Genomic DNA, 57,671 nt, shown 5'->3' with positions numbered 1-57,671 from the left:
GGGCCTATAAGGATGCAATCAGCAGTTATCAGCAGCTGATTAAATTACAACCACAGAAAGCCGATTGGCCTGTTGCTATGGCCTCTGCTTTTGAACAAAACCAGCAGCCAGAGCAGGCGATGGCTGTGCTTTCAGATGTATTGGATCGTTATGTCTTGTCACCATCGCAGCGTCAGTGGCTGGAACAGAAGCGTGCTGATCTGAGGTAGTCCATGGAATTGCAAACACGAAAAAAAGTTCGCCTCGGCGATTTGTTAATGGAAAAAGGCCTGATCAGTGAAGACCAGCTGATGCAGGCTTTGGCTGAGCAGAAAAAAACCGGCAAAAAAATCGGCCAGGCGATTATTGATCTGGGATTTGTTCAGGAAGATCAGCTGTTACAGGCACTTTCTGATCATTTTAATTACCCGTTTATCGATCTTGCTCGCTTTAAACTGCGCCAGGAGCTGATTCAACGCTTGCCTGAAACTCAGGCGCGTCGCTTCCGTTGTATTGTTTTAGCGGAGGAAGGTGCAGGGTTATTAATTGGTATGGCAGATCCAATGGATCTGATGACCATTGATGATTTGCAGCGTGTGCTTAAGAAGCCGGTGATGCCTGCGTTTGTTCGTGAGCAGGAGTTGTTGTCCATTCTGGACTCTGTCTATCGCAGACAGGAAGAAATGGCCAATATTGCGGGTGAGTTGGAAGGTGAGCTGCAAAGCAGTGATTTTGATATCAGCGAAATGGCGCTGTCATCCGATACCAGTGAAGCGCCAGTTGTACGTTTATTGCAGAGCCTGTTTGAGGATGCCGTTCAGGTGAAGGCATCGGATATTCATATTGAGCCGGAAGAAACTCAATTACGTATTCGTTTGCGGGTCGATGGTGAACTGCAGGAACAGGTGGTAAAAGAACGTCGTGTTGCTTCGGCTTTGGTATCCCGCCTGAAAATTATGTCAGGCTTGGATATTTCTGAAAAACGACTTCCACAAGATGGTCGTTTTAATATTCGGGTAAGCCAGCGTAGCATCGATGTACGTTTATCGACCATGCCGGTGCAGTTTGGTGAATCGGTGGTGATGCGTTTGCTGGATCAGAGTGCTGGCATTCTGGATATGGAAGCGCTCGGTATGCCTGAAAAAATTCAGCAACGCTTTGATTATTTAATTCACCGCCCTCATGGCCTGATTCTGGTGACGGGCCCAACAGGTAGCGGTAAAACAACCACACTTTATGCTGCCCTGACTTCATTAAATACGCCCGAAAAAAAAATCATTACCGCAGAAGACCCGATCGAATATCGCCTGCCACGAGTAAATCAGGTGCAGGTTAACAGCAAGGTTGGGCTGGAGTTTTCGACGGTGTTGCGCGCCGCCTTACGTCAGGACCCGGATATCGTGCTGGTGGGGGAAATGCGTGACCATGAAACCGCCGAAATTGGCCTACGTGCAGCCATGACAGGTCATATGGTGTTATCGACTTTACATACCAATGATGCGGCTTCTGCTGCGGCACGACTGATGGATATGGGTATTGATCATTATCTGGTGGCATCGTCGTTACGGGCTGTGATGGCACAGCGGCTGATTAAACGTTTATGCCCACATTGCCAGCAGCCTCATACCATCGAAGAGCAGGAGAAAGCCTGGCTGAAAGCACTGGATGTGGGTTCCGAAAACCACTCTTATCTTGAAGGTCGTGGTTGTCATCATTGTCATAATACCGGTTATCAGGGGCGAATTGGTATTTATGAGCTGTTAGAGGTGACGCCTGACATGTTGTCTTGCCTGAGACAAAAAGACAATGAAGGGTTTGCCAGAGCGTCTGCCCAAAGTCCGAATTTCAGGCCGTTAGCGGTGTCTGCACTGGATTATGCCAGGGAAGGGATTACTTCTTTGGATGAAGTTTTCCGTGTATCAGCAACACTAGAAGAATAAGTCAGAGGTTTTTATGGACTTTATTTATCAGGGGCGTGATACCAACGGTAAAAAAGTGGAAGGGAATATCAGTTCTGCCAATGAGAGTGCGGCACTTAGTTTGTTGCAACAGCAGGGTATTACAGTTGTGGGTTTGTCACAGGGAGTAAAAAAACAACCCGCTGAAGCCAAGTCGATAAAGCTATTTGAAGAAAAAGTTAAATCAGATGAATTGATTCTTCTAACCCGTCAATTATATGCCTTAACTAAAGCCGGTATCCCAATTGTGCGAGCGCTGAATGGCTTATCTGAGTCCAGTCATAATACAAAAATCAAAGAAATTCTCGGAGGTATTGCGGATGCATTGATCGAAGGTTCTGACCTGGCTTCTGCCTTTCGAAAATATCCTGATGTCTTTTCATCGATTTATGTCAGTATGGTTCATATCGGTGAAACCACGGGTAATCTTGACCATGCATTAATCAAGTTGGTTGCCCACCTTGAAATGGAACGTGAAACCAAAAAACGTGTTAAATCAGCATTGCGTTATCCTATTATGGTGATCAGTGCGATGGCTATTGCTATGGTTGTTATTACTATTTTTGTTATTCCAAATTTTACCAGTGTATTTAATAAACTCGGAACAGACCTGCCATTTGCGACACAGATTTTAATTGCTGTTTCTGATTTTATGCAGTCATGGTGGCACATATTATTAGCCGGGCTTGTTTCTATCTTTTTCCTTATAAAAAACTACGCAAAAACAGATCAGGGTGGAATATGGTGGGATGAGAAGAAACTCAGAATTCCATTAATTGGCAGTATTTTTGAACGTATTGCGTTATCACGTTTTTCACGCTCGTTTGCCATGATGATGGCCGCGGGTGTTCCTATTTTGCAGTGTTTATCGATTGTCTCGGATAGTGTGGGTAATCGTTACATTGGCTCTGCTGTAAATAATATGATGTCAGGTGTTGAGCGGGGCGATCGTCTCACCAATACCGCATCGGCAACCGGGCTTTTTACTCCCCTGGTGTTACAAATGATGTCGGTTGGTGAAGAAACCGGGGCTATCGATAAATTGCTGGATGATGTGGCTGATTTCTATGAAGAAGAGGTCGACTACGAATTAAAACAACTGGCAGATGCGATTGAACCTATTCTTTTAGTCTTTCTGGGTGCTTTGGTGCTGGTGCTGGCGTTGGGTGTATTCCTGCCAATCTGGGAGCTCAGTTCGGCAGTTCAGTAGCTTTAAGGCCTGTTAACAGGCCTTAGTTGATGAGTGTCATTTTGTGTATCGCAATATTTGTTTTGTTTAGTAACTGAAGCCTCCTCTTTTTCCAAACTGAGCTAGGATTAAATTAAGTGGTTATGACGCAGATGAAACCCGTTATTACTAATAAAGCCCCGGAAGTTTGTTGTTCTGGTGGTTTCAGTTTGATGCAAATTGCATTGGCTCTGTTAGTAATGTCTGCGCTGTTGGTGGTTGTGTTACCACTCTACTTCAGCATGGTGGATGAAGCCCGTGATGCCCGGCTTAAGGCCGTTAAAACCGGATTTCATTCCGCAGTGCTCAGATCGCGGGAGAAGTGGCTGGTCGCTGGTACCCCGGCGTATCTTGAAACTTATGGTGACCTTGTTATGTCAAAAGCAGGGTGGCCACAGCCAGCTCAACGACAAGTCATAAGCGAAACAATCAGCACTTCAGGATGTGTGCAGTTATGGCAGCAGTTGTTAATTGACAGTGCTCCACAAGTGTCAGAGCTGTTAATGATGGATGAATCAGAGGCAGCTGAAGATGCTGAAGCGCAAAACAGTTTGATTGAAGCACTCCGTGCTTCTGCTGATAACGGCTCTGCTGAGTTTTATGCAATCGCAGAGCAGGGACGTTGCCGTTATTACATGAGCCATGCAGGCCAACAGAATCTGAATGGCAACATTCGGTTAATTGAATACGACCCAAATAATGGGCGTGTAAATTGGCGCATTTTATAAAATACGCAAGTGCGATAATGACAAGCAGGAGTTGCACAATGAAACGACAAACAGCGAAGCTACCTACCGTAAAAGCCCAGGCGGGTTTTACATTAATCGAGTTGATTATGGTGATTGTGATTTTGGGTGTTTTATCCGCTTTTGCATTGCCACGATTTGCTGATTTAGGCGGTGAAGCACGAACCGCCAGTATTAACGGTTTAGCCGGTGCAATACGCTCGGCTGCTAATATTGCTCATGCTCAACAATTGGCCGATGGTACAACCGGCAATACCGCTGTGGATCTTGATGGAGCAGCAAACCTTGCCATGGCCAATGGTTACCCAACAGTTGCCAGTATTATTACGGCGGCTCAGGTTGATACCACCAATGATTACAGCAGTACGACTTCTGGTACCAGTGTGATTTTATATCTTGCTCCAGATGAAGAAGGCAGCGGTGCTTCTGGTGAGCGTTGCCGAGTAACCTATACACAGGCGGCTGCAAACGGCACCCCTAACGTAGCTGTTGATACCGATGAGTGTTAATTTAATATTTTGAAGCCTAGCTCAGGATTTACGTTAGTTGAGTTAGTTATGGTGCTGGTTATTCTTGGAATAATCAGCACCTTTGCGGTTTCGCGCTTTGCCGACCAGCAGACTTATTCCGGTCGTGCAGTGGTTAATCAACTGCTGGCAAGTGCACGATTAGCTCAACAATCTTCTTTGGCTCAATCCTCGGCCGCAAATGTCGAAATGCGGGTCACGCAGGCTGGCGGGCAATGGCGTTTTCAGGTAACCGGTGGTGATGGCCTGACAGTTGCTCTGGATTCCGGAGCCGAGCAGATTCGTTATGGCAGCAATTTTTCTGCAGCCTGTTCTGCCTTAACCAATATTCCGCTTACGCTTGAATTTAACGGCCAGGGCTCATTAACCTCAGGTCAAAATATCCGTATTTGTGTGATTGAAAATAATCGCAATCGGGAATTATGTATCAGTTCAGCAGGATATGCGTATGAAGGAAGCTGCGTTTTATAACCTCCAATCATTACGCCGAGTAGATGGTGTCACACTGGTCGAGCTGGTGATCAGTATTGTGGTGATATCCATTGCTTTAACTGCACTTCTCAGTAGCTTTTCATTATCGGCTGGCCGCAGCGCTGACCCCATGTGGCAAAGTAAGGCTAGCCAATTAGCACAAGCCTATCTTGATGAAATCATGGCGATGCGTTTTCAGGAGAACTCACCATTGGCCGGTGGTGCTGTTGTTGGTTGTAGTGTTGCCGGGAATGAAGCCGATGAAACCAGTCGTGCTTTGTTTGATGATGTTGATGATTACGATGGCTTAAACGAGCAAGCCAGCTTTCTGGATAATACGGTGCCTACCAGTTATGTGGGTTATCAGGTTGCGGTGAACGTTTCTTGTTCGGATGCTGCTGGAAATACCGGTTCATCCGTGAATAGCAAATTGATTACCCTGAATATTACTTCTCCAACCGGCCAGACCTTATCGTTCAGCACGTTCAGGGGCAATTTCTGATGATGCCTTCTATGTATCAACAATCAGGTTTTACACTGGTCGAATTGATCATGGTCATTGTGATTTCGTCGATTCTGGCAGTGGGTACAACGCGTTTTATTGCTCAAACCTCCGATTCTTTTATTGCTTCGTCGCAACGCCTGACTATTGCCACAACGGCAGGTTTAATCAGCGAAAAAATATCTCGTGAAGTTCGCTCCGCCTTGCCGAATAGTATTCGTATCTTTGCCGATGGTACCAATAGCTGCCTGGAATTTATCCCTGTCGTTAATAGTTCAGAGTATCTTTCAGTTCCGCTGGCCGCAGCTGAAAACAGTTTTCAGATTGTCCCCTTGTTGGCAGGGCTTAATCGGGGTTATGTCTCTGTGTACCCCAGTAGCACCAGCGATATTTATAACAGCAGTAGTAATACCGTGACTCAGGTTCAGGCAACGGCGTCGGCAGTGACTGGTATGCCAGGCATTCAGGAGATCGTGTTTGATGGCGCAGCGAATGTACAGTTTGCAACCGGGTCACCTACCCAGCGAGTTTATTTAACCAGCCAACCGGTTGCCTTTTGTGAAGACAATAATGGCTTTGTATGGCGTTATTTTGATTATGGTTTTCATAACAATAGTGCAGCTCAACTGCCTCCGGCCAGTAACCGGCGGGAAGTCATTGGCAACAGCCTGCAAGCGGGTAGCCTTGAATTTGAACTTGCGCCCGCACAGCTCCAGCGTAATGCCGTAGTGCGCATCAGTATGATTGTTACTTCGCCGCGAAGTGAATCGGTTGCCATTGCTCAGGAGGTTCAGTTACGAAATGTCCCCTGAATTCAGATCGTTAGGCCAAATCAACAAAACAGACGGGTTTAGTCTGCCGGTAGCAATTTTTATTATTGTGATTCTGGCACTGATTGCTGCGGCGATGAATCGCTTATCGGAAACCGGTAGTCAGTCATATATTGCGGCATTGCTTTCCAACCGGGCTTTTTATGCCGCTGAAAGTGGTATACAGCTGTCGTTAATACAGGTTCTGGATACCCCGGTTTGTAGTTGTAGTGGGGTTAGTAATATTTCCTATACAGTTACAGGGCTGTCAGGTTGTCGCGCAACGATTAGCTGTGATGACAGTCTGATTGTGGGGGGAGAAACCTTTTGTACTGTTAGTAGTATGGGTCAATGTAATGGTAACAGTGCCCAGCGAATGATAGAAGTAAGGGTTAAGTGATGGAACTGAAGCGTTATTTATATCAATTAATGACTTTAACGTGCTTTTTTTCTGTAACGGTGCAAGCGGCTTATAATCTGACTGAGCTTGAGTCAACTCCATTGGATATTCCGAACACGGTCAACACCGTTATTTGGGATAATACTGATACTGGCTTTCCAAATGACGATGATAAAGCTGTTGTTAATATTGGCTTTGATTTTACCTTTGATGATACTCAATACAATCAGGTACGCATTCTTACAAATGGCATTTTACAGTTTGGTGCCAATCAAAGATTACACCGGGATTTTCGTAACGAGCAACTCCCCACAGATGAAGGCGATCGTCTGATTGCTGTGTATTGGGACGATTTGGTCGATGATGCAAATAGCCAGGTAACTTATGGTAATGCAGGGTCAGCACCTAATCGACGCTTTATTGTTAACTGGACCAATGTACGGGCATATTCTAATAATCTGCGCTATGACTTTCAGGTTGTGCTTTATGAAAATGGCGACATTCGTTATCGCTATAATAACAATACGGCCAATGGTCAAAGTGCAACGATTGGCCTTGAAATTGACGATTCTGACTCGATTCAATACTCATTTAATCAGATCAGTGTTGAAACCAGTTTTGACTTATTATTTCGTAATACTTTGTTGATTCTTCCTGACCCAGTGGCGAGCTATCGCTTTGATGAATCTGTTTTTGATGGAACACCTGGGGAGTTACTGGACAGTTCTGGTAACGGGCTTTCCGGCAATACGTTTAACTCATTAGCTACCGATGATCTGTCACCCGCTATTCCTGGGGTTGTTGGCAGCTGTCGTTATGGTTCTTTCGGTGGTAATACCCCGGAGCATTATGCAGAAATTGCTGATAATAATTTATTGGATTTTCAAACAGAATTTACCGCAGCCGCCTGGATTAATATTGATGCTATTCCGGCATCAGGGTTACGCACTGTACTTTCAAAAGATGAGAACTATGAGTTTCATGTTAATTCAAACGGAGAAATAAATTGGTGGTGGAATAATAGCTCTGGAAATGACAGGGAGATAGACTCAACAGCTTCAATTACTGCAGGTCGTTGGTACCATGTTGCTGTTAGTTATCGGCCTGGAAATCAGGTGATATACATTGATGGTTTGCCTTCAGGAAGCTCAGGTTTTAATGAAAACCTGAGGCAAAACTCAGATCCATTACAAATAGGTGCCGATCAAAATTTTTCAGGAAGATTTTTTTCTGGCGACATTGATGAAGTCAATATTTTTGATCAGTTTCTGAGTCAAAGTCAGGTTGAAGAGCTGATGGCTGAAACACGACCTTGTGCAGCGAGTAATCTATGTGTTGGAAGTTTTCCTGATGGTATCAACACACATGCTGCTGCTGGTGAAATCAGTTTTGGCCGTGACAGTCAGCTTTTTTTCAGCCCGGATGATCGTCTGAACACCAGTCGAATCAATCTGGATGGTGGTTCAACAAACCGCAGCTGTGTTTCAGTCGAATGTCAGGCAAACTCGACGCCTGTTCCGACCACGGAAGCTCAGCCATTTCCTGACACAACAGGTTTCTCTACGGATGTGACCACTGGAAATAACGGAAATATTGCGATTGGTGGTGTGACGAATGAATACAGAACAATCTCTGTCGGAAATTCATCACTTATTGGAACCTTTACCGGAAGAACAGACTTTTATATCGACCGATTGGCCACAGGAAATAATTCGATTCTGAATTTGGTTGCCGGAAATTACTGGATTCGTGATCTTGATCTCGGGAGAGCGAATACAATTAATGTGATTGGGCTTGGCACCGTTCGGATTTTTATTGGCACAAATACCTCAATCTCACGTGATTTGATTGCAAACTCGGATGGAGCGGGACAAGAACGAGATGCCTCTCAGTTGCTAATTTATGGATACGGTGATTTGACGGTTGAGCGGGATAGCACTCTTAGCGGAATTGTTTACGCCAGAGGAAATCTGGTATTAGAGCGGGATTCGTTTTTATTTGGGGCAGCAACTGCAGCAAACATTACATTAGGAAGGGACAGTAATGTTTATTATTTTCCGTCAGCACTGGAAGGTGCCGATTTTGGGGGGTTATGTGAAGCAGCGAGTTGTTCTCTTGGTGGTTTCCGAATTACACAGCCTGACTATGCGCTCGCCTGTCCATTCTCCAGAGCAAAAATTGATATACAGGCCATATGTGATGATGGTTCAAGTGTTAAAGATGACTACTCTGGTACCATTAACTTAACGACCAGCGAAAACACTCTGAGTCAGTTTTTTTCTGCAGCGAGTGGCGGTAGCCTGATCAGCGATATTACACTGGATGGTAGTGAAAGTGGTATTGCCTCGGTTTATTTATTTCACCAGAATGAAAATACAGAGGTTGCAGTCAGAGCAGAAGACAGCAGCACGAGTGTTTTCTCTGTTGCTGGAGAAACAAGAATAAATAATATTATTCAAGGCAATAAAACTGAATTCCGCACCTCAGGCTTCAGAGTTACGGATGCGTCCAATAACAATGCTTCTCCCGACAACTTTGCCTGTGGCAATTCCACCTCTTTTCGCTTGTTAGCCATTGGCGAAGACACACAGGGAACACCGTGTCAGCTACTGACTGGATTTACGGGTAATAAAGATTTTAAAGCCTGGTTTGACAGTGACACAAACCCGCTTCAGGCAGGTAATCAAACTCAGAATACACCGCTGGTTATCAATGGCACCAATATCACGGAGCAGGGAGATAATAATGCGGTTCCTTCGGCAAATAATCTGACGCTGACTTTTAACTCAGGTGTCGCTGGTATTTCCGTTGCCTATGCCAATAGCGCTCAGATTCAGGCGCTGCATTTTCTGCATGATGATTCACCTTATGGTACGGCACCCTTGCCAGACGACATCCGCACTTCAACCGGTTCTTTTGTTGTGTATCCTGACCGTATTCAGTTAACCGCTAATGATAGTAACAGCCAGTGCACCCCGGCTAATTCTGCGTGTAGCGCGTTTATGGCCGCGGGAGAGCCTTTTTCGATGACGGCCACTGCCCAATGCAGCAATGGTGCAGCTGCTGATCAGTTTATTGGATCGGTGAACTTATCCCATGAGCTGGTTGCACCTGCTGGCGGGAATATTCGTCCGATATCGACAGCACGTGTTGATATTCGCGACAGTGATAATGGCCAGGCTGATTTCAACCAAAGTGTCAATGAAGTGGGGGTGTTTAGTTTTCTGACGAATCCGACGGCTAACCCGGCAAGCTATTTTGGTGTTCCATTACCTCAATATCGCCTGAATAATATTGGTCGTTTTTATCCGGCGAGTTTCCGGACTAGCCTTCCAACGATCAATGGTGCCTGTTCCGACTCGTTTAGTTATATGGGGCAGGATGCGCTGGAGATTCAGTTTTCGGTGGAAGCATTAAACGCTTCTTCGGCTCGGGTAATTAACTATACCGGTAGTTTTGCGTTTGATACTAACGTCAGTCTGGTAGCAGAAAATAATGACGACGGTTCTGATATGGGTGGTCGTTTTAGCAATGTAAATAATCTTGATCGCACTGCCTGGATGAATGGTCAAGCCAGTTACAGCGATATCAATATTGCATTTGATCGCTCTGCGTCTGGCCCTGATGGTCCTTATCAGGACTTACAGATTGGTTTGCAGTTGTCTGACGGTGATGCCGCGTTAACCGGTTTAAATATGAATGCGGCAACGTCAGGTGCTTGTACCGGAGCTGGCTGTGATGCTTTGTTATTGGGCAACACGGATGTTCGTTTTGGCAGTTTGTACCTGGCCAATGCCTTTGGCCCGGAAACCATGCCATTGAGCCAGCGGGTTGAGGTCCGTTATTTTGATGGCACTAACTTTATTGTGAACAACGATGACAATGCCTGCGATTCACTGCTGGCAAGCAATCCACCGTTGCTTGCCACGGGGGCTTTAGCGGCACTTCCCCGCAATGTGCAGCAAGATATTACCGCGGGTGTGGGTTTTATTCGTTACGACGCTCCCGGGCTGGGTAATAGCGGGCGGTTAGCGGTGGAATATCAGGCGCCAACCTGGCTGACCACAGAGTATGGCACCAATGGCGACGCCAACGATTATGAAGAAAATCCAACCGCGACCATTACCTTTGGACAATACAGAGGTAATGATCGGGTGATTTATTGGCGTGAAGTTACGAATTAATGCGCTTCGCTATCTTCTTCGTTATCGGCTTCCGGATGGCTGTCGACATCCATCTCCAGCTCTTTAATTTTACGGGTGAGAGTATTACGTCCCCAGCCTAATAAATTGGAAGCATCACGGCGACGACCAGCCGTATGTTTTAAAGCCGTTTCGATCATAATACGTTCAAATGCCGGAACGGCGGTATCCAATAAACCGACCACACCAGCACTTAATTGTTGGTCTGCCCAATAGCGCAGCGCCTGCTCCCAGTTGCCGCCGCTGACATTGCCACTTTCCTGCTGCATTAATTCCGGTGGTAAATCACTGATTAATACTTCACGGCCGGAAGCCATTACAGTAATCCAGCGGCAGATATTTTCTAATTGACGTACGTTACCTGGCCAATCCAGCGACGATAAATATTCTTCGGTTTCGGTTTTCAGAGTTTTAACTTCGACTTCTAACTCTTCAGCCGCTCGTTTGAGGAAGTGAGTTAATAACTTTGGAATATCTTCGCGGCGTTCAGCTAGGCGTGGCAGGTGAACCCGGATGACGTTTAAGCGGTGGAATAAATCCTCCCGGAAGCGACCTTCTTTTACCAGGTTTTCCAGATCCTGGTGCGTTGCCGCCACAATCCGCACATTCACTTTGACCGGTGTGGTGCCACCGACGCGGTAAAATTCGCCATCAGCTAACACCCGCAATAAACGGGTCTGAGTGTCGGCGGGCATATCACCGATTTCATCCAGAAACAGGGTTCCGCCATTGGCTTGCTCAAACCGGCCACGACGCTGACCGCCTGCACCGGTAAAGGAGCCTTTTTCATGGCCGAATAATTCCGACTCAATCAGATCTTTGGGAATGGCGGCCATATTCAGCGCAATAAAAGGTTCGGCAGAGCGCGGGCTGTGCTTGTGTAATGCGTGGGCAACCAGCTCTTTACCGGTACCGGATTCACCGTTAATCAGTACCGTGATATTGGATTGTGATAAACGGCCGATGGCACGGAAAACTTCCTGCATTGCCGGTGCTTCACCAATAATTTCGGTGTCTTCTTTATCTTCTTCCGATTCCGGTTGTTGTGCATTTAATTCAGCAAAATGATCAATAGCGCGTTGAATCAGAGCAACCGCTTCGTCGACATCAAACGGCTTTGGCAGATATTCAAAAGCCCCTTGTTGATAAGACGATACGGCACTATCCAGATCGGAGTGAGCCGTCATAATAATCACCGGCAACTGCGGGTGCGCTTCTTTGGCTTCACGCAGTAAGGTCAGGCCGTCCATGCCCGGCATGCGAATATCTGAAATAATAGCGTCTGGGTGTTCACGCTTCAGCTGCGCTAATGCCGGTTCCGCCTGTTCAAAAACCCGGGTGCTGATGTTGGCCTGGGCCAACGCTTTTTCCAAGACCCAGCGAATGGATTTGTCGTCATCAATAATCCAGACAGTGCTCATACGGATTCCAATGGTAAATAAATTGAGAAAAGGGTGTTTCCAGGTTGGCTATCGACTTCGATAATGCCATTAACCTGGTTAATAATAGATTGTGAAATAGAGAGCCCGAGGCCGGTGCCTTCCGGACGACCCGTTACCATCGGGTAAAATAAATTTTCCTGCAGCTTGGCAGGAATGCCCGGGCCATTATCACGAATATCAATTTGCGCCACTAAGCGATGACGCAGGTGGCCAATGGTAAACTGGCGTACGGTACGGGTGCGTAATTTCAGTGTCGGTACCGGGATCGGTGGCTCCGCTTCCAGCATGGCCTGCATCGCATTACGGCAGATATTTAACATCGCCTGAACGATCTGACCTTTATCCGCTTCCAGCTCCGGAATTGATGGGTCATAGTCGCGCTCAATCTGAATCACATTTTCAGATTCCACGCTGACCAGCTGGCACACACGCTCGAGAATTTCGTGAATATTCACCTGCTCGGTTTTCGGAATCTGGCGAGGTCCAAGCAAGCGATCAACCAGATCACGCAGGCGATCCGCTTCTTCAATAATAATTTCGGTGTATTCTTTTAACCCTTCTGATGGTAATTCACGTTCCAGCAGCTGAGCTGCACCGCGAATTCCACCCAGTGGGTTTTTGATTTCATGAGCCAGGCCGCGCACCAGGTGGCGGGTGGTTTCCTGCTTAGCAATCAGCTGCTCTTCACGGCTGATGCGCATCAGGCGGTCACGCCCTGACATTTCAACCAGTAGGGTTGGCAGTTTTGTCTCCGGGTGAGAAACCGGGCTGACGCTGTAATCCAAAGTGACATGGTGCTGATTGTGCAGCACGATGCTGGCCTCACGCTTGGTGAATGAGGTGCCATTAATAATGGCATTCTCCAGTGCAGCTTTGGCTTCTGGAGATTCATCGGCAAGCTCAGAGAAGTGCACACCCATGCCGCGCTTGTCACTCATTTCCAGCAGGGCTTCGGCGGCAGGGTTCATATAGGTCACCATCAGGTCAGCATCGAGCAACACAACTCCGGTATTGAGGTGCTCAAGTAAGCGTTGATTGATGATTGGGCTGGCCAGCATGGTTTTACTCCCTGGTTCAGGTGGCTGATGGCCTGTAATGTCCTGAACGATTTGTCTAAAGTCCTTTCAGCAAAAAGCGAGCCATATCAATATGGTGCACAAAAATAGCGCTGCCAGTGGCTGCCAATGCTTTTATGATGAGCGATATTCAATAATTCTAAGATAGCATGCACTAGATGTGTGCAGTTTTTTCTTGTTGTGTTTTTATTTGGTGCAAATAGACGAGTGGAGTGGATGATTCCACTCCGGGCATAAAAGAGGCAGGAAATTGTGATTCTGTCGGTATTCATTTTACAGGACATCAGTCCAGTAAAAGGTATTAGCGGCCGACAGAGGCCCGTTTGACATAAACGGTGATGGTATTCGATTCAATCAGGGTTTGATCCTGCTTGTCGACGACACGAAGCTGCAGCCGGTGTTCTCCTCGATCCATATATTCAAGCTTGAAGCGGGTAGTAGTGCCTTTATCGATAACAACGTCGTTATTCAGCAATTGAATGGTGTGGCCGGGCTGCAAGCCGGGTGATAACACGCCGTTGACCGTTAGACTTCCGGCCGCTCCGGTAGGGATGGTTGTTTCATCCGTTGGCGAAATAATGCCCAGGCTGGTGTATTCAATGACGGGTTCTTCCTGTTGTTCAGGCTGTTGTGGTGCTTGGGGGGCGACAAAGGCCGGCATACTGGGCAGCTCTTTCACCTTATGCGCTTCGGACCCCTGAGACGGCTGATCGCTGAAGGTAACATTACCGTCCTTATCACGTGTCATATACACGTCTGTTGCCAGCGCTGCCGTAGCACTCAGTATGGCTGAGATCGAGAGTAAAGTAGCTTTTAAACAGTTCATAATTGGTATCCGGGTAAATCGGTCCATGATGATAGTGATTTCAATAATAATGCCTAACGCGTATGCTGCGCCAGCAACAATGACAACAGAGATCAGCGATTATGATTGGTTTGATTCAGCGTGTGACTCATGCACGGGTTGAGGTGGATGACACAGTCACAGGTAAGATTGATCAGGGTATCTTACTGCTGCTGGGTGTACAGAAAGAGGACGATGAGCAGAAAGCCGATAAGCTGCTGCACAAGGTGTTAAATTACCGAATTTTCAGCGATGAAAACGGCAGAATGAATAACAGCTTGTTGGATATTCAGGGAGAGCTGTTAGTCGTTTCTCAGTTTACGCTGGCGGCGGATACGCAGAAAGGGCTTCGCCCGGGCTTTTCGTCGGCGGGTTCTCCCGAGCAGGCTGAACGTTTATACGATTATTTTGTTGCCCAGTCGCAGCAGCAGGTTATTACCCAAACCGGACGCTTCGGGGCTGATATGAAGGTGTCGTTGTGTAATGATGGGCCGGTTACATTTCGGTTGGAAGTATAGAAAACTACCTGGTCGAATCTGAATGTAATTTATCTGTCTTGCCATAACTATTTGAATAATGATGAGAGAAAACTGATGGAGTATTCCGCATTACGGGGCGCCCACATGGGATTTGCCTACCTGAGCATTTTATTGTTCGTTATTCGCTTCTTTTTATTTTCAGCAAAGCCTGTGTTGCGCAGTAACAAGCTGCTGAAAATTTTGCCGCATATTATTGATACCTTTTTGCTGATTTTTGCACTGCTGTTGCTGCACAATGTGTGGGGAAGCCCGGTGGTTGATTGGTGGATCGTTGCTAAAGTGGTTGGCTTACTGGGCTATATTGGTTTTGGCATCGGTGCTATCAAACGTGGCAGCTGGCCAGCATTTATTGGCGCGCTGATTTGCTTTGCTTATATCTTTGGTGCAGCAAAAGCCCACAGTGTCTTATCCTGGTTGGCGCTGCTCTGAGTACTGACTTTGGACTAACTGCTGACTCTGGTCTGGATTTACAATTCTGAACTTTCCTGTGAATCCAGGCTCAGACTACAATAAAGTAAGACCTAACTGCTTTGTGGCTGTATGTTGAATAACCTGTTGCGCTATTTATTGATATTTGCCGTACTCCTGACTTCTAACAGTCAGGCGTTGATGGCCGCGCAGTCGCTTTTAACGGAGTCGGGTAATCAGGTTGAAGACATGGCGGATAACCTTCCTCCTTGCCATCGCACTACCGAATTCCAATCAAAGTCTGGATTGCCTGATGTTCAGCTTGAATGTGAACGCGATTGCAACTGCTGTGGCGGTAGTTGCTCCAGTTTTGCGATGACACTTGATCTCCCCCTGGGGTTATCAACCCAACAACATTACAACGCACAAATAACCTCTCTCTTTTCTCCTCTGAAGCGTCTGGAATCACTCCAGCGACCTCCTATTTCCGCTTAATACACCCAAAGACCGTCTTTAATCTGCAGCGTGTCTTGCTGCAAGTCGTTTATTGTTTGTATTGAGAACATTATGAAAAACATCGCACTCGTTGTATTCGCAGCCTCTATCGGCGCTGTAATTAGCTGGTGGTTACAGCACCAGAAAACAGCGTCAGAAAACAGCCCCAGCGTTCAAGAGCAGCAGCCGTTATATTGGGTTGCTCCCATGGATCCGAATTTCAGGCGTGACCAACCTGGCTTGTCACCTATGGGTATGGCGTTGGTGCCGGTTTATGAAGAAAGCCACTCACCGGGAGAAGTGCAGATATCCGCTGCGGTGAAAAATCAGATGGGAGTAACCGCTACAACGGCTCAACGACTGCCATGGTTAGCGACTCAGCAAGTTTTTGCTGAAATCAAAGTCAATAATGAAGCATTGCAACACTTCCAGATACGCGCGGATGGCTGGGTTGAAAAAAACTATGTTTTTTCGAAAGGAGAATCCGTTAAAGCCGGGCAGCCACTGTTTGATTTTTACAGTCGTGATCTGGTTGTGGCGCAGGAAGAATTTCTGGTTGCATTGGCTGATGGTGAACCGGCTTTAATTCGCGCAGCACGGAATAAATTAAATACCTATAAATTACCAAAAGGCTGGATTCAGCAACTCGCACGTAACCGAGTGGTGCACGAATATATCCGCTTTGTTGCGGAACAAGCCGGAGTCATCAGTTTCTGGAATTTACCACAAGGGCGACAAGTTAAGCGTGGTGAGCAGGTTTTGACGATCGCCGACTTATCATCCGTTTGGCTGGAAATGCAATTAACGAAACCATTAGTCTCACTCGAGAATCTGACGGTTCGTGTATTACACCCCACCGAACAGGAACTGGATATTGACCCCCAATCATTGTTGTTATCCCCCTTGCTGAATACCGATCGAACTCAAACGCTTCGTTTCAGTGTGAATAATCCACAGCTACGCTGGCATCCGGGAGATTACTTAACATTAATGTTACGGCAGCAGTCTGCTGATGTGCTGCAGATCCCCTCGCAGGCCATTATTGATGATGGCATACAAACACGTGTGGTATTGGCACTGACGGATGAAAATAATGAGACGCAAAAATTCAAATCCGTCGCCGTTAATATCGGGCGTGAGTCACAATCAGGAGTTAATGGTTATAGTCAGAAAACAGAAATACTGGCGGGGCTTCAGGTGGGTGACCGGGTGGTGAGCAGCGGGCAATTTTTGCTGGATTCTGAATCCTCAATAGACTCGGATTTATTGCGTTTTTACCCTTCTTCTGAGCAAGACATTATCTGGTTCAATGGGCGGGTAAAGCTGAGTAGCAGTAGTCGAATTGATGTACAGCACCAGGGGATTACACAATGGAGCTGGCCAGCGATGCAGCAGAATTTTCATCTGGCGCTGGATTCTTCGAGTCTTGAAAAATTCAGTCCGGATCTTAATAACTGGAGCCAGCCTATGAGGATTAAACTGGCAGCACTGGACGATGGCGATTTTTGTGTGGTGGATATTCAGCCAATGGCAGAGGAGTCCAGCCGATGATTCATCGTATTATTCTATGGTCGGTTAAAAACCGGGTGCTGGTTGTATTACTCAGTCTGATGCTTTTGCTGTTGGGTTTGTATGCAGTTAAACAAACGCCAGTAGATGCTATTCCGGATTTATCCGATGTGCAGGTAATTGTGAAAACCAGTTATCCCGGTCAGGCTCCAGAAGTTGTTCAGGAGCAGATTACTTATCCGCTGACAACGGCATTAATGGCGGTGCCAGGAGCACAGGTTGTGCGTGGCTTTTCTTTTTTTGGTGATTCGTATGTCTACATTATTTTTGATGATGACACCGATATCTATTGGGCACGAAGCCGGGTGCTGGAATACCTGAGTCAGTTGTCAGGCCAGTTACCGAGTGGCGTTCAACCTCTGCTTGGCCCTGATGCCACAGGTGTTGGCTGGGTATTTATTTATGCGTTAGCGGATCGTACGGGGCAGACGGATCTTGCTGAATTACGGCGTTTACAAGACTGGCTACTGAAATTTGAATTACAGTCTGTGGAAGGCGTATCAGAAGTCGCAGTGTTGGGCGGTATGGTCAAACAATATCAGGTGCAATTAAATCCAGCTGCTCTAATGGCTCATAAGCTATCAGTGAACCAGGTCATTATGGCAATACGCCAGGCGAATCAGCAGAGTGGTGCCTCGGTAATTGAACAAGCAGAAGCGGAATACATGGTCAATGCAACGGGTTATATCCGTACCATCCAGGAACTTGAAAATGTTCCTTTGCCGATGGCTACCCAAAAAGCAGATGCTAATGAAACGTTACCACTTCTGCTGATAAAAGATATTGCCAAGGTCCGGGAGGTACCGGAGATGCGCCGTGGAATTGCTGAATTAAACGGTGAAGGTGAAGTGGTTGGTGGCATTATTGTCATGCGTTATGGCGAAAATGCACAAGCAGTGATTCAGCGAGTTAAAGCGAAACTCCGACAAATAAGGGCATCTCTCCCTGGCCATATTGACATCATTCCGGTTTATGATCGTTCTGAACTAATTGAATCAGCCGTCGATAATTTATGGCAAAAACTTTCTGAAGAATTTCTCGCCGTCATACTGGTGTGTGCTGCTTTTTTATTGCACTTCCGCTCTTCGTTGGTGATTTTATTCAGTTTACCGCTAGGTATCCTGACCGCGTTTATTCTGATGAAGTGGCAGGGGCTTAATGCCAATATTATGTCATTAGGTGGGATTGCGATTGCCATTGGAGCTATGGTCGACGGTGCGATTGTAATGATTGAGAATCTGCATAAACACCTGGAAAAAGAACCGGATATCCGTGGGGAGAAGCGTTGGCAGCTGGTCATTCAATCCTGCCAGGAAGTAGGCCCTGCACTCTTTTTCAGCTTGCTGATTATTACCCTGAGTTTTTTGCCCGTGTTTGTATTAGAAGCTCAGGAAGGAAGGTTATTTTCGCCGTTAGCTTTTACCAAAACTTATGCCATGGCCGCTGCGGCGATTTTAGCGATTACTCTGGTTCCGGTGCTGTTGGGTTATCTGGTGACAGGGAACATTCGTAGTGAACAGCATAACCCGTTAAACCGCCTACTGGTGCATGCGTATTTACCGGTTTTAAGCAGGGTATTGAACTGGCCAAAAATAACGCTGTTGCTGGTTAGCCTGATTGCCTTATCAGCGGTTTATCCACTGCAAAAGCTGGGTTCAGAGTTTATGCCGCCTTTGGACGAAGGTGACTTAATGTATATGCCAACCACTTATCCCGGTTTGAGTATCGGCGAAGCACGTCAGATTCTTCAACAAACAGACAGGCTGATTCGCTCTGTTCCGGAAGTCAAAAATGTCTTTGGTAAAATTGGTCGGGCTGAAACCGCAACAGATCCGGCACCGTTAACCATGATTGAAACTTTTATTCAGTTTAAGCCAAAAGAGCAGTGGCGAGCGGGAATGACTGCTGAAAAATTACGTCAGGAACTGGATCAGAAGGTTCAGTTTCCCGGGTTAACCAATGCCTGGGTCATGCCGATAAAAACCCGTATCGATATGTTGGCTACGGGGATTAAAACCCCAGTTGGAATTAAAATTGCGGGAGACGATCTTGCTACCATTCAGGCAATTGGCGAACAGGTTGAAGCGATCATCAAGCCACTTCCCGGAACTCTTTCTGTTTATGCGGAGCGAACTGCCAGTGGACGTTATCTGCAGATCGATATCGATCGCATCCGAGCGGCACAATACGGTCTGAGTCTGGACTCGGTTCAGCAAATTTTAGCGACTGCTGTGGGTGGCCGTGCCATTGACCAATCCATTCAAGGGCTGGAGCGTTATGCTATCAGCGTGCGTTACCCTCAAAGTTATCGAAACTCGTTATCAACATTAAAAGAGCTTCCGCTTATTACAACGCATGGGCAGGTAATACGCTTAGCAGAAATTGCTGAGATCGAAATTAAACCCGGCCCGGCAATGATTAAAAGTGAAAATGGCCGGATTAATGGCTGGTTGTTTATTGATATTCAGGGTGTTGATTTGGGGCAGTATGTTCAACAAGCACAACAGGTGATTGAGACAGCCTTGGGCGATAAAACTATTGATCTTCCTGCAGGCTATTCAATCAATTGGGCTGGGCAATATGAATACCTGCTTCGAGCGGAACAAAAACTGAATTATGTGGTGCCGCTTACACTGTTGATCATTACTATTTTATTGTTTTTGAGTTTTGGCCGCATAGCTGAAGTGATGATGATATTATTGACACTACCATTATCACTTGTAGGTGGTTTGTGGCTTATGTGGTGGCTGGATTTTAATTTTTCCGTCGCCGTTGGTGTGGGCTTTATTGCTCTGGCGGGTGTTGCTGTCGAAATTGGAGTGATTATGCTGGTGTATTTAAATCAGGCTTATCAACAAGCGCTACAGCAGGCAAAAACAGAGACACGTTGCTTAGAAAAAGCACAGCTGCAACAAGCGGTTATTCAGGGAGCAGGGTTGCGTTTGCGCCCCATCGCCATGACAGTAGCCACGATTGCGATTGGTTTATTGCCAGTATTGTACTCAGGCGGTACAGGGTCTGAGGTGATGAGCCGAATTGCCGCGCCCATGATCGGAGGGACAATTAGTGCCTTATTACTGACTCTGGTTGTGTTGCCCGTGATTTATTATTTATGGCGCAGTGCTTCGTTAAATCAACACTCTAAATAACCCAACACCCGGAAATCAGAAATGACTGAATCCGGATGTTGCTGTTATGTCTGAAAAAGGCCCGGTTAGGATCACATTCGCCGGGCCTTTTTTACAGACGCCGATCTGATGTATTGTGGGGAATTGCTGTTGCAGCTCAGCGATGGCATTTGTGTTTTGACTGGTAAATAACAGCTGATAATCATCGCCACCGGTCAGGCATTGTTGTTTTTTTTGCGGATCTGCATATTGGATTTTTTCCGGATCAATTTCCAATACCAGCTCGGATGAGCGAGCAATATGACCAGCGTCTTGTAATAAGCCGTCAGAAATATCCATGCAGCTGCTGGCAATGTTCAGCAGTTGTTGCCCCAGTGATAAATGCACTTGGGGAAAATAATAAGCCTGTGCAAACCCGGAAATATCCGCCGGATTGTGTAATACTTGAGGTAAAGCCAGTGCTGCAGCGCCAATTGGGCCGGAGCAATAAATCGCATCACCGGCTTGTGCGCCGCTGCGAGTCAGTGCCTGACTGTTACCATGCTGATTCAGCGCTACCCAACCCTGAACTGCCACCGAAATCACAAGTTGTTTGCCGCGTGTGGTATCACCACCCATTAATGCAATATTTAATTCATGAGCGGCTTTTTTTAAACTGTCAGAAAAGTCTTTTAACCAGTCGGCGTCAGATTCGGGTAGCGTTAACGCCAGATGAAACCCCTGCGGGTTTGCCCCCATAGCAGCTAAATCACTAACAGCACAGCGCAGCGCTCGTTGCGCAATTAAATGAGCCGGAGCTGTTGCCGGAAAATGCACATCGGCCACCTGAGTATCAATACTCTGAACAAGTTCAGTATTTGCCGGTGGTTTTATAACGGACGCATCATCACCAATGGCAATGACGGTATCGGAGGAGGAGGGGAAGTCAGAGCAAAAAAAACGGCGAATTAATTCAAATTCACCGATACGGTTGGATGAGGTGTCCGTTGTTTTTTTGCTCATCGAAATCTTGTTCCCGTTACAGAATCAAGATTTTTTATGGCCGCGAATTTCGACCATACGATCACGCTGGGCTAATTTATCCAGAATGCCGTTGACGTATTTGTGGCCGTCGGTTGCACCAAAGGTTTTAGCCAGCTCAACCGATTCGTTGATGACCACTTTATAAGGCACATCGATACGGTGCACCATTTCATACGCGCCCAGACGTAAAATGGCCAGTTCTACCGGCGTGAGTTCATCTAAGCGACGATCCAGCAGAGGCTCAATTTTTTTGTCCAGGTCGGCTTTCTCGCGCGGCACTCCATGCAGAATGTCGTGGAAATATTCCAGATCCACTTTGCTCATGTCGTTATCGGTACGAAACTCAGCTTCAATGGCAGCCAGGTTTGCGCCAGCCAGTTGCCATTGGTAAATGGCTTGTACGGCAAAACGTCGTGCTTTACGACGTGCAGCCGGGCTGGATTTTTTTCCGCCCTGATGGTTTCCACGGGCGGATTGATTGGGAGTGCTGGACATCGGGCTTACGCCTCCAGAGCTTTGATCAGGTTAACCATCTCAAAGGCGGACATTGCTGCTTCTTCGCCTTTGTTACCGGCTTTAGTGCCTGAACGCTCAATGGCTTGCTCAATTGAATCGACGGTCAGTACACCGAATGAAACCGGAATACCAGACTGCAGAGAAACCTGGCCCAGACCTTTGGTGCACTCAGCTGAAACGTATTCAAAGTGTGGCGTACCACCACGAATCACAGCGCCCAGAGTGATGATGGCGTCGTATTTACCGCTGTCGGCTACTTTTTTAGTCGCCAGAGGAATTTCCATGGCACCCGGAACACGAATCACCGTGATATTTTCGATATCCACACCGTGGCGGGTTAAAGAATCGACTGCGCCTTCTAACAGGCTCTCTACAACAAATGCATTCCAACGACCCACTACAATGGCGTATTTACCGTCGTTTGGAGTTAAATCACCTTCGATAATTTCTAAGCTCATGGTTTTACTCTCGTTCAAATAAATTCTAAAGCTGCAGTACAAGGTCATTACCGACAGACACGCCGTGAATACGTCCCTGTAGGCTCTTCGATGACATCCTGTCATCGCAAGGTCTGCTGGTAATAACCTAATACTGCAGCTGACAACGCTAAACTTTTTTGCATTGTCTGGTGTTAAAGATTCCGAAGGATATTTATTTCAGGCGACCGTCTACCGCAGGGATGCGGTAGCCGAGCGTACATGGATGTATTTACCGCGTGTCGCTCGAAATAAATATGCTTGGGAATCGAATTTGAATACTTACTCGGCCTCTTATTCTGAGTACGGCAAATACTCTTCAATTTCCAAATCAAACCCTGACAGGCCCGCGTAACGGGTTTCACTGCTCAGCAGTTTCATTTTTTTCACGCCTAAATCGCGCAGAATCTGTGAACCGGTACCAATGGTCAGGAACGCACCGGAACTGTCAGTGTTCGGGCTGCGTTGCGGACGCACACGACCAAAATGCTGGTCCATGCTGTCACAAATATTTTCTTGCTGACCTGCAGACAACAGAACCAGAACACCTTTGCCTTCTTCAGCAATTTTTGCCATGGCTTTGGTAGAAGACCAGCTTTCAGAATCGGCTTTACGAATCCCTAATGTGTCACGCAAGGTATTGGTGGTTTGTACCCGCACAACGGTGGCGTCGTCTTCATTAATGTCACCCATGGTCAGTGCCAGGTGGGTTTCATTCTGGATGCTGTCTTTAAAGGTATGCAGCTGGAATTCACCAAACTCAGTGTGTACCGAATCTTTGCTGGTCAGCTCAACGGTTTTTTCGTTGGCGATGCGATAGTGAATCAAATCGGCGATGGTACCGATTTTAATACCGTGCTTTTCGGCAAACACTTCCAGATCCGGACGGCGCGCCATGGTGCCGTCGGCATTCATGATTTCAACGATTGCTGATGACGGTGTTAAACCCGCTAAGCGCGCCAGATCGCAACCAGCTTCGGTATGACCTGCACGGCTTAATACACCACCCGGACGAGCGCGCAACGGGAAGATATGACCCGGTTGTACGATGTCTTCTGGTTTGCTGGTGGCATCAACCGCAACCTGAATGGTGCGGGCGCGATCAGCAGCAGAAATACCTGTGGTTACGCCTTCAGCCGCTTCAATCGACACCGTGAATGGCGTGGAGAACTTCGCACCGTTGCCCGCCACCATGGATGGTAAACCTAAGAAATCACAACGCTCACCGCTTAAGGTTAAGCAAATCAAGCCACGGGCTTCGGTGGCCATGAAGTTGATGATTTCAGGGGTTACTTTCTCCGCTGCAACAATGATGTCACCTTCGTTCTCACGGTCTTCGTCATCCATCAGGATAACCATTTTACCGTTGCGGATATCTTCAATAATGTCTTCGATCTTATTCAGGGGCATGTTGCTCACCTATTTCCAGAAACCGTTTTTCGCCAGGAATGCCTGGTCGATGCCACTTTGTGTGGTCTGTGCTGCGCTGTCTTTACCACCAGCCAGCAGCTGTTCTAAGTAGCGCGCGATAATATCAACTTCGAGGTGAACTTGCTGGCCTTCTTTGGCAGCGTACAGCGTGGTTTCTTCCGCAGTGTGCGGAACAATGTTCAACTCAAACCCTTGCGGGTTAAGGGCGTTGGCCGTCAGGCTGACACCATCAACCGTGATCGAGCCCTTCGCCGCAATGTATTTTTTCAGATTCGCCGGTGGTTCGATCACAAACTGGATGGAACGGGCATCGGCGTTACGCTTTTTAATCGTGCCTAAACCATCGACATGACCGGTAACGATATGGCCGCCCATGCGTGTGGTTGGCATCATGGCTTTTTCCAGATTAACCGCGGTGCCTTTGCCCCAGCTACCAATTTGGGTATGTGCCAGAGACTCGCGTGATACATCGGCAACAAAACCATCACCCGGCAGTTCTACCACGGTTAAACACACGCCGTTGGTGGCGATGCTGTCACCCAGTTTTACATCTGCCAGATCCAGTGATCCGGTGTGGATGCGCAGGCGTAAATCGCCTTGTTTGTTTTCAACGCTGGCAACTGAGCCAACCGCTTCAATAATTCCGGTAAACATCTAGTTCTCTTCAGGTGCTGGCGTTGAAGGAGTAAGCGTCAGGCGCAGGTCATTGCCAACCATACGCACGTCCTGCCAGTGCCAGCGAATCTGTTGCTTCATTTCACTGAAATCTAAGGATAGCAGTGGTTTGGCGTTGCTCCCTAACAGGGTCGGGGCGCAATACAACACCAGCTCGTTAATCAGGTTGTGTGCGGCAAAAGCCCCAGCCAGCTGGGCGCCACTTTCGACCAGAATTTCGTTATGGCCTTGCTCACCGAGATAACGCATCAGTGCGCTCAGGTCGACTTTACTACGGTCAGGCTCTTTATCTGTTTGTGGTGATACCCAGTAGTTCAGCGAACCACTATTAGCAGGGCGTTCGGGTTTAGATTCTGGTTCAGCCAGCGTGGCAACCAGAATATCGCCGTTTTGTTGTAGCAGCTTAGCGTCTGACGGTAAGCGGTTCTGACCATCAATCACCACACGCAGAGGCTGGCGCCATAAGCGTGCCTCTTGTTCGATTCCCGTTTCCTCAGGTCTTACCGTCATCGACGGGTCATCGATTAATACCGAATCCACACCGGTGATAATGGCACAGGAGCGGGCACGCAAACGTTGTACATCCTGGCGTGCCTGCGGGCCGGTAATCCACTGGCTTTCACCACTGGCCATGGCAGTACGACCATCCAGACTTTGTGCCAGTTTCGCCCGAACATAGGGCAAGCCCGTGCGCATGCGTTGCATAAAACCGATGTTAATTGCTTCAGCTTCTGCTTGCAGGCAGGATTCAACCACCTCAATACCTGCGTCGCGCAGCATGTTGTAACCACGCCCGGCGACCTGCGGGTTTGGGTCCGTTGTGGCACCCACAACCCGTACGATACCCGCATCAATCAAGCCCTTAGCACACGGTGGTGTGCGGCCAAAGTGAGAGCAAGGTTCCAGCGTTACGTAGGCGGTGGCGCCTTCGGCGTTTTTTCCGGCAGCACGTAACGCATTGACCTCGGCGTGGCCTTCGCCAGCTTTTTGATGCCAGCCTTCACCAATGATTTCACCGTCTTTGACCAGCACACAGCCGACCCGTGGATTCGGGCTGGTGGAATACAAACCGAGGCGTGCCAGCTGTAATGCTTTCGCCATGTAGTCACGGTCGGCCAGCATCAGGACTTACCCTTGCATCCGGTCGGGTTACAGGCAACCGGTTGACTCAGTTCCATGCGTTCAATTTCAGCCTGAAACTCAGAAATATCCTGAAAACTGCGATATACCGAAGCAAAACGAACATACGCCACCTGATCCAGCTGACGTAACTCATTCATCACACACTCGCCTAACACACGGCTATCAATTTCGCGTTCACCGGTGGTGCGTAATTCATGTTTGATTCGGGAAACGGCGGCTTCAACGGCCTCAACGCTCACCGGGCGCTTCTCCAGTGAACGCTGGATACCAGAGCGCAGTTTGTCTTCGTTGAAAGGTTCGCGGGTACCGTCTTGTTTGACGATACGAGGCATCAGCAGTTCGGCGCTTTCAAAGGTGGTGAAACGTTCGCCACAGTCGATACACTCACGGCGACGGCGTGTTTGTTCACCATCTGCAATCAGACGGGAATCGATAACTTTGGTATCCGGATGTGAACAAAACGGGCAACGCATAACTGGTAAAGAGCTTTAAAATCGCGCCAACCCGACATGGGTCTGGCTAAAAGTCGCGCGATTTTACTGGATTTGTCGTCTTTGTGCTAGTTGCCCGATGTTTGCTGAGTCGCATTGCAGGGGCGACGATCAGGCGATTTCTGTCAGCAGGCAGCGGCTTAATAAATCTTCTAGACGTGGGTCGTCTTTGGTATAGCGGTCAATGCTGCCCCAGTGACGAAAAGTGCTTTGGCAAAAGCCGGCGCTGATGTCGTTGTAATACACACAGGTCCGGCCAAATACCGCCACGACCCAGAAGCCGCATCCTTCATCGCCCCAGGGGTGTTGTTGCCATAATTCCGGTTGAGGCAGCTTAACGGCTTTCCAGAGGTGCCTGACTTCGTCATCCATCTGTTTGACGGATTGGGAGACTAAATCGAGTAATGACGATTCACGGATGGGAGTCCAGTCAGTCGTACCAGAGTGCTGGGTGGCTGAATGATGGGTGCCTGAGCGAGTAACTTTAGTCATAACGTCGGCCTGAGGTAGTGAACCAGTGGACGTATCGTATGACAGCGGTGTGACAATGCTGTGACAGCAAGAAAGAGAGTCAGATTCTGTTCGAAGCAGGTTGTCATGCCTGGAGGTGAAGCAGGCATGGCGAGATGATTCAGCCGTGAAGCTCAATCAAAACGGTTAGCCGTGAACCTCGTCAAAGGTATCTAGCATTAATCCGCAGTTAAACCCACACTCTATAATGAGTTGTATGCCAAATGTGTCAGGAAAAATTAGAGAGTTCTTATTGCGCACTGGTATGTCGGCTATTTTCGAGGTAACTGGCTGGATTACTTATCATCAAGATTGGTGTAATTGCTATGGATAAAGAAGGCCTGGAACCCTTGAGGTAGAAAAAGACATTAAATCCCAATGCAGAGGTTATAATAACTCTGTACAGCTACCTGACTGATTTCTATCAAGATGAAGCCAGTCCTGCCAATATGCTATTTCTACTCCGCTGGTGCTTTGTTAAATAGAAGGTTTAATTAGGGATTTCCTATTATGTATACTTTAAATATTTGTATTCACTTCTTCGATAAGATAGCATCCGCAACGATTTAGCACCATCGCTAATGAATTATTTAATTAAGTGATGGATCTTCAAGGATGAACTGCATTATAAGTGCAGATGTAACTCAGGGGTGGCCAATGGCTATTTGGTTGAGAGCAGTAGTTTCATTTCTCATTATTCTTTCGGCATCTTTTTCTTTTGCGAACTCGCTTACTAACGAAGAGCGAATTTCTAAAGGTACTGATTGGTTATTAACTCAGCAATTTGTTAACGAATCGTTCACTAGTGATCTCGCTCTAGATTGGCAAGCAACAGATGAGGTTGTTACCGCTTTAAAAGCAGGTAGTTCATGGGATCAGTTAGCCAAGCAATCTATCTATGCGTGGTGGGTACAAGAAAGCACACCATATTTAGAGTATCGTGCAAGATCTATTAATATTGCTGAAAATTTAGGCGAAACTTCAGTTGTCGCACTAGCAGATTTAATTGCTTATCAAAATGTTGATGGTGGTTTTTCTGCATATGACGGCTGGGAGAGTAATCCTTATTCAACAGCTCAGGCATTATCCAAGTTGCCTTTGATAGATGATACGTATCGTTCAAACATTGTGTATGCCATTGGATATCTTCGCGAAAGCCAACAAGCTGATGGCAGCTTCTTAACTCATCAAAATGAATCTTCGTTGGTGCTAACAGCCCAAGTATTAATCGCTTTGAAGTCTTTCCAGTTTGAATATGATATTTCAGCGACGCTGGCAAAATTACAGGACTACATTTTAGCCGAGCTAGCTAATGCTAGTGATTATCCAGTTAATGAAGTGGCGATTGCGCTGCAAGCCATTATTCCTGTTACAACTGATACTGCTCGTTATCAAGCAGCGGTTGAATACATTACTTCCTCTCAACAGGAAAATGGTTCGTGGAACGATGATGCGTATACTTCAGCATTAGCCTTGCAAACACTGCAAATGATTGAAAACGTTGGAGTGGTGACTGATCCACTGAAAGCGACGCTTCAAGGTCGCATTTATATCATCAATACCAATACAGCACTTGCGAATGCAACGGTCACAATTGAAGGGACTTCTGACAGTGTGACTACGGATGCCAGTGGTCAATTCAAATTTAATAATCTAGAGCAAGGCGAATATACATTTATTTATTCGGCTTCGGATTACTATTCAGCTTCACAGCAACTGACATTAAAAGCGGGCCAGTTAGCAGATGTTGGCAGTATTTATTTAGCGCCACTGCCTACCAAAGGTATTGTAAAAGGCGTTATGACCTCTGCTGAAACTGGATTGCCACTGCAAGGTGTGACAGTCAATGTGGCAGGTGCAAATCAGTATTCTGCTGTGACAGCTGTAGACGGTAGTTATCAAATTGAAGTAATGCCAGGTGCCATCAGTTTCAATACTTCATTTGATGGTTATCAAGCGGTTTCAGGTTCAGCAGATATTGAAGCTGGCGGCACACTGTTGATTTCTGCATCGCTGTACAAAGTTGATGACGAACTGCCAGCAGACGTGACGCTGAAAGGACGAGTTTTAAATCAAGACAGTCAGGGCATTGCAGAAGCTCAATTAACCGTTAACGGTGCTTTAGTTGGTCAAACGGATGCATCTGGTGAATTTATGCTTACAGGTTTAGAAGTAGGCGCTATCGCTTTACAGATTTCAGCGACTAACTACAAAACAACAGCACTTAACATGAGTGCTTCACAAGCAGGTGAAGCTAATGTTGGTGATATCGTATTAAAAGAATATATCGCACTGGCTGCTAGCACGATTAAAGGCAAAATTATCGATGAAAATGCTCAGGGTATTCCATTCGCTGATCTAGTATTTAATCAGCTAGATAATGGTGATAACCCAGCTAAGAGCATTGCAGTTAAAGCAAATCAGTATGGTGAGTTTGAAGTAGTTGATGTTGATTTCTTATCAATCGGTTTAACTGTGTCGGCAGAGGGTTTTGTAACTAAAAGCCAAAGCCTAAAAATTGCCGAACATGGTGAAATTTCACTTGCAGATATTCTGCTTGAAAGAACACCGGTAGTGGAGGTGACAAAAATCAGTGGTCAGATTTTAAATAAAGCTGATTCAACGCCTATTCCCTTTGCAGAGATTCTATTCACGCAGTTAGATGTTCCAGCAAATGAAACCCCAATCCTAGTTAATGTAACGGCGGATTCAAATGGTGAATATACGGTAGAAAATATTGAATTCTATCGCATGCAAGCGTTTGTGACGGCAACAGGCTATCAAAGCTTAATCCAAGAATTAACGTTACAGAAGTTTGATAAAGTGAATGTTGATTTTGAATTACAGCCTTATGTTGCTGGTTTCGTCTCAATCAGTGAGTTTAATTTGGATCAGGCTCAGTACCCAGCTTATTCACAGCTAACAATCAAAGGCACGTTAGTTAACACAGATGTAGCTGCTAGGCGTGTGAAAGTCCAAGCAGATATTAAAAACTCAGCTGGAGATAGTATTCAGCAAATCCTAATGGGTGATGAGAAAGACCTAGCAGGTAAGCCATTACCAATTACAGTAGTGCCGAATAGTCCAATAGAAGTTGAAGGCGAGTGGTTCACTGGAATCAGCCAGCCGGGTCGCTATGAGATAGTTTTATCTCTATACGATCCATTGACGGATCAGATTTTGACTCGTAAATCTAACTTCATAGAGATTATTGAAACTGCCGATTTAAACAATGTTTCTGTGCTTGTTTCTCCAAAAGTTTCCAAAGTAGGAGCACAAGAAGAATTAAACATTAATGTTGTTGCGAAATACTTCGGTAATGTTGCATCGACTTACGCTTTAAATTACGAACTTGTTGATCCTGATGATCAAGTAATTTCTTCTGGTTCACAGGATATTGATGTAGTTCCGGGAGATATCAGCAAAGCGATTCAACTACCTGTAGTAAATGTTGAATTTAATATGAGCGGTCGATTCTTGTTACGTGGGTCAGTTGCAGGAAATCCTCTTGATGTTGTATCTGATTGGATTGTTGTTGCACCATCGACAAGAATTGACGTTAGCCACGAATTATCTCCAGCCGAAGTATTGCCAGGGACAGATAAACAACTAAAAGTTGAAGTTAAGTTGCAAGGAGTTGAGCAACCATGAGCTTATTGATCAGAATAATCCTTAATGTTTTTGCAGTCGTTTTAATTTTTAGTTCTGGTGCTCATGCAGCCGTGGACAGCCGAGGAAAAGAATTTATGTTTTCTTTTCCTCAAAACTACACTGGCGGCAACTTAAAAGTCTTTATTGCTTCTGAATACAATGTTCAGGGAACAGTATCGATTGCTAGCTTAAATTTCTTTGAAGAATTTAATCTAGTACCTAATGAAGTAAAAGAGATTGCATTACCAGCATCTGCTCAGATTAGTTCTAGTAACACAATCGAAAACAAGTCTGTGCATATCGTGTCGGATCAAGAAATTACGGTGTATGGTTTGAATGAGCAGCGATATACCACTGATGCTTTCTTAGCACTTCCGACCGATGCATTAGGTCTTGAATATCATAATGCTTCTTACAAATCGCTTGGTTCATATCGATCTTCAATGACAGTGACGGCTGTATATGACAATACCACTGTGACGTTTTCTCCTAAGGTATCTACAGCAGTCGTGCCTGCAGATGGAACGCATACGATCACATTGAATTCAGGTGAAACTTATAAGTTAGATACCAATGCGTCGTCTGGTGATATGACAGGTAGTTTAGTGACAGCCAGCGCACCTGTTGCAGTAATGGGATCGGTACAGTGTACTAATATCCCATCAGGTTATAGCGCATGTGATCACATTGTAGAAATGCTTCCTCCAGTGGCGACTTATGGTAAGTCTTTCATCACGATTCCACTAGCCAGTAGAAAAAAAGGTGACATGATTCGTGTGATTGCTTCGGAAGATAACACTCAAATCATTATTGATGGCGAGTTGAAAGATACGCTGAAAAAGGGCGCTTTCTACGAAGAAATTATTCAAACTCGATCAATTATCGATGCTAGTGCACCAGTAATGGTAGTTCAATATTCATTAGGACAAAGTTATGACGGTGTTATTTCTGATCCATTTATGATGGTAGTACCTCCTTCAGAGCAGTTCCTTAATGACTATAACTTTGTGACGTTGACGGAAAGCGTTGGCTTCCAAAATAGTTTCGTTAACGTTGTTACTACCGAATCGGCTTTGAGTAGTTTAATCCTTGATGGTCAATTAATAGATAGCACTCAATTTTCTCGAATTGGTCAAAGTGAATACTTTGGTGCTCAGCTAACACTACAGTCAGGCGTGCATAACATGATGTCGGATGAAACATTCGGTATCTATGTTTATGGCTTTGGTAGTTATGATTCTTATGGCTATCCAGGTGGTATGTCATTTGATTTTATTAACCCACGTGGTGATGCTTATATTCCAAATAGCCGTCTAGAACTAATGGGCGACTTTATTATTGGTTACGCATCAGATAGCGAAGATTTAAATGCGAACAATGTATTCGATGTAGGTGAAGATCTAAATGGCGATGGCCAAATTGGCAAGCGTACAGAAGATCTAAACAACAATGGTTTATTGGATGATGGCGAAGATCTAAATAACAATGGTGTGCTTGATCGCGATACAGGTATTTTCAGAATTGAACTTGATGCTGATGCAGAAAATATCAGTCTTGATGTCGACAGCTTTGTACCGGGTGCTTTAAACGTTAACTTCGTAGTATCGAAAGTTGATCCATCACTACCAGCGCTTGGCCATGTCATTATCAGCGACGGTGCAGGTAATAAAAATCGTGTACCAGTTAATTTCATTAACACGCCGACGTTAACAGGTGTGACGGTTACAAGTACATTCAGCAATAACCAAATTGAATTAATCGATGGTTCATTCTCTGAAACTCCTACTCGCATTGAAGACAAAGGTGATAAAACAGAAGTTGAATGGCACTACGACCAATTCTTATCAGATCAAGTAAAAACACTGACTTACGATCTATTAATGCGTAATCCTGTTGCTGCTGAAACACGTTTAGTTCTTCATGAACTTAAGATGGCGTATACCGATGTGAATGGAAATCCTGTTGTGATTCAACTGGGTACCAAAGCAGTTAAAGTAGCACCTTCTGTACTATTCCTGAATTCATCGATTGATAAAGTACGATACAGACCAACAGATGCGGTTTTAATCAGCAATGCTATTCAAAACAAGAGTGAATTTAATGATCAAACAGATCTAGTAGTTTCAATTGAAGATGCTAACGGCAACTTAGTGGAAAGCATTGAAACAAGATCAGTGACGATTGAGAAAAACAACACACTACTAGTGAATGACATGACATTTAATGTGGCAGGTATTGCAACAGGCGAATATCGTGTGAAAAGTCAGCTAGTGGCTAATAACGGAACTGTTCTAAGGGAATCAAAAGTACCGTTTACAGTAGTTACTGAAAATGATCAGCTAGTGGATCTTGCTGCATCAGTTTATTCATCGCAGCCTGTTTATTCTCCATGGGACAACGTATCAATTGAAACGCGTCTACAAAATATGGCGAGCAACTCAAGCGTTCCACTAGTGACAGCTGAATTAAAAGTAAAAGCGCCTAACGGCCAAATTATTTTGCAGCAGTCTCGTGATATTTCTTCGATTGCACCATCAGCAGTTTATCAGTACAGCTTTGCTCTTCCTTTGCAGAATGCATTAGAAGGGGACTATCAGCTAATTTGGACGGCTAAAAATGCTACTGGCATGTTAGTGACGGCAACTAACAGCTTCCAAGTACAAGAAAATCTATTCCAGCAATTGGCGGGTAATGTACAGACAAGTGCTGATCGCATCTTCCATGATGACAGTGTTGAATGTCAGTTCTCGGTACAAAACCGTGGCCGCAATGACATTGATGATGTTCTATTCGCTACAAGCGTTGTGAATATTGAAAACGAGCAGTTAATCTCGCGCGAAGAAGTTCAAAAGAGCATCCCTGAAGGCGAAACAACTACTTGGAATTCAATAGTACAAGCCCCAGGCAAAGTATACGGTGCATATGCATGTGTATTAGAAGCGAAAGTTAACGATGTTTGGAAAGTGCTAGATAGCAAAGCATTTGAGATTCAATCGCCAAAAATCACAGCGGCTTTTGAGTCAGCTGACATGGGTAGAATTCTGGTATTAACAGATGAATCCCGTCAATGTTCAGCGCTAGAAGATATTAAAGTTGAACTCGATACAGAAGTAGAATTAAACGTAAATAAGAAGATCGAAGTTCTACTTTATGATTTAGATGGCAACTTAGTGGATCATGAAATCCTATCTCAGTTAGACGTTTATATTAACAAGAACTCTTCTAACTCAGACGCTGATCTGATTGTGAAAGCAAACTCAGCAGGTAAATTTGAAGTAACCCTTGAATCAACAGTTGGTTTGGATCAGCAATACAAAGTTGTAATCAAAATCAAGAAGGGTTGGTTCAGTAAAATTGAAAAATCTTGGAATGTTGACTGTACCTGTGATCGTCCTTTAACTCTTCACGAACTGTATGAAGATGCCAAGCTACTTGCATGGCACCCATGGCACAGCGACGATGACTTAAGAGACGTTGATCCATTTGGTCCTATCACAGGTCCAACAGTGACAGAACAAAATGAGTTCTTAGAAAGCTACCTTCAGCAAAATAATTGGCAGTACACGCTAGTTCATACGGCTGAAGACTTTGCCAAAGAACATCGCCTAGGTGGTTATGCTACTTATATGATTTTATCTGAGCGCCCACATCTACACTGGCACGTTCAAAAAGAAATCCGTGAAGCAGTATTTGCTGGTAAAGGCTTAATCGTAGCGGGTTCGTACGACAAACGTAATCTATGGCTAGAGCATGCACTAGGCCTTAGCGTACTAGGGCGTCATCCGTGGGCAGTTAGCCTAAATGTTAACGAATCTGAATTAAGCAACGCATGGCAAGCACCTTTAGTATTTGATAAGGCGCAGGGAGTATTGTTGAAAGGTGCTGCAACTTTAGCTGAATTTACATTAGCGGGCGATGAGCACACTGAACACTGGAAGTGGTTAGATAATAGTCATGCAATTCGCAGCTTAAATGAGCTGAAGAGTAAAGCGATTACTGCTCATAACTATGGTTTAGGTAAGAGTTTATTCTTCAGCTTTGACCTACTATATCAAGCTGCGAGTTATGATACTGATATTGAATTTGAAGACTTAATTAAAAAATCACTTTTTTATGTTCAGTCAAGTGATGTGTCGAAAATTTATCGTGCGGCACTGCCTTTAAATATCAATTGGGCCAATGTGAGAGGAGCTGTTGATGTTGTAAGTGAACTGCAAATTCCTCATGACGTATCACTGCTTGAAAGTGATATCTTTAGTCATAGCAACGATGTATGGATGACAGAGTTTAACTTGCAGAGATTTCAGGAAGTTAACTCTCGTATCTATTTACAGCTAAATAATACATACGATACGAGCAATATTACGTTGTTAACAAAATCAGTTGATGGCGATCACGAAACTGTTCAGACGCCAGTAACCTTCTCATTGATTACGACTGATTTACCAACGATGGCAGAAACTCAAAGCAATCTAGATAGCTTAGCTTGGTCTTACTGGTATCGCATCAACTACCGTAGTGCTTGGCTCAAATTTAAATTGGCTAAGAAAGCAGTGGCGCGCGAACATTGGTATGAAGCGCAAACACTTTTGTTGCTGGCTGCTGACCTATTGATCATTGGTAATGAAAGTGATGTCCAAGAAATTAGACAAGAGCTACAGAAGCACATTCAGTACGTATCTGAAAAATTGGCTAAATAGAGTAAAAAGGATTTTATAATGATTTCTCCTATTGATTATATTAGAAATGCTGTTTGGCTAATGCGATCGACAGCGGCTTTATTGTTAGTGGTGTTTAACTTCGTATTCTTCTTCTCTCCGACAGTATTAGCACTTGAAGAACAGTTAACAGATGAAGAACGCTATCAAAACAAAATTGATGAGATATTTGAAACAACACCTGATCAAAAGCTAGCGTATCGTTTGCAGAAGCTGAAAGAATCTGTCACTTTGGAACTTTCAGGAAAAGTTGTTGATCGAGTTCAGAAAAGTTCAAAAGAAGGCCTTCTTGATAAAGTTATTTCATTCTTTTCATCGGATGCTGTGATTAATAAAAGTGAGTTGGAAGAAATTTCTGCTCTAAAATCTAGCATTGAATTTGCCTATGCCGAAGCAATGCTAGGTTTCGAACAAGAAGCTGAAATTCTTAATAATCCAAAAGTACCTGAACTAGCGCGTGAGCGTTACCAGGCAGCGAAAGCAGAAGTGACAGGTAAATTTGATCAGCTGATTGAAAAATTGAATGTTCTGTTAACTCAAGAAGATGGTGACGATCAGCAACAAGCGTTAAATGACTTAATTCAGTTATTAAACGAGAGCCAATTTAAAAAGACTCATACGGCTGAAGATCCTAATAAGCTTCCATGGGGCACGCCTGAAAATAAAGCACGTAAGCCTGCTGAAACACTTTCAGAGCTAAGTGCTAACATTGGTGTTGATGCTTATCCTGCGTCGATGCAATTAGCTAGCGCTGTGATTCCTATGGGCGCAGTATTATCTAGCCTTAAGGATTTTGAAAAGCCAGGTGCATCTGAACTTGCACCAACAATGGATGCGCAAATTACACCAGAAATCCAAGCGCTTGCAGACCAGTTAAATAATAACGTTGTTGAAATTTACACATGGGTTCATAACAAAATCCTATTCGTACCTAGTCACGGTTCGCTTCAAGGTGCTCAAATGACGTTGGATACTAAACGAGGCAATGCGATGGATACGGCTTCGTTAACGATTGCATTACTTCGTGCATCGAATATTCCAGCTCGCTATGTTTACGGTACTGTAGAAATTCCAGCTGAAAAAATTATGAACTGGGTTGGTGGGGCTAAAAATGCCAATGCAGCAGGTGCTTTGCTAGGACAGGGCGGTATTCCAAATGTAGCGATTGTGTCGGGTGGTAAAATTAAATCTTTTCGCCTAGAGCACGTATGGGCGGAAGCTTATGTTGATTTTGAACCTTCTCGTGGTCTAAAAAATGGATCTCGTGACAATTGGATTCCACTAGATACGAGTTTCAAACAATATGAATTTACGGAAGGCGAAGATCTAGGCCAAACTGTGCCATTTGATGCTGATGCTTTGATCAGTGAGATGCAAGCTAACAGTATGGTGAATAATGATGGCTGGGTTCAGGGGGTTCCACAAGAAAATTTAGAGCAAGCTATAAACAGCTATCAACAGGAGTTGACGGATTATATTAAAACTCAGAATCCTGATGCAACGGTGGGTGAAGTGTTAGGTTTGAAAGACGTCAAAGTTGTTGAACCAAAACCTCTATCTTCTGGTTTGCCTTATAAACATATTGTTACCAGCAATACATTTAGTGAAGTGCCTAATAATCTCCGTTATAAGTTCAAATACACATTAAGTACTTCAGAAAATGGGTATTTATCATCTCCTTTTATTAGTGTGGTTGAGCCAACAGTAAAGCTTGCTGGTAAGAAGCTAGGACTCTCTTTTGCTCCTGCAACGGAGAATGATGAGCAGATTATTGCTAGTTATTTACCAGAACCTGATCCAGTAACAGGAGAGATTGATCCTGATTCTCTATCTGATACTTTGCCTGGATATACGATTAATATGAAAGCCGAATTTCATATTAATAATGATCTTAAGTCATCAGGTATTGCTGGTTCTATGGGATCTGAATTGCATGAATCCTTAGGCTATTGGAGCCCAGTATACGGTTGGGAATTATCTAGCAATAAGATTACTGCAGGGGAATATCAAGCGATAGGCTTGGATCTTCAAGGGACCGATGCTGCGTACGCAGCTAAGATACAATCAGGTTTAGAAGAGACTAAAGCAAAGCTAGATAGTGATGATCTCGACCAAATTGATTCTTTAACCAAACAAGAATTAGTGGGGGATTTACTACAGGCGACTATTTTTAGTTATTTTGCACTTAACAATCTTCAAGATGATATTGCCGCTCAGCAGTCGGGCATGATCAGTTACCGTATGCCAAGCTATGGTAAGTTTAGTACAGCTTTATCGACTAGCTACTGGTTTGGAATGCCTAGAAATGTATCCGCGTCTGGTTTAGTGATGGATGTTGATCGAGTTTCAAATAGCAAGGTCGATAAGGAAAATAATACTACTAAGCGATTAGCCTTTGATAAAATGGTAGGCAACCGCTATAGCGCGATGGAGCATCAAGTACCTGAGTTGCTCTATTCGAAAGAAGATGAACCAGCAGAGGGTATTAGCGCGATTAAAGCCATTGCACTAGCCAGTGCTGAAGGGCAAAAGATATGGACAATTAAACAGGGTAACCTAAGCGTTGCCCTACAGAATATCAATCTTCCTAATGATGTAATGACAGAAATTAGAAATGCTGTTAACAATGGGAAAATCGTTACGACGCATGAGCAACCTTTAAGCTTTTATGGCAGCCAGCAGTATGGATATATTATTCTAGATCCGAATACAGGTGCTGGGGCTTATAAGATTGGTAGTGGGGCAAATGGTGGATTCCTTAAAAAACTTGATGATTTAATTCTAAAAGGACAGTTTTGGCTAGGGTTCTTTAAAGGGTTGAAAAAGAAAAACTTGGTAACTAAAGCAATTACAAAGTCATTAGGGCAGATAGTAACTGTGTTTACTAACGCTTATAAATTTTTGACAGAATGTAAGGATTTGAGCTTGGCATTGATGCTGACACTCGTATTTACTTTAATGTCGGTGGCAATTGCGATAGCATTATTCTTTGTGGCTGGTCCATTGGCATTCCCATTATCCATCGGATTAGCATATGTTGAAGATTATCTCGCTGACTTAGTTATTGCAAAAGGTTGCTAGTATGAAATGCTGGAATTGCAGTCATAAACATGGTTTTTTTTACAGGTTTAAATTCAATCCTGATAAAAGCACATATCTATCATGTGAAAACTGCAATTCTGAAATGATTAATATTGGTGCTTTTTATAAACATTTGTTGGTGATTTCCGTGATTTTTGTATTAAGTACTATTTATGAATTACCTGCAATTTCGATATTTTTAAATTACGTTATTAAATTTTTGATATTGGTATCATATTTTTATTTTTTTTTGCCTGTCAGGATTCGGCAGTAGTGGTTTAATTGTTTGTTTTAATATTTTGTTTTCTCACCGTTTTAGTGGGTCATGATTAGAATTAATTTGATCGTACATTAGTGAAGAATAAGTCTTTGAAATCACAATAAATCGTTATTGTTCGATAAAAGTTGATTCAGGACTTTATATTTCAGTGTGTCAGCTACTGTAATTGGCGTTTGGTCATGTAGAGCTTCACAAAGGTGGGTTTGCTGAAAATATCAACACAAGTTTACTGATAGATGGGCACAACAAGGTGCCTTGTGATGCAGGTAACTGGGACGTTGTGTTTCTGTTTCGTCACTGACTTTATCATCCGGTTTCTTACTTTCAAGTGTAGAAGTAGAAGCTGGTTAATACATAAAATGCCATGCCTGGAGGTGAAGCAGGCATGGCGGGATGATTCAGCTGTGAAGCTCAATCAAAACGGTTAGCCGTTAACCTCGTCAAAGGTATCCAGCAGTTCTTGTTCCGGAGTGGGAGTGGCCAGGCTCACCGCAATAATCGCGATGGTGGCAAAGATAAAGCCCGGTACAATTTCATACACATCGAATACACCACCGGTCAGCTGTTTCCAGACCACAACCGTGATACCACCAACCAGAATACCGGCCAGACATCCTTGGCGGTTCATACGTGACCAGAACAAGGACAGGATCACTGCCGGACCAAATGCGGCACCAAAACCAGCCCAGGCATAAGACACCAGACCTAATACAGAGCTATCCGGATTCAGGGCCAGTGCCCAGGCAATGATGGCGATGCCGGCTACCGCGAAACGGCCAATTTTCACCAGCAGTGCGTCGTCGGCGTCTTTATTGATTAATTCTTTGTAGAAGTCTTCGGTCAGAGCAGAGGATGATACCAGTAGCTGAGAGTCAGCAGTAGACATAATTGCCGCCAGAATTGCCGCCAGTAAGATACCAGCGACTAATGGGTGGAACAGTGCCTGTACCAGATCCATAAATACGGTTTCAGAATCGGCCAGTGGCGTATCAAAATAACCAATACCGGCGACACCCACCAGAGACGCACCAATCAGACCAATAAAGGTCCAGCTCACCGCAATACGGCGTGCTTGTGGAATATCCGCACGGCTTTTGATCGCTTTAAAACGTGCCAGAATATGTGGCTGACCGAAGTAACCCAGGCCCCATGCCGCCAGCGAAATGATCCCCATCAGACCCAGTGCGGTGCCATCGGTTTTGGTGAAGGCATCCAGCATTTCCGGGTTTTTCGCCGCCATCAGCGCGCTGGGGCCATCACCCACAGCGGTGAACGCCGCGATAGGCACAATGACCAGAGCTGCAGCCATCAGCAGGCCCTGTACTAAGTCAGTCCAGGAAACCGCTAAGAAGCCACCAAAGAATGTGTATGACACAACCGCGATGGTGCCAACGGTGACCGCAACGGTGTAGTCCAGACCAAATACAGTTTCAAACAACTTACCACCGGCAACCAGGCCGGAACTGGTATAGAACAGGAAGAACATCAGAATAAAGAAGGCCGCAATCGAACGGATCAATACCCGATCATTAAAGCGATTACTGAAGTATTGTGGCAGCGTCAGGCTGTTGCCAGCGGCTTCGGAATAATCGCGTAAGCGCGGTGCCACAATCAGCCAGTTCAGATAAGTACCCAACAGCAGGCCACCGGCCAGCCAAGAGGCTTCCCAACCGGCGGCGTAGGCATAGCCCGGCATGCCTAATAACAGCCAGCCGGACATATCGGAAGCACCGGCAGATAACGCCGACGGCCAGGCACCAAGGGAACGGCCACCGAGAATATAGTCGGACAGGTCGTTGGTTTTACGGTATGCCCACACCCCAATCCAGAGCATGGCTCCGAGGTAGGCGATAAAGGTAATCAGCGTTGATACATTAATGTCCATGCTGCGCTCCTGAGTCTTGTATTACGTCGTTTTTATAGTAAATGAGCCGATTGCCCGGCTCTTGATTAAAGTTCTTGTTAGGTTCAGACCGTTACAGAAAATCAGTCATCCAACGATAGCAGCGATGCATTACCACCCACTGCGGTGGTGTTGATCGTGCGAACGCGCTCGGTTGCAAATCGTTTCAGATAGTTCGGACCGCCGGCTTTGGGGCCGGTACCGGATAATCCTCGGCCACCAAACGGCTGAACACCTACCACGGCACCAATCTGGTTGCGGTTGATGTAGCAGTTACCGACTCGCACACGGCTTTCGATATAGCTGGCGGTGGCTTCGTTACGGCTGTGAATGCCCAGTGTCAGGCCATAGCCGGTGGCATTGATGCTGTTGATCAGCTGGTCCAGCTCGCTGGCTTTGTATTTCAGTACGTGCAGAACCGGACCAAACTGTTCGCGGCCAAGATCGGCAATGTCACTGATTTCAATCGCTACCGGTGCAACATAGTAGCCGTTGGCACAGCTGTCTGGCAGTTTGGCTTCGGCCAGTACCCGGCCAGCAGTACGCCAGCGTTCGATATGATTTACCAGGCCAGAACGGGCGCGTTCATCAATCACCGGGCCACAGTCACAGCTGTAGCTTTGTGGATTGCCGATTTCGATGCGCTGCAGTGCGCCGTCGATCAGCTCGATAATGCGATCGGCGATGTCTTCCTGCACACACAATACACGTAATGCGGAACAACGCTGTCCGGCTGAGGCAAAGGCTGAATCCATGACATCAGCCACCACCTGCTCTGGCAGAGCAGTGGAGTCAACAATCATGGCGTTCTGGCCACCGGTTTCGGCGATAAAGGTCGCCAGTGCGCCGTCACGTGCGGCTAAGGTGCGGTTGATATGTTGTGCTGTTTCGGTGGAACCGGTGAAAGCAATACCCGTGATACGCGAGTCTGGTACCAGTGCATTACCAATGGTAGCTCCGGCACCACACAGCAGCTGTACCACAGCGCCCGGTACACCGGCTTCGTGCAGCAGCTGTACCGCACGACCGGCAATTAACGAGGTGGATTCTGCGGGCTTGGCTAACACGGTGTTACCCGCAACCAGAGCTGCCACTACCTGACCAATAAAGATCGCCAGTGGGAAGTTCCACGGGCTGATACACAGGAATACGCCACGGCCTTCGTAGTAATGCTCGTTGCTTTCGCCCGTTGGCCCTGGCAGACGAGTTGGCAGTTGCATACCATCACGCGCTTGCTGGGCGTAATAACGGCAGAAGTCGACTGCCTCACGAATTTCATCAATGCTGTCTTGCAGAGTTTTACCCGCTTCGCGGGCACATAATGCCATCAGCTCATCAGTGTGTTGTTCCATCAGGTCAGCCATGCGCTCAAGATACGCAGCACGCTCTACGACGGACGTACGGTTCCAGTCAAACCAGGCGGCATCGGCAATATCCAGCGCTTGTTTGGCCTGATCAGCGGTAGCCCAGCTAACCTCACCGACCTTCTGGTTGCGGTCATACGGGCTGACGACCGCATAAATGTCACCGCCTTCCACAGCTTTGCCATCAATCAGCGGATGTTGTTGCCATTGTTGTTGATTAAATGCCTGGATGCTTTCCAGCAGCGGGGTACGTTCAAATGCCACAGCGAGGTTGTAACCTTGTGAGTTCTGGCGGTCGCTGAACAATTCAGCGGCACGCGGGATTTTAGGATTGCGGAATACCGCATGACGGGTTGCCAGTGCCACTGGCGACTGCACCAGTTCGGATACCGGCGTATTTGCATCCACCAGACGGTGAACAAACGACGAGTTGGCGCCGTTTTCTAACAGGCGGCGTACCAGATACGGCAATAAATCTTTGTGCGCGCCAACCGGGGCGTAGATACGCACATTAATACGATCCTGAGTCAGCAGGTTGTCGTATAACGCATCGCCCATGCCGTGTAAGCGCTGGAATTCAAACGCACGACTTGGATTCAGTGCTGCTAACTCGGCAATGCTGGCAACGGTTTGCGCATTATGAGTGGCAAATTGTGGATAAATATTGCCGGTGGTTTGCTCACTTAACAGGTAGCGGGCACACACCAGGTAGGACACATCGGAGTTCTCTTTGCGGGTAAACACCGGGTAATCGGCCAGACCCTGCTGCTGGGCGTGTTTGATTTCGCTGTCCCAGTAAGCACCTTTTACCAGACGTACCGGAATTTCATCGCCTTGCTCGGCGGCTAATGCATTGAGGAAGCCCAATACCGCGGTTGCGCGTTTGGAATAGGCTTGTACCACTAAGCCAAATTTGTCCCAGCCACGAACGGCTGGGCTCTGGTAAACCTGCTTAAACAGACGCAATGACAGCTCTAAGCGGTCGGCTTCTTCAGCATCAATGGTCAGCGCAATATCGTGCTGACGCGCTTCTTCCACCAGGCTGGCAACTTTAGCGCCCAATTCGGCCATCACCAGATGCTGGTGGGATTCTTCATAGCGCGGATGCAGAGCGGATAATTTAATCGAAATACTCGGAGCCGGGCGGTCATCACGCCAGGTGTTCTTTTCTTTGCTCTTGGCCAGGGTACGCAGCGCATCACGGTAAGCAATAAAATAACGTTCCGCATCGGCATCGGTAAAAGCCGCTTCACCGAGCATATCAAAGGAGTAGGTGTAACCCTTGGCGCGGTAACTTTTACTGTTTTTGATCGCCTCATCAATGCCGCGACCTAATACAAACTGCTTGCCCATGATTTTCATTGCCTGATTCATGGCAGCACGAATCACAGGTTCTCCGGCACGCTGAATCAGACCGCTGAGCAGGTTACCGGGAGAGCTTTCACGGTTAGAAATGCCGGTGACCTTGCCGGTCAGCATCAGCCCCCAGGTGGAAGCATTAACCAGCAGTGAGTCGGAGCGACCCATGTGCTCGTCCCAGGCAGCAGCAGATAACTTATCGCGAATCAGGGCATCGGCGGTTTCCGCATCCGGAATACGCATCAGGGCTTCGGCCAGGCACATCAGAATCACGCCTTCTTCGTTATCCAGGCTGTATTCCTGCAATAACTTATCCACCGCGTGGGCAACATCACCTTCGGCACGAATCGCTTCAACAATTTTACGCGCCCGGGCTTCGCTGGTGTGGCGGAAACCATCGCTTGGCTCAGCCAGTTCTGTCAGCTGTGACAGGTAGGTGTCTTCGTCGACGGCGTATTGGTTTTCAATCGCCTGATACCAGTCATCAGCAGACAGTTTTTCTGAATCTGAGAACAGCACGGCTACATCAAAATCGCTCATCGTGCCCTCCTTATTGTTATCTGTTTGGTCAAATATTGGTTCTGACCGTCCAAGGTACGCGGACTGGTTGGAGAAAACTTGCAGAAAAATCTGGCGCTTTTGTCAAAAACTATGGTTCTGGATGATTTTTCGCCATTGTCTGTGACTTTTGTCGTAGTTGTCCGGGGGAGGTGCTGAAGCGTGCTTTAATGGCGTGGGTGAGGGCGCTTTGATTGGCAAAGCCGGTTTCCGTAGCAATGGCACTGATTTTCATCGACGAGTTCTGCAATAACCAGGCGGCTTGTTGTGTTCGCTGTTGGATAACATATTGGTACGGTGTCATTCCGGTCAGCTGGCGAAAACGCAGGTGAAACTGGCTGGCACTCATGTGACAGGCTCGGGCCAATTCATCAACGCTGAGTTTTTCGGTCAGGCGGTTGGCAATCAGCTGATCCAGCATCGCCAGGTCAATACGACTGGAGCTGACAGAAGGATGCTGCTGATACGGTGCTATTCGGTGAAACAAACTGTGTAATAACAAGCCACTGATATGCTGTTGCAGCTGAACATCGTGGGGGCGCTGGGTTAATTCCTGTGCCAGACACTGCAACAAAGATTGCAGGTTATTATCCAGCTCAATAAAGCGAGGCTCAGCAAATAGCTGATCGAACAGGCTGGCATCAATCAGATGATTCGAACCATCATGGGCGCTGACATCAATCACAACGACGGTATTGTTGCCTTCTCCATAAAAGGCATGGTCGCAATTACTCGGCACCAAACAACCAAAGCCTGGGCCAAAATGTTGTTGCTGGTTCGGCGGCAGATCAAACCACACCTCACCCGTGAGTCCCAAAACCACTTGGTGATGATGATGGTGATGACGGTGGGGTTGTGATTCGAGTGATTGCACCCGGCTGGCACCAATGGTCCACATAACAGGTTCCAAAATTCTGATGTGTTAACACTAGGGATTAATACGATGTATTTCCATTCGGGAAAGTACGCAATATGAGGAATCGGGAGGCAGAAACAAAAACGCCCCAATGAAATATTCATCAGGGCGTTTGTTTGATCAACGGTGATTGATCTGATTATTTGTAAACTGGAAGCTTCTCACACAGAGCCACAACTTTGGCTTTGACTTCAGCTTCTACGGTTTCAGAGTTACCGTTTTCTAAGCCGTCCAATACGTCACAGATCCAGTTAGCCAGATCTGCACATTCCGCTTCTTTGAAGCCACGGCTGGTTACCGCTGGAGAACCAATACGCAGACCCGAAGTAACAAATGGTGAGCGAGGGTCGTTGGGTACAGAGTTTTTGTTCACTGTGATGTTGGCGCGGCCCAGTGCAGCGTCAGCATCTTTACCCGTGTACTCTTTGCCAATCAGATCAACCAGGAACAGGTGATCGTCGGTACCACCGGAAACCACGTTGATACCACGTGCAATAAAGGTGTCTGCCATCGCCTGAGCGTTTTTAACCACTTGAGCCTGATACGCTTTGTAGTCTTCTGACATAGCTTCTTTGAAGCACACTGCTTTTGCAGCAATCACGTGCATCAGCGGGCCGCCCTGGGATTCAGGGAATACCGCGAAGTTCAGCTTTTTGTTCAGCTCTTCGTCTTCTTTCGCCAGAATCAGACCGCCACGTGGGCCACGCAGAGTTTTGTGAGTGGTGGTGGTCACGACGTCGGCGATACCAACCGGCGTTGGGTAAACGCCTGCCGCAACTAAGCCAGCAATATGGGCCATATCTACAAACAGGTAAGCGCCAACGGCATCGGCGATTTCGCGGAACTTGTTCCAGTCAACCACACGAGAGTAGGCGGAGAAACCCGCAATGATCATTTTTGGCTTATGTTCTTGTGCCAGGCGCTCTACTTCGGCGTAGTCAATTTCGCCGGTTTCCGGGTTCAGACCGTATTGAACCGCGTTGTAGATACGACCGGAGAAAGATACTGCAGCACCGTGAGTCAGGTGGCCACCGTGTGCCAGGCTCATGCCCAGAATGGTGTCGCCTGGTTGGCACAGCGCCATAAAGACAGCCGCGTTAGCTTGAGAGCCGGAGTGTGGCTGAACGTTGGCATAAGGTGCGCCAAACAGTTCTTTCGCGCGATCAATAGCCAGTTGTTCGATGACATCAACGTGTTCGCAGCCACCGTAGTAACGCTTACCCGGGTAGCCTTCGGCGTATTTGTTGGTCAGCTGAGAGCCTTGAGCTTCCATCACGCGAGGGCTGGTGTAGTTTTCGGATGCGATCAGTTCGATGTGGTGTTCCTGACGCGCGTCTTCCGCTTTCATCGCTTCCCATAACGCTGGGTCGAAATCGGCAATGTTCATATCACGGCTAAACATGCAGCTGGTCCTCTTAAGTCAATAAATCGTGCAAAAACTGACTTGGTAGTTGAGTTTTTGCGAAAAATTTTAGGCGAGCATTCTACCCTAAAGTGCGCCGTGTGGCACTTGAGAAGGTGTCATAAACTGAGTGACAGGATTTCATAGTCTGGCTGGCGTGCTACATGCCGTATTTATTCATAATGGCATCATAGGTGCCGTTATCTTTGATCGTTTTGAGGCCGCGGTTAAAGGCTTCAATCAAACGTTTACTTTTCGGGTTGGCAATGCCGCTGGTGACATACAGTGGGTTTTGCGACAACGGGGTCTGAGAAAAATGGAATGCTGAGGTATCAAACCCCTTGGCCTTCATCAGGGCACGAGCGGCGATTTCATCATCCAGTGTGACGTCGATACGATGGCGGGACAGTTTTTTCAGGTTGGCAACCAGGTCGTTTGCTTCATAGCGTTTGAAGAGTTTGGAATGGTTGAAGGCATCACCATAGCCGTAATTTCTTGCCACACCCACGGCCTTATTTTTTAAACTGAACAGGCCCGTATATTCAAACGGTTCTTCAGCACGCGAGATAAAGGTGATCTTGTTGATCGCATAGGCTTCACTAAAATACAGAAACTTGCGCCTTTCAGCCGTTTTCCAAGTGGCGATCAATAAGTCGATGTGACCGCTGCGTGCTTCATTTAATGCCCGGCTCCAGGGAAGAATTTTCATGTTGAGTTGATATCCCTGAGTGGCCAGGGCAGCCCGGGATAATTCGATAGAGATGCCGGATTGACCATCTGCATCAATAAATGGAGGCCATGGGTCTTGTGCCGCGGTTACGGTTTCTGCTTTTGCAGGCAGGCAACATAACAACAGTATTAGGGTAACCAGTGATCTCATGGGCTGGACTCCTGAAATCATGCGAACGTTAAGGGTTGCTTTGAGTGTAGACAGGGTTTTCCCGTCCTTTGTTGATGTTTTCAGGAATGGCAGAAGTGACAGTTAGCCGGCGCTCTGTTTTTTAGCCAGAGAGAACTTTGAAACGTTAAACACGTTGGAGACTTTTCAGGAAGGCTTCTTCAGGAACCGGTTTACTGAAATAGAAGCCCTGAACCTCTTCACACTCCGCCTGTTGCAAAAATGCCAACTGCTCTTTGGTTTCAACACCTTCAGCAATCACCCCCATTCCCAGGTTATGAGCCATCGCAATAATGGTACGTGTTATTTGTGCATCGTCAGTATTGTCGGGCAGGTTGCGGATAAAACTCTGGTCAATTTTTAATGTGTCTACCGGGAATTGTTTCAGGTAATTCAGTGAGGAATAACCGGTGCCAAAGTCATCAATCGCCGTGTGCACACCCAGTTCAGCCAGTGCATTAAGAACATCCAGAGTGTGTTCCAAATCATCAATCAGGATACTCTCGGTGAGTTCCAGCTCAAGCTGTGATGGCTGGATTTCTGCTTTGCTGATGGCCGCTTTGACTCGTTCAATAAAGTTGTCTTGCTTAAATTGTAGCGCTGACACGTTGACCGCAACGCGTTCTATCTGATAACCCTGTTGATGCCAATGTGCAAAACGAAGACAAGCCTGTTCAAGCACCCATTCGCCAATCGGGATGATGAGTCCGGTATCTTCCATGATGGGGATAAACGTTCCCGGTGAAACGAATGCCTTAGTTGGGTGATGCCATCGCAGCAGGGCTTCGGCACCAACTACGATGCTGTCCGCACTGCGGTATTGAGGCTGGAAGTACAATTCCAGTTCATTGCGTTTGAGCGCGTGACGAAGATCATTTTCCAGCTCCAGTAACTCAACCGCTTTTTGGTTCATTTTCTGATTAAAAAACTGAACATTATCGCGGCCTTGTTCTTTTGCATGGTACATCGCCATATCAGAACTTTTTAACAGTTCGATAACGCTGTCGCTGTCATCAGGGAAAATAGAAATACCGATGCTGGCACTGATAAAAACTTCACGTTGACCAAGGCGGAATGGTTGATGCAGCGCATGAATAATTCTTTCACCCACTTTGACAGCGGTATCGGCGGCAGACTCCCCATCTTTCTGGCCACTGATGGCAATGGTAAATTCATCCCCCCCCATACGGCACACCAGATCTTGTTTTTTTATGCAGTGTTGCAGACGGCCCGCGACTTCTTTTAAGACCTGGTCGCCAGCCGGGTGGCCCATGGAATCGTTAATAGGTTTAAAACGATCCAGATCGATAAATAACAGTGCGACCGCTTCATTTTTAACGCGTGCCTGGTGTAGCATGTTTTCTAATTGCTCATGCAACTGGCTTCGGTTAGGCAGGCCCGTCAGAGGGTCGAAGTAGGCGAGTTTATGGATGCGCTCTTCGATGGCCTTACGGTCAGTTATGTCTGACATAATAACAATCAGGCTTTGGACTTCACGTTCTTCGTCGCGAATAGCACTGACACCAGCCCAACCCGTGCGCATTTTATGGTCGGCATGGCGGAAGAAAAGTTCGCCTTGCCAATAACCATCAATCACCAGAGATTTGCCGATTTCCTCAAAAAAGCTGACATCGTGGTGTTCGCCGGAAATCAGGAAGTCAGGTGTTTTACCTGCAATGGTGTGAACGTCGTAGCCGGTTATTTTCGAAAATGCCTTGTTGGTACTGACAATGTTCATGTTCTTGTCAGTAATCAGAATCGCTTCATTGGAGTTCTGGAATACCTCGGCCGCCAGCTGCAGTTCTTTTTCCAGTTGCCGTGCTTCCGTAACATCTCGGGCAATACCAGAAATACCCTGTAATTGTTTGTTTTCATTCCATAATAAGCTTGCCTGGATCTCCAGTATTTTTTCTTCTCCGGATTTACAAGATGCCATTATATCCTGGCGAATGATTTCTGAATTTTTTATATTGGAAGTATGTTCGGTATCACGAATTCGTCGCTTTAATTTTTTAATCAGATGATTCAGATCATTACGCCTGAAAATCGAAAAAATCCCTTCTCTTAATAATTCATCAGGTTTGTAACCCAGTGTTTTCTCAGCCGACGAGCTGACAAAATTGAATGTTAAGTGTTGGTCAGTCGCCCAGATAATATCACTGATGTTTTCAGCTAATAATCGATAGCGCCGTTCACTTTCGACAATAATTTCCTGCGCTTCGATTTCTTCTGTTACATCGCGTGCAGTTCCGATATAACGGGTGACATTACCATCCTCATCGAAATGAAAAGGGGTGTCATAAAACTTCATTACACGAATGCTGCCATCATGATGTTTCATTCTGACTTGTGACGTTTTGGTTTGGCCTGGAAGTAACTCCCGCCTGATAGTCAGCTCATTCTGTAATAACGGAATATCTTCGGGGTGAATTAATTCTTTCCAGGAGACTTTTCTTTCTGGTATGTCCGGATAACCCAGCATGCTGGATAACTTTCGGTTACCAAACAGAATTTTTTGATTTAACTGCTCGTCCAGATCAATCACATAAATAAGGTCTGGCATAGCCGACATGACCGTCGACCAGAAATGCTCACGTTCTTTGGTTGCGTTGGCGATCTGATTTCTTTCAGTAATGTCCAGCATGGTCATCAGGGCGATACCATCCGAACCAGAATGTAAGGACAGATTTGCCCATACATCAATCTTCACTCCCTCGAACGTTGTCAGCTGTACTTCGAACTCTGTGGTTTCAAGGCGAAGTTCCATCGCACGGTCAATTGCATGACGGAAGTCTTTGGCAGCTGATGTAATCAGCTGTGGGTATTTGTCTAATAAATGCCGTAAGTCTCTTGCCTGAGTTAAGCGAATAGCAGATTCATTTGCGCTTACCAATACCAGTTCATCAAGGCGCCCCTGATAATTGCTGATATCAATCAGGCAGTGGGCAACACCTGCTTCTTCAAATAACGCTTTGTATCGGGACTGGCTTTCGGACAAAGCCAAAGTGGCTTGTTCTGATTCTGTGATATCTCGCAACAGCCAGACAACACCTTCAATGCTATCGGCGTTGTACAGTGGGTTATAACGTTGTTCGAAAATACGCTGTTCGCCACCAACCTGAGCAACAAGCTTGTGGCCACTATCGTGTAACAACTCCAGTTCAGCAATATCAAGCCCGCGGTTCCAAAGTGCATTGCTTTCTGGCCAGGCATCATTCAGTTTTTTACCATTGAAGTCTGCAATACCATTGGAGCGAATAAGCGCTGCCCCTTTGGGATTGGTGTAGTTAATCACACCTGATTTGTCTGTGGATATCAGTGCGTCGTCAATTGACATTAATGCTTTATCGGCACGAACCTCGGTCTCTTTGCGTAAGGCATCTAACTTCTGAGAACGTTGTTCACTGCGTCGCATATACCCCCATAAGGCTGAAACCAGAACAACAAAAATAAGCAGTACTAATAAGGGCTCTTGTATATGATCCCACAGCAGACTTTGCTGCTCTTTTTCTTCGGGTAAGGCAATTAAGTCCCAGGGCGTATTGCTTAAACTGACGCGGGTGATAATCCGCAATTGCTCACCCTGGGTTAGCTCTGGCTGGGCCCCGGAACTGGCGAAATACTGCTCACGAATGGAAATACGATTAGTGCGGCGATCAATAATGGCCAACTCGAAACCAGGGAAATCTCCTTCGTAAACAATCTGCGAGAATTTACTGTAAGAACGTCGTACAACCAGCAGATAGGTTTTGTTATTGACTTCAAAACCACTGTATAGATAGTAACCGCCCCGGTTACCGTAGCGCAGTGAAAATATACCGGCTTCAGGCCCTTGCTGCCTGACTTCAGCGCTAATTGCGGGGATTTCAAGTTGATTGAGCAGTTGCCCCTGGTGTTTTTGATACGTGCCATCTTCATGAAAAACAAAAAAGCCGGTCAGGTTAAAAAACGCAGTCGACATACTTTGCCAAAGAGCGGTTTCATTTGTGTTGTCGTTCGTTGCAATATAACGATTGAGCTGGGGTAGATGTGTTTGAGTGAACAGGTGATTAGCATGCAGCCCTGCTTTGGAGAGCAACCCTGCCTGCTCAGAATAATTAGCAACCGTACGAGTCACATTGTCACTGAAGCGCTGCTGACCGTCATTCCATTGCTGGTAGGTATTGTTAGCCAATACGGCCAGCAAAAAAATAAAGCTCAGCAATAGCAATGGGGCATTCATCCTGATGGATGAATGATGATCTTTCCCCCCCGATTTGATGCCAGATAAAGTGAAGCCCATTACAATCCGATTGAAACTTATTTTATGTGTTGTCCAGTGCACACGTTCAATTTACGCCTGGCCTTAAAGCAGTATAGACCGATATTCTTCAGCCTTCTTAATTCTCAGGTGCCTTCTGCCTGATTGGCCTGTTAAAATACTCCTATTCATTCTTTGGGGTAGATATTTATATGGCTCAATACGTATTCACCATGAACCGCCTGGGCAAGATTGTGCCGCCTAAGCGTCAAATTCTGCGTGACATTTCTTTGTCTTTCTTTCCGGGCGCTAAAATTGGCGTATTGGGCCTCAATGGTGCTGGTAAATCCACGCTGTTGAAGATTATGGCGGGTGTTGATACCGACTTTATTGGTGAAGCGCGCCCGCAGCCGGATCTGAATATCGGTTATCTGCCGCAGGAACCGGAACTGGACCCAAATAAAGACGTAAAAGGTAACGTCGAAGATGGCCTGGCCGAATTGATGAATGCCAAAGCAGAGCTGGATGCAGTCTATGCGGCTTATGCGGAACCAGACGCGGACTTTGATGCCTTGGCGAAAAAGCAGGGTCGTCTGGAAGCCATTATCGAAACCGCAGGTGGTCACGATGTCGACCGTCAGATGGAAATTGCGGCGGACGCGTTACGCTTGCCGCCTTGGGATGCGGATGTGACTAAGCTGTCGGGTGGTGAGCGTCGCCGTGTGGCGTTATGTCGCCTGCTGATGTCCAAGCCGGATATGTTGTTACTCGACGAACCAACCAACCACCTGGATGCTGAATCGGTCGGTTGGTTAGAGAAGTTCCTGGAGGAATATCCGGGCACCGTGGTAGCTATCACCCACGACCGTTATTTCCTCGATAACTGTGCTGAGTGGATTCTTGAGCTGGATCGTGGTCACGGTATTCCGTATCAGGGTAACTACACCACCTGGTTGGAAACCAAAGAGAAACGCTTAGAGCAAGAGAAGAAAGAAGAAGAAGCCCACACCAAAGCCATCAAACATGAGCTTGAGTGGGTACGTAAAGGCGCGAAAGGTCGTCAGGCTAAGAGCAAAGCCCGTTTAGCGCGCTTCGAAGAGATGAACTCGCGTGAGTTCCAGTCGCGCAATGAAACCAACGAAATTTATATTCCACCTGGTCCGCGCCTGGGTGACAAAGTCATCGAGTTCCATAACGTCAGCAAATCCTTCGGCGATCGTATGCTGATTGATGATCTGAGCTTTACCGTTCCGGCTGGCGCCATTGTTGGCATCGTGGGTGGTAACGGTGCGGGTAAATCAACCCTGTTCCGGATGATCAACGGCACCGAAACGCCAGATTCCGGTGAAGTGGTCATGGGCGAAACCGTTAACCTGGCTTTTGTTGAACAGTTACGTGAAGAGCTGGATGACAGCAAAACCGTCTGGGAAGCCATCTCCGACGGTATGGATATGCTTAACATCAATGGCAAAGAATACCCAAGCCGTTCGTATATTGGTCGCTTTAACTTTAAAGGTGGCGATCAGCAGAAGCGGGTGGGTGATTTATCCGGTGGTGAACGTGGTCGTTTGCAGTTGGCTTATACACTGAAGCAGGGTGCTAACGTATTGCTGCTCGATGAACCGTCCAATGACCTCGACGTGGAAACCTTACGTGCTCTTGAAGAGGCGATTGATGCCTTCCCGGGTACTGTGATGGTGGTATCCCACGACCGTTGGTTCCTGGATCGTATTGCCACGCATATTCTGGCGTATGAAGGTGATTCTAAGGTGAACTTCTTTGAAGGTAACTACACCGAATATGAAGAAGATCGTAAGAAACGTTTGGGCAACGACGCTCAGCCAAAACGGATGAAATATAAGCGTTTGGCGTAAACACGTCTTTGGCAAAATGATCTGACTATTTAAGTACAGATTATTTTTCTGCCGCCGCTCAGAGGGGCCATCCCTGGCCCTGCTGAGCTACCACAACATCCTGTTGTTGCTACAAAAAACAATCTGTACTTAATTGGATACCGTTTTTACGATAAACGTGTCTTCGGGGCGGCGGGGAAAAGCACCTGCTTACTTCCAGACAGTTCATTCCAATGCACATAGATTCACTGTTTCAGTTGCGAACGACGATAAATCAGCTAAACCTAAGTCATAAGTAGCAGTAAAGAGTTCTCATTTATGGAGCCATCTACAGAACAACGCCAGTTTCAGCGTGTGCATTTTTTCCAGCGGGTACAGGTTAGTGATAACCATCATACTCAGGAAACACATTGCCTGGATATTAGTTTACGCGGCATTTTATTGGTTGTGCCGGAAAACGCTCAGTGGTCATTGGAACAGCAGGTTAAGGTTGTGTTACAGCTGACCGAAGATGAATCCATCACCATGATGTGTTCGGTCACACATATTGATGATGATGTGGTCGGTTGCGCCTGTGATTCCATGGATCTCGACAGCCTGACCACACTGCGCCGTTTACTGGAATATAATCTGCAAGATCCGGCTGAAGTCAATCGTGAGCTGGGTGAGTTAATCCGCAAACGCTGATATACGATATACTCCACGCCTCAGAATATCCCGGGGCGTTTTATGTCAGCTGTCTTATCTCCTGTTATTGATGGGCAACCATCATCATTGTCGTTTGGCAAAGTGGTTTGTGTTGGTCGCAACTATGCGGAACACGCAAAAGAACTCAATAACCCGATCCCTTCTCAACCTATCTTATTTATGAAGCCAACCACGTCAGTGGTGCCGATGGCTCAGTCGCTGGTCATTCCCCAAGATCAGGGTAGTGTGCACCATGAACTGGAAATTGCTTTGTTGATTGGTGAACCCCTGACTAACGCTGAGGCATCAGGCTGTGCACAAGCGATAGTCGGGGTAGGTCTGGCGCTGGATTTAACCTTGCGTGATGTGCAGGCCACACTCAAAGAAAAAGGTCATCCATGGGAGCGTGCCAAAGCCTTCGATGGTGCTTGCCCGGTATCTGAGTTTGTTGGTGCAGATCAGATTCAGGACTGGAATAACATTCCGCTGCAGCTAACACGTAACGGTGATATTCAGCAGCAAGGCAACAGTGCTGAGATGTTATTTCCGATTCTGCCGCTGGTGGCACACATCAGTAAGGTGTTCAGCTTACAGCCGGGTGATCTGATCCTGACGGGCACACCCGCCGGAGTCGGGCCATTGGAATCGGGTGATCAGTTAGAAGCAAAGCTGTTTTCTGAATCGCTGAAATCAGATGCCTTGTTACAGGTAGCGACTCAGGTGTATTAGGCTCTGAGTCAGTAGCTTCAACTCTGATTAGAGTTAAAAAACAATAAAAAAGCGCTATCAGAAACCCGATAGCGCTTTTTTAGTATCTGCGATAACGCTTCCTCAGAATGGGATATCGTCATCAAAATCATCAAAGCTGTTGCTCGGTTGTGGAGCGGCTTGAGGAGCTTGTTGTTGTGGCGCTTGCTGATAGCCGCCTTGTTGTGCAGGCTGTTGAGGCGCCTGGGCTGGACGCTGCTGCGGAGCCGCTTGTTGTGGCGCCATACCAGGTTGCTGTGCAGGCTGTTGATAGCCACCTGCCGGGTTCATCGGTTGTGCAGCCGGTGCTGTTGGTTGTTGAGGGGCTTGCTGCTGATAACCACCTTGTGGCTGTTGCTGAGGAGCAGCCGTCATACCGCCCATTGGCGTCGCGCTTTGATTCATCATTTGGCTGGCTGACTGGAAGCCACCGGCTGGTGCGCCCATGCCGCCAGCCATTCCACCGCCCATATTGTCGCCACGGCTATCCAGCATCAGCATATCGTTGGCGATAATTTCGGTGGTATAACGTTTGATGCCGTCTTTTTCCCATTCGCGGGTGCGCAACTTACCTTCGAAGTAGGCTTTTGAACCTTTCTTCAGGTACTGCTGAACAATTTCAGCCAGCTTGCCGTATACCGTGATACGGTGCCATTCGGTTTGCTCAACCTTTTGGCCACTTTGTTTATCGTTGTAGCTCTCGTCAGTTGCTAAGGACAAATTAGCAACTGCATTGCCATTTGGCATAAAACGAACTTCAGGGTCACGACCCAGAGTACCAATGAGTGTCACTTTGTTAACGCTGCGACCCATGTTCTTCTCCATTATCTGAATGAATGATGGCTAATGCCTGTTGCATATCAAAGGCATCAGCACTGACTTTTAAATAGATAGCGCCTTCACTGGCAATTGGACTGACCTGAGAAACACCGGCCAACTCCATCAGTTGTTGTAACTGTTGTTCATTAATCTGCGTGATGGCCAGGCGCACACTGGTTAAGTGTTGTGGTGCTGAGGAGCGCGCTATGATCAAACTCCAAACTACCATCAATGCCCCCAGGCCAGCAAACAGTGCCGCACTTCCTGAGGTTGATACAATCCAGCCACCCAGGCTACCGCCGGCAAAGGCACCTAAAAACTGCATGCTGGAGTAGATGCCCATGGCACTGCCTTTAGCGCCGGCCGGGGCAATTTTGCTTAGCCAGGAGGGCAGGCTGGCCTCCATCAGATTGAAACCCCAAAAATAGAATAACAGCAGGACAACCCAGTGCCACAGCTGCGTTGCCAGGCTCATGGCAAACAGTGTGACGGCAATGATCAGTGCACCGGTTAATACCACCGCTTTCATCTTACGACGTTTTTCGGCAACGATGATAAATGGCACCATCAGAATAAACGCAACGGCTAATACTGGTAGATATACCCAGCTGTGCTGGCTGGCAGGCAGGCCCTGTTGTTGCAATTGCAGCGGAATAGCAACAAAGATGGCCACCATCAGAGCATGGAGAATAAAGATGCCGATGTTCAGTGGCCACAATTGCGTGTTGGTTAATTGCTTTTTTACTTCGCTTAATACGGCAGAAGAATCACGATGGGGTAACTTCGCCGGAGCGGGTATGACAAATAACGTGATGAACACGCCCGCAATGGCCAGAACAGCTGTCACCATAAAAATAGTGCTCATGCCGCCTAAAGCCGTCAGCCAGGGGCCAAGTACCAATGCAACTGAGAACGATAAACCAATGCTGGCACCGATAGACGCCATGGCTTTCATGCGGTTTTCTTCACGTGTTAGATCTGTCACAAGCGCCATAATGGCACTGGCAATAGCGCCACCACCTTGTAACGCACGACCAAGAATTACGCCGTATACAGAATCAGCGGTGGCAGCAATCAGACTACCCAGCGCAAAAATCAATAAACCACCCACAATTACAGGCTTTCGGCCAATACGATCCGATAAAGTGCCAGCAGGAATTTGCAGCAAAGCCTGGGTTAAGCCGTATATCCCCATCGCCAGGCCCAACAGCTGGGGCGTTGCGCCATCCAGTGCTTGTCCATCGATCATCATCACCGGCAACACCATAAATAGTCCCAGCATGCGTAATGCATACAGAGACGCCAATGAGACAACGGCCCGGCGTTCGTCACTGGATAAATTGGCTACAGCTGAGGTGGAATCAGGGGTACTCAAACCGTGTGTCCGATGGTTATAAAAAAAGGGGCACTATTCTATCAGTTTGCAAAAGTTTTGATTAGTGGCTGCTGCGACTAAATCACACAGCGTCAGAGAAAAATCAGTCTGTGCATAATTTGCGCGCTTTGCTGCCAAAGTATGAAAAAAACCATATAACGCAGTAGCAATTTACGTCAGATTGCGTACACTCATTTTATGTGGCTGTGGAGCAGCCACCGCATGGAGCTTTAAGTAAACGGATAAACATCAAAAGGAGTTAGCTTATGGATAAGACACAATCCCTTCCTGGCCGTCGAATCATACTGTTTGGCCAGCAAAATCTGCAGAATTCCATCCTCATCGGCTTTATTCATCAGCGCACGAACATTGATTGTCAGTTGGTTAATCAAACACAGTGGCATGATGACTGGAATAACTACCCTTGCAAAACTTTGGTGTTGATTGATGCCGAGTGTGCCCGCCCTGAGAAAATTCAGGAACTGCTTGAGGTGATTTACGAGCAGCCCGTGGATGTGATGGTGGCTTTCTTCAATACGCCAAAAGGGCACACAACCGAGCGAATGATTGTTTGGCCGATGGTGAATGGCCTGTTTTATCGTGATGCATCTCAGCAGCAGCTAAGCAAAGGCATTCTCGGTATGTTCAATGGCGAATATTGGTTGCCTCGTCCTCTGATGGCTCAATATCTTGAACGTACACGCCACAAGCCTCGTCGTATGTCGGCTCATGCTGCGTTACTGACTAAGCGCGAAAAACAGATTCTGAAACTGACGGCCACCGGGGCAACCAATACCGAAATTGCCGAGCAGTTGAACGTCAGCATGCACACAGTAAAAACCCATATTTATAACCTGTTCAAAAAAATTGGTGCCAGTAACCGGATTCAGGCGGTGAACTGGGCGCAGGAGAATATGGACGAGCTGTTGCACGAAATGGCCTGAACAGTCTTTCTTAATAGGCTTGCAAGACTTAAAGCGGCTGAATCCATCAGATTCTTGGCTTACAATGTCGGACTTTATTTTTCCGAGCAGTGAAAGCTATCTATGGATAAGATCCAGGTTCGTGGGGCCCGTACTCATAATCTCAAGAATGTCGACCTCGACATTCCACGCGATAAACTGATTGTTATCACCGGATTAAGTGGTTCCGGTAAATCTTCCCTGGCGTTTGATACTTTATATGCTGAAGGCCAGCGTCGTTACGTTGAATCGCTGTCGACGTATGCTCGC

The 57,671-nt window shown here is 46.5% G+C and carries 42 protein-coding genes (2 of these 42 running past the window's edge); 23 read left to right on the top strand and 19 right to left on the bottom strand.

The window, feature by feature from the left end:
- From KFF03_RS13725 to KFF03_RS13680, 10 genes are all read left to right on the top strand, one after another.
- Nucleotides 1-209, top strand: the final stretch of a protein-coding gene (locus KFF03_RS13725) for a lipopolysaccharide assembly protein LapB (protein WP_255857493.1). The gene continues 886 nt to the left of window position 1, outside the view; only the last 209 of its 1,095 coding nucleotides appear in the window; the start codon falls outside the window, past its left edge; the stop codon is at nt 207-209.
- Between the two features lie 3 nt (nt 210-212).
- Nucleotides 213-1,919 (top strand): GspE/PulE family protein, encoded by a 1,707-nt coding sequence (locus tag KFF03_RS13720; RefSeq protein WP_255857492.1) that lies wholly within the window; start codon nt 213-215, stop codon nt 1,917-1,919.
- Between the two features lie 13 nt (nt 1,920-1,932).
- Nucleotides 1,933-3,147 carry a type II secretion system F family protein gene (locus KFF03_RS13715; RefSeq protein ID WP_255857491.1) on the top strand — a complete coding sequence of 405 codons (1,215 nt, stop codon included), beginning with the start codon at nt 1,933-1,935 and terminating at the stop codon, nt 3,145-3,147.
- A 131-nt stretch (nt 3,148-3,278) separates the two neighbouring features.
- Nucleotides 3,279-3,893 carry a hypothetical protein gene (locus tag KFF03_RS13710; RefSeq protein WP_255857490.1) on the top strand — a complete coding sequence of 205 codons (615 nt, stop codon included), beginning with the start codon at nt 3,279-3,281 and terminating at the stop codon, nt 3,891-3,893.
- Between the two features lie 38 nt (nt 3,894-3,931).
- Nucleotides 3,932-4,420, top strand: coding sequence for a type II secretion system protein (locus tag KFF03_RS17695; protein ID WP_304941501.1), 489 nt, complete (start codon nt 3,932-3,934; stop codon nt 4,418-4,420).
- 9 nt (nt 4,421-4,429) lie between these two features.
- Nucleotides 4,430-4,909, top strand: coding sequence for a GspH/FimT family pseudopilin (locus KFF03_RS13700; RefSeq protein ID WP_255857489.1), 480 nt, complete (start codon nt 4,430-4,432; stop codon nt 4,907-4,909).
- Nucleotides 4,887-5,411, top strand: a complete 525-nt coding sequence (locus KFF03_RS13695) for a prepilin-type N-terminal cleavage/methylation domain-containing protein (RefSeq protein WP_255857488.1) — start codon at nt 4,887-4,889, stop codon at nt 5,409-5,411. Before KFF03_RS13700 ends, KFF03_RS13695 begins: the two co-directional genes overlap by 23 nt.
- Nucleotides 5,411-6,223, top strand: coding sequence for a prepilin-type N-terminal cleavage/methylation domain-containing protein (locus KFF03_RS13690; RefSeq protein ID WP_255857487.1), 813 nt, complete (start codon nt 5,411-5,413; stop codon nt 6,221-6,223). The genes KFF03_RS13695 and KFF03_RS13690 overlap by 1 nt, the downstream gene beginning before the upstream one ends.
- A complete protein-coding gene (locus KFF03_RS13685) occupies nt 6,213-6,620 on the top strand; it encodes a hypothetical protein (RefSeq protein ID WP_255857486.1) in 408 nt (135 codons plus the stop codon). Before KFF03_RS13690 ends, KFF03_RS13685 begins: the two co-directional genes overlap by 11 nt.
- Entirely contained in the window at nt 6,620-10,804 is a 4,185-nt protein-coding gene (locus KFF03_RS13680) for a LamG domain-containing protein (protein WP_255857485.1), read from the top strand. Before KFF03_RS13685 ends, KFF03_RS13680 begins: the two co-directional genes overlap by 1 nt.
- On the opposite strand, the gene ntrC is transcribed toward KFF03_RS13680, so the two are convergent.
- The 3 genes from ntrC to KFF03_RS13665 form a co-directional block, all read right to left on the bottom strand.
- Complete coding sequence (gene ntrC, locus KFF03_RS13675; RefSeq protein WP_255857484.1) at nt 10,801-12,243, bottom strand: nitrogen regulation protein NR(I); 1,443 nt, start codon at nt 12,241-12,243, stop codon at nt 10,801-10,803. The genes KFF03_RS13680 and ntrC overlap by 4 nt on opposite strands.
- Nucleotides 12,240-13,322, bottom strand: a complete 1,083-nt coding sequence (gene glnL / locus KFF03_RS13670; protein WP_304941500.1) for a nitrogen regulation protein NR(II) — start codon at nt 13,320-13,322, stop codon at nt 12,240-12,242. Before glnL ends, ntrC begins: the two co-directional genes overlap by 4 nt.
- A 319-nt stretch (nt 13,323-13,641) precedes the next feature.
- On the bottom strand, nt 13,642-14,166 hold the full coding sequence (locus KFF03_RS13665) for a DUF4124 domain-containing protein (protein WP_255857483.1): 525 nt from the start codon (nt 14,164-14,166) through the stop codon (nt 13,642-13,644).
- A 101-nt stretch (nt 14,167-14,267) separates the two neighbouring features.
- Here KFF03_RS13665 and dtd point away from each other — a divergent pair, with 101 nt between their 5' ends.
- The 5 genes from dtd to KFF03_RS13640 all read left to right on the top strand — a co-directional run bounded on the left by dtd (nt 14,268) and on the right by KFF03_RS13640 (nt 20,344).
- On the top strand, nt 14,268-14,702 hold the full coding sequence (gene dtd, locus KFF03_RS13660) for a D-aminoacyl-tRNA deacylase (RefSeq protein ID WP_255857482.1): 435 nt from the start codon (nt 14,268-14,270) through the stop codon (nt 14,700-14,702).
- A 75-nt stretch (nt 14,703-14,777) separates the two neighbouring features.
- A complete protein-coding gene (locus KFF03_RS13655; protein ID WP_255857481.1) occupies nt 14,778-15,152 on the top strand; it encodes a SirB2 family protein in 375 nt (124 codons plus the stop codon).
- Nucleotides 15,153-15,263: 111 nt separating this feature from the next.
- Entirely contained in the window at nt 15,264-15,626 is a 363-nt protein-coding gene (locus KFF03_RS13650; protein WP_255857480.1) for a hypothetical protein, read from the top strand.
- Between the two features lie 72 nt (nt 15,627-15,698).
- The gene (locus tag KFF03_RS13645) at nt 15,699-17,177 is read left to right on the top strand and encodes an efflux RND transporter periplasmic adaptor subunit (protein WP_255857479.1); all 1,479 of its coding nucleotides are present in this window, start codon (nt 15,699-15,701) and stop codon (nt 17,175-17,177) included.
- A complete protein-coding gene (locus KFF03_RS13640; RefSeq protein ID WP_255857478.1) occupies nt 17,174-20,344 on the top strand; it encodes an efflux RND transporter permease subunit in 3,171 nt (1,056 codons plus the stop codon). Before KFF03_RS13645 ends, KFF03_RS13640 begins: the two co-directional genes overlap by 4 nt.
- Nucleotides 20,345-20,359: 15 nt before the next feature.
- Here KFF03_RS13640 and thiL read toward each other — a convergent pair whose 3' ends face one another.
- From thiL to KFF03_RS13600, 8 genes are all read right to left on the bottom strand, one after another.
- Nucleotides 20,360-21,325 carry a thiamine-phosphate kinase gene (thiL, locus tag KFF03_RS13635; RefSeq protein ID WP_255857477.1) on the bottom strand — a complete coding sequence of 322 codons (966 nt, stop codon included), beginning with the start codon at nt 21,323-21,325 and terminating at the stop codon, nt 20,360-20,362.
- Between the two features lie 24 nt (nt 21,326-21,349).
- The gene (nusB, locus tag KFF03_RS13630) at nt 21,350-21,841 is read right to left on the bottom strand and encodes a transcription antitermination factor NusB (RefSeq protein ID WP_255857476.1); all 492 of its coding nucleotides are present in this window, start codon (nt 21,839-21,841) and stop codon (nt 21,350-21,352) included.
- 5 nt (nt 21,842-21,846) lie between these two features.
- On the bottom strand, nt 21,847-22,320 hold the full coding sequence (gene ribE / locus KFF03_RS13625; RefSeq protein ID WP_068656938.1) for a 6,7-dimethyl-8-ribityllumazine synthase: 474 nt from the start codon (nt 22,318-22,320) through the stop codon (nt 21,847-21,849).
- A 312-nt stretch (nt 22,321-22,632) separates the two neighbouring features.
- On the bottom strand, nt 22,633-23,748 hold the full coding sequence (ribBA, locus tag KFF03_RS13620) for a bifunctional 3,4-dihydroxy-2-butanone-4-phosphate synthase/GTP cyclohydrolase II (protein WP_255857475.1): 1,116 nt from the start codon (nt 23,746-23,748) through the stop codon (nt 22,633-22,635).
- Between the two features lie 9 nt (nt 23,749-23,757).
- Nucleotides 23,758-24,423, bottom strand: coding sequence for a riboflavin synthase (locus tag KFF03_RS13615; protein ID WP_255857474.1), 666 nt, complete (start codon nt 24,421-24,423; stop codon nt 23,758-23,760).
- The gene (gene ribD, locus KFF03_RS13610; protein ID WP_255857473.1) at nt 24,424-25,566 is read right to left on the bottom strand and encodes a bifunctional diaminohydroxyphosphoribosylaminopyrimidine deaminase/5-amino-6-(5-phosphoribosylamino)uracil reductase RibD; all 1,143 of its coding nucleotides are present in this window, start codon (nt 25,564-25,566) and stop codon (nt 24,424-24,426) included.
- Nucleotides 25,566-26,060 carry a transcriptional regulator NrdR gene (gene nrdR, locus KFF03_RS13605; RefSeq protein WP_255857472.1) on the bottom strand — a complete coding sequence of 165 codons (495 nt, stop codon included), beginning with the start codon at nt 26,058-26,060 and terminating at the stop codon, nt 25,566-25,568. Before nrdR ends, ribD begins: the two co-directional genes overlap by 1 nt.
- A gap of 129 nt (nt 26,061-26,189) precedes the next feature.
- Entirely contained in the window at nt 26,190-26,570 is a 381-nt protein-coding gene (locus KFF03_RS13600; RefSeq protein WP_255857471.1) for a hypothetical protein, read from the bottom strand.
- 675 nt (nt 26,571-27,245) lie between these two features.
- Between KFF03_RS13600 and KFF03_RS13595 the strand changes: the two genes are divergently transcribed.
- Genes KFF03_RS13595 through KFF03_RS13585 form a run of 3 tightly spaced genes read left to right on the top strand, consistent with a single transcriptional unit; the run spans nt 27,246 to nt 38,038 of the window.
- A complete protein-coding gene (locus KFF03_RS13595; protein ID WP_255857470.1) occupies nt 27,246-30,239 on the top strand; it encodes a carboxypeptidase regulatory-like domain-containing protein in 2,994 nt (997 codons plus the stop codon).
- Nucleotides 30,236-34,939 carry an IgGFc-binding protein gene (locus KFF03_RS13590; protein ID WP_255857469.1) on the top strand — a complete coding sequence of 1,568 codons (4,704 nt, stop codon included), beginning with the start codon at nt 30,236-30,238 and terminating at the stop codon, nt 34,937-34,939. Before KFF03_RS13595 ends, KFF03_RS13590 begins: the two co-directional genes overlap by 4 nt.
- A gap of 18 nt (nt 34,940-34,957) precedes the next feature.
- On the top strand, nt 34,958-38,038 hold the full coding sequence (locus tag KFF03_RS13585; RefSeq protein WP_255857468.1) for a transglutaminase family protein: 3,081 nt from the start codon (nt 34,958-34,960) through the stop codon (nt 38,036-38,038).
- A gap of 704 nt (nt 38,039-38,742) precedes the next feature.
- Here KFF03_RS13585 and putP read toward each other — a convergent pair.
- The 6 genes from putP to KFF03_RS13555 all read right to left on the bottom strand — a co-directional run bounded on the left by putP (nt 38,743) and on the right by KFF03_RS13555 (nt 50,940).
- Entirely contained in the window at nt 38,743-40,203 is a 1,461-nt protein-coding gene (putP, locus tag KFF03_RS13580) for a sodium/proline symporter PutP (RefSeq protein ID WP_255857467.1), read from the bottom strand.
- Nucleotides 40,204-40,304: 101 nt separating this feature from the next.
- Nucleotides 40,305-43,484 carry a bifunctional proline dehydrogenase/L-glutamate gamma-semialdehyde dehydrogenase PutA gene (gene putA, locus KFF03_RS13575; RefSeq protein ID WP_255857466.1) on the bottom strand — a complete coding sequence of 1,060 codons (3,180 nt, stop codon included), beginning with the start codon at nt 43,482-43,484 and terminating at the stop codon, nt 40,305-40,307.
- 109 nt (nt 43,485-43,593) lie between these two features.
- Entirely contained in the window at nt 43,594-44,400 is an 807-nt protein-coding gene (locus tag KFF03_RS13570; protein ID WP_255857465.1) for an AraC family transcriptional regulator, read from the bottom strand.
- A 157-nt stretch (nt 44,401-44,557) separates the two neighbouring features.
- On the bottom strand, nt 44,558-45,820 hold the full coding sequence (gene glyA, locus KFF03_RS13565) for a serine hydroxymethyltransferase (RefSeq protein ID WP_255857464.1): 1,263 nt from the start codon (nt 45,818-45,820) through the stop codon (nt 44,558-44,560).
- A 160-nt stretch (nt 45,821-45,980) separates the two neighbouring features.
- Nucleotides 45,981-46,700: an ABC transporter substrate-binding protein gene (locus KFF03_RS13560; RefSeq protein ID WP_255857463.1), complete on the bottom strand. Its 720-nt coding sequence runs from the start codon at nt 46,698-46,700 to the stop codon at nt 45,981-45,983.
- A gap of 145 nt (nt 46,701-46,845) precedes the next feature.
- The gene (locus KFF03_RS13555) at nt 46,846-50,940 is read right to left on the bottom strand and encodes an EAL domain-containing protein (protein WP_255857462.1); all 4,095 of its coding nucleotides are present in this window, start codon (nt 50,938-50,940) and stop codon (nt 46,846-46,848) included.
- Nucleotides 50,941-51,170: 230 nt separating this feature from the next.
- Between KFF03_RS13555 and ettA the strand changes: the two genes are divergently transcribed.
- The 3 genes from ettA to KFF03_RS13540 all read left to right on the top strand — a co-directional run bounded on the left by ettA (nt 51,171) and on the right by KFF03_RS13540 (nt 54,227).
- Nucleotides 51,171-52,832, top strand: coding sequence for an energy-dependent translational throttle protein EttA (gene ettA / locus KFF03_RS13550; protein ID WP_255857461.1), 1,662 nt, complete (start codon nt 51,171-51,173; stop codon nt 52,830-52,832).
- A gap of 297 nt (nt 52,833-53,129) precedes the next feature.
- Entirely contained in the window at nt 53,130-53,498 is a 369-nt protein-coding gene (locus KFF03_RS13545) for a PilZ domain-containing protein (RefSeq protein ID WP_255857460.1), read from the top strand.
- Nucleotides 53,499-53,540: 42 nt separating this feature from the next.
- The gene (locus tag KFF03_RS13540) at nt 53,541-54,227 is read left to right on the top strand and encodes a fumarylacetoacetate hydrolase family protein (protein ID WP_255857459.1); all 687 of its coding nucleotides are present in this window, start codon (nt 53,541-53,543) and stop codon (nt 54,225-54,227) included.
- A 102-nt stretch (nt 54,228-54,329) separates the two neighbouring features.
- On the opposite strand, the gene ssb is transcribed toward KFF03_RS13540, so the two are convergent.
- The gene (gene ssb, locus KFF03_RS13535) at nt 54,330-55,058 is read right to left on the bottom strand and encodes a single-stranded DNA-binding protein (RefSeq protein ID WP_255857458.1); all 729 of its coding nucleotides are present in this window, start codon (nt 55,056-55,058) and stop codon (nt 54,330-54,332) included.
- Nucleotides 55,042-56,439: an MFS transporter gene (locus KFF03_RS13530; RefSeq protein WP_255857457.1), complete on the bottom strand. Its 1,398-nt coding sequence runs from the start codon at nt 56,437-56,439 to the stop codon at nt 55,042-55,044. Before KFF03_RS13530 ends, ssb begins: the two co-directional genes overlap by 17 nt.
- 266 nt (nt 56,440-56,705) lie before the next feature.
- Between KFF03_RS13530 and KFF03_RS13525 the strand changes: the two genes are divergently transcribed.
- Both KFF03_RS13525 and uvrA read left to right on the top strand, forming a co-directional pair.
- Nucleotides 56,706-57,383 (top strand): LuxR C-terminal-related transcriptional regulator, encoded by a 678-nt coding sequence (locus KFF03_RS13525; RefSeq protein ID WP_255857456.1) that lies wholly within the window; start codon nt 56,706-56,708, stop codon nt 57,381-57,383.
- 102 nt (nt 57,384-57,485) lie between these two features.
- Nucleotides 57,486-57,671 carry the start of an excinuclease ABC subunit UvrA gene (gene uvrA / locus KFF03_RS13520; protein WP_255857455.1) on the top strand. The gene runs 2,649 nt beyond the window's last position, so only the first 186 of its 2,835 coding nucleotides appear in the window; it begins with the start codon at nt 57,486-57,488; its stop codon lies off the right edge, out of view.

The organism is Bacterioplanoides sp. SCSIO 12839 (genome assembly GCF_024397975.1).
Lineage (GTDB): Bacteria > Pseudomonadota > Gammaproteobacteria > Pseudomonadales > Oceanobacteraceae > Bacterioplanoides.
Note: the sequence above shows the minus strand (reverse complement) of the source record. Positions and strands in the feature narration are given on the sequence as shown.

Bases quoted from the DNA above. Each gene is read 5' to 3' on its own strand.
- KFF03_RS13720 (WP_255857492.1), top strand. From the start codon at position 213: ATGGAATTGCAAACACGAAAAAAAGTTCGCCTCGGCGATTTGTTAATG.
- KFF03_RS13715 (WP_255857491.1), top strand. From the start codon at position 1,933: ATGGACTTTATTTATCAGGGGCGTGATACCAACGGTAAAAAAGTGGAA.
- KFF03_RS13710 (WP_255857490.1), top strand. From the start codon at position 3,279: ATGAAACCCGTTATTACTAATAAAGCCCCGGAAGTTTGTTGTTCTGGT.
- KFF03_RS17695 (WP_304941501.1), top strand. From the start codon at position 3,932: ATGAAACGACAAACAGCGAAGCTACCTACCGTAAAAGCCCAGGCGGGT.
- KFF03_RS13695 (WP_255857488.1), top strand. From the start codon at position 4,887: ATGAAGGAAGCTGCGTTTTATAACCTCCAATCATTACGCCGAGTAGAT.
- KFF03_RS13690 (WP_255857487.1), top strand. From the start codon at position 5,411: ATGATGCCTTCTATGTATCAACAATCAGGTTTTACACTGGTCGAATTG.
- KFF03_RS13685 (WP_255857486.1), top strand. From the start codon at position 6,213: ATGTCCCCTGAATTCAGATCGTTAGGCCAAATCAACAAAACAGACGGG.
- KFF03_RS13680 (WP_255857485.1), top strand. From the start codon at position 6,620: ATGGAACTGAAGCGTTATTTATATCAATTAATGACTTTAACGTGCTTT.
- ntrC (WP_255857484.1), bottom strand. From the start codon at position 12,243: ATGAGCACTGTCTGGATTATTGATGACGACAAATCCATTCGCTGGGTC.
- glnL (WP_304941500.1), bottom strand. From the start codon at position 13,322: ATGCTGGCCAGCCCAATCATCAATCAACGCTTACTTGAGCACCTCAAT.
- KFF03_RS13665 (WP_255857483.1), bottom strand. From the start codon at position 14,166: ATGAACTGTTTAAAAGCTACTTTACTCTCGATCTCAGCCATACTGAGT.
- dtd (WP_255857482.1), top strand. From the start codon at position 14,268: ATGATTGGTTTGATTCAGCGTGTGACTCATGCACGGGTTGAGGTGGAT.
- KFF03_RS13655 (WP_255857481.1), top strand. From the start codon at position 14,778: ATGGAGTATTCCGCATTACGGGGCGCCCACATGGGATTTGCCTACCTG.
- KFF03_RS13650 (WP_255857480.1), top strand. From the start codon at position 15,264: ATGTTGAATAACCTGTTGCGCTATTTATTGATATTTGCCGTACTCCTG.
- KFF03_RS13645 (WP_255857479.1), top strand. From the start codon at position 15,699: ATGAAAAACATCGCACTCGTTGTATTCGCAGCCTCTATCGGCGCTGTA.
- KFF03_RS13640 (WP_255857478.1), top strand. From the start codon at position 17,174: ATGATTCATCGTATTATTCTATGGTCGGTTAAAAACCGGGTGCTGGTT.
- thiL (WP_255857477.1), bottom strand. From the start codon at position 21,325: ATGAGCAAAAAAACAACGGACACCTCATCCAACCGTATCGGTGAATTT.
- nusB (WP_255857476.1), bottom strand. From the start codon at position 21,841: ATGTCCAGCACTCCCAATCAATCCGCCCGTGGAAACCATCAGGGCGGA.
- ribE (WP_068656938.1), bottom strand. From the start codon at position 22,320: ATGAGCTTAGAAATTATCGAAGGTGATTTAACTCCAAACGACGGTAAA.
- ribBA (WP_255857475.1), bottom strand. From the start codon at position 23,748: ATGCCCCTGAATAAGATCGAAGACATTATTGAAGATATCCGCAACGGT.
- KFF03_RS13615 (WP_255857474.1), bottom strand. From the start codon at position 24,423: ATGTTTACCGGAATTATTGAAGCGGTTGGCTCAGTTGCCAGCGTTGAA.
- ribD (WP_255857473.1), bottom strand. From the start codon at position 25,566: ATGCTGGCCGACCGTGACTACATGGCGAAAGCATTACAGCTGGCACGC.
- nrdR (WP_255857472.1), bottom strand. From the start codon at position 26,060: ATGCGTTGCCCGTTTTGTTCACATCCGGATACCAAAGTTATCGATTCC.
- KFF03_RS13600 (WP_255857471.1), bottom strand. From the start codon at position 26,570: ATGACTAAAGTTACTCGCTCAGGCACCCATCATTCAGCCACCCAGCAC.
- KFF03_RS13595 (WP_255857470.1), top strand. From the start codon at position 27,246: ATGGCTATTTGGTTGAGAGCAGTAGTTTCATTTCTCATTATTCTTTCG.
- KFF03_RS13590 (WP_255857469.1), top strand. From the start codon at position 30,236: ATGAGCTTATTGATCAGAATAATCCTTAATGTTTTTGCAGTCGTTTTA.
- KFF03_RS13585 (WP_255857468.1), top strand. From the start codon at position 34,958: ATGATTTCTCCTATTGATTATATTAGAAATGCTGTTTGGCTAATGCGA.
- putP (WP_255857467.1), bottom strand. From the start codon at position 40,203: ATGGACATTAATGTATCAACGCTGATTACCTTTATCGCCTACCTCGGA.
- putA (WP_255857466.1), bottom strand. From the start codon at position 43,484: ATGAGCGATTTTGATGTAGCCGTGCTGTTCTCAGATTCAGAAAAACTG.
- KFF03_RS13570 (WP_255857465.1), bottom strand. From the start codon at position 44,400: ATGTGGACCATTGGTGCCAGCCGGGTGCAATCACTCGAATCACAACCC.
- glyA (WP_255857464.1), bottom strand. From the start codon at position 45,820: ATGTTTAGCCGTGATATGAACATTGCCGATTTCGACCCAGCGTTATGG.
- KFF03_RS13560 (WP_255857463.1), bottom strand. From the start codon at position 46,700: ATGAGATCACTGGTTACCCTAATACTGTTGTTATGTTGCCTGCCTGCA.
- KFF03_RS13555 (WP_255857462.1), bottom strand. From the start codon at position 50,940: ATGAATGCCCCATTGCTATTGCTGAGCTTTATTTTTTTGCTGGCCGTA.
- ettA (WP_255857461.1), top strand. From the start codon at position 51,171: ATGGCTCAATACGTATTCACCATGAACCGCCTGGGCAAGATTGTGCCG.
- KFF03_RS13545 (WP_255857460.1), top strand. From the start codon at position 53,130: ATGGAGCCATCTACAGAACAACGCCAGTTTCAGCGTGTGCATTTTTTC.
- KFF03_RS13540 (WP_255857459.1), top strand. From the start codon at position 53,541: ATGTCAGCTGTCTTATCTCCTGTTATTGATGGGCAACCATCATCATTG.
- ssb (WP_255857458.1), bottom strand. From the start codon at position 55,058: ATGGGTCGCAGCGTTAACAAAGTGACACTCATTGGTACTCTGGGTCGT.
- KFF03_RS13525 (WP_255857456.1), top strand. From the start codon at position 56,706: ATGGATAAGACACAATCCCTTCCTGGCCGTCGAATCATACTGTTTGGC.